The organism is Nocardiopsis sp. NPDC006938, from assembly GCF_042869555.1.
In the GTDB taxonomy this organism is placed as follows: Bacteria; Actinomycetota; Actinomycetes; order Streptosporangiales; family Streptosporangiaceae; genus Nocardiopsis.
In genome coordinates this window covers 285,540-342,026 of the sequence record NZ_JBIAGA010000004.1, presented here as the reverse complement: position 1 = coordinate 342,026, position 56,487 = coordinate 285,540, and the positions used below count along the sequence as shown (strand labels likewise).

Below are 56,487 nucleotides of genomic sequence, written 5' to 3'. Positions count from 1 at the left end.
TGGTCAGCAACACCGTCGTACCGCCCTCGACCAGCTCGCGCACCGCCCGCCACACCCGCGCCCGGCTACGCGGGTCCAACCCGGTGGTGGGCTCGTCCAGGAACAGCACCCGGGGGTCGAGCACCAGACCCGCGGCCAGGTCCAACCGGCGGCGCATCCCACCCGAGTACGTGCGCACCGAACGGTCCGCCGCCCCGGTCAGGTCGAACCGCTCCAGCAGCTCCCGGGCCCGCTCCCGCGACCGTCTCCTCCCCAGGTGGTAGAGGCGGCCGAACATCTCCAGGTTGCGGCGACCGCTGAGGACCTCGTCCACCGCCGCGTACTGGCCCACGAAACCGATCCGCGAACGCACCAGCCGCGCCTGCGAGGCCACGTCCGCACCGGCCACCCGAGCCCGCCCTCCGTCGAACCCCAACAGGGTGGCCAACACCCGCACCGACGTCGTCTTGCCCGCGCCGTTGGGCCCCAACAGCCCGTGCACCGTCCCCGGAGCCACGGCCAGGTCCATCCCGTCCAGGGCCGCCCCGCCACCCGGGTAGAGCTTGCGCACCCCCTCGGCCAGGATCACCGGTTCCGCGCTCACGAGGCCACCGCCTCCACCACGGGCTCCGGGTACGGTCGGCGCGCACGCGGCACCGCCACCGGCGTCACCTCCGTGTAGCGGCCCACCGCGATCCGCGCGACGTTGCGCACCGACTCACTGCCCGCTCGGTAGTACGAGCAGTGCCCCGGGATGTCACCGGTCTCGAAGATCCGGGCCCCGTACCCGTCGCGCATCGGCGAGGGCCCGTGCCCCACCTCTCCCACTCGGCCCCGGGGAAAGAACCGAATCCAGTCCCCGGGCCCCTGGGCCGCCCACAGGTTCCCCGAGAAACCCAACTCCTCCCGCGAACGCGTTCCCATGCCCGGGCTGCCCAGCGCCACACAGTCACTGACCCGGCCCCGCCCCAGCGCCAGACCGCACACCACCGTGCCGTAGCTGTGGCCCACGAGCGTCACCCGCGCCGACCTCGGCAGGAAATGGGTCAACCGCACCAGGTCGGCGGCCCCCGCCATCGCCGGGCGGCGCGAGACCGCCTCACCGAACCCGCGCGGCGTGCGGTACCCCACCCACACCACCACCGCCACCCGCTCACGCGGAGCCACCTCACGCATCGTGCGCAACAGCGTCTCGCCATTGGCGCGCGGCCGGGTGGCCCGCCGCTGGTTGAAGTAGTTGCCGAGGTAGTTGTCGTTGCCCGGAACCAGCACCGCCACGTGGTCCGCGGTGGCCGCGTCCCCCAACTCCTCCACGATCCGCCCGTCCTCGGTTCCGTCACACGCCAACAGGCGGACGCCGTACCCGTGAGCGCGCTCGTAGCGCAACGGCTCCGGGTCCGTGAGGGTGGATGGGCCCGCCGCGATCATGACTCTCCCGAGGTTCCTCGTACGCCAGGCTCTCTGACACCACCAACGCTAGAACCGCGGGTACGGCGGGCACGATGACGCGAGCACCCTCTTACGATTCCACCCCCACCCACCCGTGGCGGTGGTGCCAGCACCACCCCGATCCGCTGACCGGCGCAATCCGCTTGCCCCGTCCACGGGGCCCTGCCACGATGCACCCATGCCGATCGTCACGCTGGCCCAGCGCCCCGACCTCGCCAAGGTCCTGGAACGTCCCGAGCTCAACCCCGGCCCCGAGCTGATGTTCCACGACACGGTCGCGGGCCGGTACTGGGGCCGCCTCGCCGAGGAGTTCGGCGACCACCAGCTCGCCCTCGTGCGGGGAGAGGAGGTCATCGCCCGCGCCAACAGCGTCCCCCTGGCCTGGCGCGGCTCCCCCGACGAACTCCCCGACGCCGGTTTCGCCTGGGCCCTGGAACAGGCCTTCGCGGACAGGGACGCCGGACGCGAACCCACCATCGCCTGCGCCCTCTACATCGCCGTGTCCACCCGCCACCAGGGCGCCGGGGTCAGCGCCGTCATGGCCCAGGCCCTGCGCGACACCGCCACCCGCCACGGCCTGACGGCGCTGGCCGCACCCCTGCGACCCACGCTCAAGCACCGCTACCCGCTGATCCCCATGGCCGAGTACGCCACCTGGACCCGCGAGACGGACGGCCTGGCCCTGGACCCCTGGCTGCGCACCCACCAACGTCTGGGCGCGCGCCTGCTCCACCCCTGTGAGAGGTCCATGCGTGTGGAGGGCACCGTGGCCGAGTGGCGGCGGTGGGCCGCGATGGACTTTCCCGGAAGCGGACGCCACGTCGTCGACGGCGCCCTGGCCCCCGTGACCATCGACCTGGCCGCCGACCACGGCGTCTACGACGAACCCAACCTGTGGGCCTGGCACCCCCTCACCTGACCCCCGCGCCCAAGGAGAACCCCCCGTGACACCGCTTCCCCCTGTACGGGGACTGCGCCCCGACGGCACCATCGACCGGGAGGGATCACCCGACCGCGTCACCGCCGACTTCGCCCCGGTGGTGCGGGCCCTGCGCACCCGGCTCGGCGAGGTCTACGGCGCACGCATGCACAGCGCCTACCTGTACGGCAGCATCCCCCGTGGCACCGCCGTCCCCGGGGTCTCCGACCTGGACGCCCTGGTGGCCCTGCACACCGAGCCCGACAGCACCGAACGCGCCGACGCGGCCCGCCTCCTGGAGGAGCTCGACGACCGCTTTCCCCAGATCGACGGCGGCGGCATCCTGGTGGACGACGTGCCCCGCCTCACCGGCGCGCTCGAACGCCACGACGGCGGGTTCTTCGTGGCCTGTCTGTGCACCCCGCTCACCGGCCCCGACCTGGCCGACCGCCTCCCCAGGTACCGGCCCACGAGCCTCCTGGCCCGCGAGACCAACGGCGACCTGCCCCTGGTGCTGCCCCGCTGGCGCACCCGTCTTGCCCAGGCCGCGACCGACGACGAGCTGCGGGCGCTGAGCCGGGGCGCGGCCCGCCGACTCACCCGCACCGGACTCACCCTGGTCATGCCCTCCTGGGGAGGATGGACCAGTGACCTGGACCTGGCCGCCGACGTGTTCGGCCACTACCACCCCGACCGCCGCGAGCAGATGCGCACGGCCGCCCGCACGGCCCGCCGCCCCGGCGCCGATCGCGCGCTCCTCACCGACCTGGTCGAGGACCTGGCACCGTGGCTGGCCGAGGAGTACGCCGCCACCCACGGCACCAAGGCGCCCCGGCCCTGACACGGCGAGCGCCGCCGGTGTCCGGCCCCGGCCGGACACCCACCACACCCTTCACCCGCGCACCAACCCCACCAGAACCTCACCCCTCGCCTCCCGAACCCGCCCCGGTGCCGCCCACCACACGCAGAGGCACACGGTCGAGCCGCTCCAACGCCGCGGCGGTCACCTCGTCGGCGGGCAGGTACACCACCAGGTACTGGCCCTCACCGTCCCACCGCTCGTACGACAACCGCACCTCCCCCACCACCGGGTGCGCCCATCGCTCCACTCCCGAGTTCGACGGTGCCCCAGCGGGGGCCGCCATCCGATCGGTGAACGGCGCGCCGCCCACGATCTCCAGCTCCTCCACCAGATGCGCCAGGTGCGGATCATCGGGCGCGGCCTCCGCACGCAACTCCGCCAGCCGGGCGTCGGCCACCGCGTCCCAGTCCGGGTAGGCACGCCGGGCACGGTCGTCGGCGAAGACGAACCACACCCGGTTCGACGGCTGGTCGCCCGCCGTGTCCAGAACACCCAGGGGGCCCGCCAGGCGTTCGTACCCCGCCGTGTACGCGAGCGCCTCCCCCAGCCGGTTGAACACCACCGCCGGAGCGGGCTCCAACCGTTCCAGCACCGCCCGTGTACCCGCCCGCACCTCACGTTCGGGAGGCATCCCGCCCGGACACAGCGCCCCCGCCCCCGAAGCCACCTTCGACAGGTTGCGCAACCGCACGCGCGCACCCACCGTCAACCCCATCGCGTCGGCCAACGCCACCAGCACCTGCGGGGAGGGGTTGCGGTCACGTCCCTGTTCCAGCCGTGTCAGGTAGTCCACGCTCACCCCCGACAGGGTGGCCAGTTCCGCCCGCCGCAGTCCCGGGGTACGGCGGCGCCGTCCCACCGGCAACCCCACCCGCTCCGGAGGGGTCGCCTCCCGGCACTCCCGCAGGAACGCGCCCATGTCCGAGTGATCCATGCGCCGAGTGTACGAGCGCACGCCGTGGCGATCCTGGCCCCCTCAGGGCCAGGATCGCCACGGTCTCCCTCCGGGACGGCCCACCGCCACAGACTGGGCCCATGAGATTCACACCCAACGAGATCGACTACCTCAAGAGCCAGCCCCTGGGGCGCCTGGCCACAGTGGGCCCGAACGGCAGGCCCCACATCACCGCGGTGGGAGTCTTCGTGGACACCGACAACGACACGATCGTGGTCGCGGGCCACCAGGGAACCCACATGGGGCGGAGTAAGAAGTTCCGCGACGCCGCCCGGCACCCGGAGGTCGCCTTCCTCGTGGACGACCTCGCCTCCCAGGACCCCTGGACCCCGCGTGGCATCGAGATCCGAGGGCGGGCCCGCACCCACACCAGCGGCGGTGAGGAGGTGGAACGGCGGCTCGACGCCACCATGCCCTTCGACTCCGCCTGGATCAGCATCCACCCGACCCGCGTCCTCACCTACGGCATCGACTCCGACGCCTTCGACATCTCCGCCAGGGACGTGCACTGATGCGCTACCAGCTCCTGGGCCCCTCCGGGCTCCGCGTCTCCCAACTCCTCCTCGGCGCCATGACCCTGGCCGACCCCGACCAGGCCCGCCGCGCCGTCGACCTCTACGAAGAGGCGGGCGGCAACCTCATCGACACCGCCTCCGCCTACGGTGACAGCGAGGCCGTCCTCGGCGAACTCCTCCAGGGCCGCCGGGAACGGTTCGTGATCTCCACCAAGTTCACCCTCCCCCGCGACCCGCGCGACGCCAACTCCGGCGGCAGCCACCGCCGTAACCTCACCCGCAGCCTCGACCGGAGTCTGCGCCGTCTGCGCACCGACCACGTCGACCTGCTGTGGGTGCACGCCTGGGACGAGTACACGCCTGTCGTGGAGACCATGCGCGCCCTGGACGACGCCGTACGCGCGGGCAAGGTGCTGTACGCGGGGGCCTCCAACCTGCCCGCATGGGTCGTGGCCGAGGCCAACACCCTGGCCCGGCACCACGGGTGGACCCCCTTCGTCGCGCTCCAGGTCCCCTACAACCCGCTGCACCGCGACATCGAACGCGAACTGCTGCCGATGGCGCGCTCCCACGGGCTCAGCCTGGCCACCTACAACGGCCTCGCCGCCGGTGTGCTCTCCGGCCGCTACACCGACACCGGCGCCACCGCGCACGGCCGGGTCGACCCCGCCACCGTCACCGAGCACCAGCACCGGGCCGCCCGCCTCATCGGGCGCGTGGCCCGGGAGCTGGACGCCACCCCGTCCCAGGTCGCCACCGCGTGGGCCCTGCACCGGTCACCGCGCATCCACCCCATCCTCGGAGCCAGCCGGGCGGAGCAGCTCGCCGACACCCTCGGGTCACTCCACGTGCGCCTGCCGCAGGAGACCATGGCCGAACTCGACGCGCTCGCCGACTTCACCCCCGGCTACCCCCACGACCTGAACGCGGACGCCCAGGAGTGGCTCAACGGCGACCACCGCGTCATGGCGCCGGTGCGGGAGCGCCCGCACGGCCGCTGAAGGCGACCGCGTCCCGCGTGGCCTGATGAGGACACCGCCGCTCACCCGCCGCGCCATGACCGTACGGCGGCGGGGACGGCGGAGGCGGGGAGTGAACCGTGCGCCCGCCCCCGGGACGACGTCCTCCGGCTCCCCGAACCACCGGCCCCGCCGGAGTAGGGCCCCCGACCCCGGGTAGGAGAGCGCCCATGCGCACCTCCTCCCCCCTGGAACTCCACCGGCTGGAGGTCCCCGCCCCGCGGCACCTGCCCTTCGCCATCGGGACCTTCGACACCATCGGCCCCCTGTCCCGGGCCGCCTTCCCGCACCGCCACACCTTCCACGAGATCGTCCACGTCACCTCCGGAACCGGCGACCACGTCATCGACCTGCACCGATGGCCCATCACCCCGCCCAACCTGGGCATCCTGGCCGCCGGTCAGGTCCACCACTGGGACCGCGCCCACAACGTGCAGGGCCGCGTCCTCCTCCTGGAGGACTCCTTCCTCCTCGACCACCCCCAGGACCGCGCGCTCCTTCGACGCCTGGCCACCCGACGCCCCTGGCACATCCCCGCCCCCGCCGCCGCACTCCTGTCCACCACCGCAGGAGCCGCCCCCGCACTGGCCCGCGACGCCGCGGAACAGGGCCGCACCCTGGCACCCACCCCCCAGTGCGACGACGGCGACGACCCCACGCCCCCGCAGATGGAGGGCCCCTACTTCAAGCCGAACTCCCCCCAGCGCACCGACCTGGTCGTCCCCGGCCACCCCGGTGTGGCGCTGGCCGTGTCCGGCTACGTGTTCTCCCGCAACTGCCGCCCCGTCCCCAACGCGCTGGTCGACTTCTGGCAGGCCGACAACGCCGGAGGCTACGACAACGTCGGCTACGACTACCGGGGCCACCAGTTCACCAACGCGGAGGGCGCCTTCCACCTCACGACCATCGTCCCGGGCCTCTACCCCGGCCGCACCCGCCACCTGCACGTCAAACTCCAGGCCCCCAACCAGCCGGTCCTGACCACCCAGCTCTACTTCCCCGGCGAACCGCGCAACGGCACCGACATGCTCTTCGACCCGCGCCTGCTGATGAACGTCACCAACGACGGCTCCGGACAGCTCGCCGAGTTCGACTTCGTCCTCGACTTCACCGCCTGACCCACCGGTGATCCAGGGTCCGGACGCCGTGCTCGGCGGCGCCCGGCCCCTCACCCGGTCCTCGCCCATGATGGGCCGGATCTCAACCGGCTCCCCCAGGACCCGTATGATGCGCGAGGCGATGTCCACCGCGCGCTCACGTCGATCACGGCGAGCTCGCCAGCACCTCCTCGAACTTCTCGTGGCACTCGCCCCGGCGCAGGGCGGCCAGCTCCTGGCGGGCGGTGGAGGTACGGGCGTCACCGATGCGCACCGGTCGCTGTTCGCTGACGGCAGGGACGACGGACAGCTCGGGCCCCGGTTCCGGCTTACCGCCACCGGCCGCTCCGATCCGGATATTCGCGGAGCGACCTCACCCTCCCCGCCCCCTGGGCCAACTGCTGGGAGCGTTCGCGCAGCGTTTCCAGGTGCATGCGCACAGGAGGCTGAGAACCGTCGTGTGACCCCGGCTTGTGCACCACCGCCTGGGCTTCAGCGCCATCACCACCACGATCTCCTACGGTTGGATGCTCCGATCGTCCCTGCCGGATGAGACACTCTGTCCCCATCCCCCGGACGAGAGGACGGCCCGTGCCCGCCGTTAGCGCACTTATCGAACTGCTGTTCCCCGAAGGTCCTCCGGAACGGGCCGGTCCGCCGCCCGCTCTGCCTATGCCCTCGGACCTGCGCGAGTTCTTCGCACGGATCGGCCACAACGCTGTGGAGGTGGACAACCGGTTCAGCTTCGGCATTAATGAGAGGCTCCTGACGTACTCCGCAGGACGCCGCGAGGATCTCAGGCAGGTGTACAAGGCTGACGTCATCCCGATCCGGGGCGGCCACGAAAAACGCTGGTCCGGTGACCACAAGGCCGAGGGGGACTGGGACGTCGTCATCAATGACCTGCTGATCCTGGGGTCGGACGACAACGGCAACGACCTCTATCTGGAGGCTGTCGGCGACCCCGACGATTGGGCGGTCATCGCCGACGGCTGTCGGAGCTCCGTCTGGGCCCGCCACACCGTGGCCGCCACCGACTACCTGTACGGCCTGCTGTCAGGCTCTCTCCGGTGCCCGGTCTTCACCCTGAACACCTGGCCCCGGTCCCGCTTCGACGTCACCGTCCGCCACCACTGATCCAGCACTTACTCACCCACCTGGACGACGAAACCTAGGGGGATCAAGTCCCGCCACGCCCCGGGATGGCACGTCTTCCAAGGCAAACGCGGCGAGTTGCGCCAGCGCTACATCGAGGGCATAGAGGACCTGCACGGGTCGAGGAGCCGACCGCCGCCACGAGGTACCGGCGAACACCACACACGAAGGAGAAGACTCCGTGAAGGCGCCTACACAGCCCCCCACGCCCCCACCGACGACGTCCGCACCCTCGATCGGCTGACGGGCACCTGGACCGTCAGTGAAGGAGCCGAGGGAACCGAGCGCCACGAGTGGATGCCCGGCGGCCACTTCCGCTCCAGCACGTCGCCCTCTCCCGGTCGGCCCGCCCGCATCCCGCATCGCCGCACCCACGCTCCACCGAGCCGAAGGACGACCCGTGACCACCCACCTGACGCCGCGACAGCGCGCCGACCGCACCGCCGCCGCCGTCCGAGCGGCCGTGACGGCCGGGCGCGCACTCGGCCTGACCGTCACCGACCCCGTCGTACTCCACGACCTCTTCTCCGTCGTCGTCCACCTGGCCCCCGCACCGGTCGTGGCCAGGATTCCCACGGTCCTGCCCCGCCCGCACGACCTGGCGGCCCTCGCGCACCGCCAACAGCACGAACTGGACGTGACCCGGTGGCTGGCCGACCGCGACGTCCCCGTGATCGCGCCCAGCCCCCTCGTCCCCGGGGAGCCGGTTCAACGCGACGGGTTCTCCATGACGTTCTGGCCGTTCGTCGAAGAGGACCGCGACAAGGAGCCCGACTACGTCGCCAACGCCGAGAGCGTCGCCGACCTGCACGCGGCACTACGCGACTACCCGGGCGAACTGGAGTTCCTGTCCGCGGCCGACCCCGGCTCCATCACGGAGGAGCTCACCCGACTCGAACAGCACCCCGACCTGATCGGAGCGGCCGAACTCGACCGCGCCCACCGCGAATGGGCCCTCCTCGAACCCCTCGCACGCTCACGCGCCGCCTTCGAGGCCCGCTTCCCCGGCGCCGACGTCCAGCCCGTCCACGGCGACTCCCCTCCCGCGAACGTCTTCCACGGTGTGAACGGAGACCTCTACGCCGACTTCGAGCTGATCACCCTGGGGCCGGTCGAGTGGGACCTGGCCTCTCTGGGCCCCGAGCACCAGGCCGCCTACGACCGCGGCGCACGACGCAACGGCACGAGGCCGCTCGACGAGGAGGTCCTCGCCTTCGTCAACGCCCTGGGCATGCTGCGGGTCATCGCCACCCTCGCCCTGGTCCCGCAGCTCCCCGAGCTGCGGGACTACATCAGGCCAACGGTCGACCAGTGGTGGTCGACGCCCCTCGCCGCCGGTGTGAGCTGATCCCCCCGGGTCACCGGCCTCGACCCGCGTGCCCCCGAACAACCGGGGTGCGCGGGGCCCGGTCACCCGCCGTGTTCGTCGGCCCGGGCCAGTCGCCACAGCGAGGTGGTCTCGGCCGCGCGTGCGGCGTGCAGGGGGTCGTCGGTGTCCCGGGACCGCGCGTGCCGGGGCCGGGTGTCAGCCCTGTCCACGACGCGCAGGCCCGCGTCCGCGACCCTGGCGAGGAGATCCTCGCGACTCCTGAGCCCGAGGTGCTCGGCCAGGTCCGACAGGACCAGCCATCCCTCACCCCCCGGCACCAGGTGATCGGCGAGCCCGTCCAGGAAACCGTGGAGCATGTCGCCGTCGGGGTCGTAGACCCCCTGTTCCACGGTGGAGGTGGGCCGTGCCGGTAGCCAGGGCGGGTTGCAGACGACCAGGTCCGCGCGCCCCTCGGGGAACAGGGTGGGCCCCACGACCTCGACGCGTTCTCCCACGCCCAGCTGGCGGACGTTCTCGCGTGCGCAGGCCAGGGCGCGCGGACTGATGTCGGTGGCCACGACCCGGTCGATCCCCCGGCGTGCCAGGAGGGCGGCGAGTACGCCCGTGCCCGTCCCGAGGTCGAACGCGGTGCGGCGCCCGGCACGGTCGGACGCCGGAGCGGGAAAGGGCGCGTGGGCGACGAGGTCGACGTACTCACCCCTGACCGGGGAGAACACACCGTAGTGTGGGTGGACGCGATCGCCCAGAGCCGGTACGTCCACGCCCTTGGTGCGCCACTGGTGGGCCCCGATGACGCCCAGGAGTTCGGTCAGGGCGACGGCCATCGGCCCGGACGGCGGGCCGTAGGCCTCGGTGCAGGCCCGACGCACGTCGGGGGCCCGGCCCAGGTTCAGGGCGTGGTCGCCGTCCAGCCGGACGAGGAGACGCCCGAGCACACGGGCGCGGTGAGCGCGTGCCCTGCGGTGCAGATGGAAGGTCTGGGCCGGGGTGTCGCCGCGTTGGGGAGGCGTGCGGTCGACGCGGCGCCCCAGCGCGCTCAGGAGCTGACGTGCGTTGTGGAAGTCCCCCTGCCACATCAGGGCGGTTCCCTCGCAGGCCAGACGGTAGGCGGCGTCGGCCTTGGTCCGGTCGTCCGCGCCGACGACCCGTCTATGGGGCGGTGTGGCGCTCTCGGAGTGCCAGCGGAGGGTGTGGCTGGTGTTGTCCTGGGTCCAGTTGAGGGTGGACACCGTGTACTCCTTGCGGTCGAACGTGCGGGGCGCACGGGGCACTTCGACGAGGAGCGGGCGCGGGCCCGTGCTCGCGAGCACGGGTGTGCGCTTCGGGAGGGTGCGGCTGCCCATCTCGTGTCCACGGGCGTGGGCCGGTGTCGCCGGGCACCCTGACCGATGGTCGCAGCCAACCTTCGAATGGAGGGTACCGGAGTCGGGCACAAGGGCCGGTCGTGTGGTCCCACCGGCGCCCGCGCCAGGGGGTGTGACCCGGGTTCCCCGCCCGCGGACCGGGCGGCGCCGGGGTGGGCGTGCGGTCCGGGGCTGGCTCGGCAGGAGACGGCCCGCGTGCGCGGCGCCCTAGCCGGGGCCGGTGGCGGGGTCGTTCAGGACCCGGTCCAGTGCCGCCCGCCCCGCCGGGCCCCACGCCGGTTTGCCGCCGGGCAGGCCGCGGTCGCCGTTCTGGCCCATCAGCATCAGGAAGAGGCTCTTGAGCGCGGCCAGTCCGCGTGCGCGCCGGACCGTGGCCCGGTCGGCCCGAGCGTAGGCGCGGAAGAAGCGTGCGGCCGCGCCCTGCGGCAGGAGTACCCAGGCGGCCGCCAGGTCCACGGCCGGGTCGCCGGCGAACAGGTCACCGAAGTCGATGACGCCCGCCATGGTGCCGTCCGCGACGACGACGTTGGCCGGGTGCAGGTCGCCGTGCACCCAGGTCGGCGGTTCCTCCCACGCGGGGGCGGCGACGGCGTCGTCCCAGAGAGCTCGCAGGTCGGCGGTGTCGGTGCCGATCGTGTGGGGGTCCAGGCCGGCGAGGAAGCGGTCGAAGGCGGGGGTGGAGTCCTTGGGGTGGGCGCCGCGCCCGGTGTCGGGCGGCGCGTCGGCGGGCGCGGGCGCGTGCAGTGCGCGCAGGAACGCGGCCAGGGTGTGGGCGGCGTGGTCGCCGCGGGTGATCGATCCGCGGTCCAGGGGCAGGCCCGGCACCCATGTCATGACCGTCCACAGCTTGGGGCAGCGCTCGGTGGGGGTGCCCTCGCGCGCGGGAAGGGGGATGGGCAGGGGCAGGCGCGGGGCGAGCAGGGGCAGCCACCGGCGTTCCTTGAGCTGGGGGGCGGGGTCGGTGTCCATGCGCTGGATTCGTACGGCCAGTTCATCGCCCAGGCGCCACATCTGGTTGCCCCAGCCGCCCTCGACCTCGCGCAGGGGCAGATCGGCCAGGTCCGGGTGCTGTTCCTGGAGCTGGGTGCGGATGAGGTCCGCGGTGATCTGGATCTCGCTCATGCGCAGACGGTACCGGGTTCGTGTGCGGGCACGTCGTCGGAGTGCGGCCGGGCGCGGGTCCGGGGGTGAGGAGGAGGACCACGGGATTCGGCGGTGGACCTTCGACCGCTCACCGGTCGATGGTGAGCTCCTCCGACGCGTGGGCCTGGTCCGCCTCGCCCGGCAGCGTGTCGCGGTGGGCGGTGTCGAGGTCGGCGTGGCCCATCAGCGACCAGCGCATCCCCGCCGGGACTCCGTCGGCGGGGCGTTGCGGGTCGAACACGGCGACCGGGCCGACCTGATCGCGGGCGCGCGGGGTCGCGGTGAGGTTGTCCGGGCGGGTGCTGGTCGCGATCACCGCGCCGCGCGCGTTCAAGATCATGGGGAGCACCACGTGCAGGTCCTTCCCCGAGAGGGCGGCCCGATCAGCAGGACGGAGTCCTCGACCGACGCCCATACCTCGCTGCCGCGGAACGCACCGAGCCGGTAGCCGACACCCGCCGCTGTCGGCCGCGTCACCGTCTCTGGACTTACCTCACCCATCATCAATCAACGGTGTACTTGAGTTGCACCATGTCGTTGCCGAAACGGCGCTCCGCGCGAAGACGGAGGTTGAGTCTCACGTCCGGCAGCATTCGTAGACCTCCGCCGAGCACGATGGGGCAGACCAGCATGTGCACTTCGTCAACGAGACCGTGCCGGAATGCTTCAGCGGCAAGCGAGGGGCCGTCCACCGTCAGGTCGTGTCCCGCGGTTTCCTTGACCGCGCGAACCTCCTTCGGGGTGAAGTCACGCTCCAGGCGAGTCAGCTTCGTGTCCACGTCTTCGAGCGTGGTGGAGTAGACGATCTTCTCCTTCGACTGCCAGTGCCGAGCGAACTCCTCCGACTGCGGTGACTGCGACTGTACGGCGGGGTCGGTTTCCCACACGGCCATCATCTCGTACATGCGTCGCCCGTACAGGAACGTGCCGACGTCGGCGGTGTCCTCGTTCACCGCTTCGAGTACTTCCTCGTCGGGGCGTGCCCAATCGGCGAAGCGACCCTCCGAATCCGCGACGTAGCCGTCTGCCGACACGATCATCGAGTAGAGCAAACGCCCCACAACCCCTACCCCCTACTGCTTGCAACTAACAACCGGTTTGCACGTTATCATATACTGATTGCATGTTGCAATCAGTGCACGACGAAGAGCCCATCGAGCACCTCCCGGTGCCGGGTGGCAGGTCAGGATGCCCCCTCAACATGACCGTCGAACTACTCGGAGACCGGTGGTCCCTGATCGTGCTGCGAGACATCGTCTTCGGAGGACACCGTCACTTCCGGGAACTTCTGGGCAACTCTCTGGAGGGGATCGCCTCGAACATCCTTTCCTCCCGGTTGTCGAAGCTGGTCAATGCGGGTCTGCTCAGCCGACACGATGACCCGAGCCACCGACAGAAGATTGAGTACCGACTCACCAAGCCCGCGATCGAGCTCATCCCGGTTCTTGCCCAGCTCGGTCAGTGGGGTACTCGCTGGCTGCCCACGGCACCGGAACTCGCGATCCGTGCACAGATCCTCGCTGACGGCGGCCCCCAACTGTGGAACCGCTTCATGGACGAGCTACGCGACGTACACCTCCACGAGATGGCTCCACCGGCCGACAGTGTGTTGACCATGCTGTCTCGGGCCCACCAGCGTGCGGTGGAAGCATCCTCCGGACGATGACCGATCCGAACGCGTCGCTTCCACCGCTGTGAAGCTCGAAGCACACGAACACGCCGATCTGTGCTCACGACGTTTCGTGCGACGTTGGGGCCGCTTCGTCGGTGGTGAACTGCCAGGCGTGTCCGTCTGCGGGGATGAGCGCCAGCATCGTCCGTGTGTCGAGGTGATATCGGAGCCGTCTTCGGAGAGGTACTCATGCGGCATGGCCACGAACGTTGGGGCCGCGAACTGGGCACATCGGCCCCGTCACCGAGGCGTCGCCCAGGTCACGGCTCTACCGCCACATCCTGTGGTCATCATCCTCGACCCACGGGGGTGTGCACGCTGTCCGTGCGAGCAGTCTCCCGACCTCCCGCGTGGGTCACCGACCTCCCGCTGGTTCCTGTGGTCATCCTCCACGGGCCCCACGCAGGAGAGGGGAGAGTGACTCAACGCCGCCGGTACACGGCCAACGTCCAGGGCACGAACACCACCACCAGGACCAGCGCGCACACCAGCGTCCACACCACCGAGGACGTCACTCCCGCCCCGGCCATGAGATCACGCACCGCCCGCGCCAGGTGCGCCACCGGGTTGACCTCGACCACCACCCGCAACCACCCGGGCAGGGTCTGGGCCGGAACGAACACGTCGCCCAGGAACGCCAGCGGGAACAGCAGGGTGCTGGCCGCCGTGACCGACGCCGCCGAACGCGCCACCAACCCCACCAGCAACCACACCCAGGTCAGGCACACGGCGAAGAGCACCAGCAGCGCCACCGCCGCCACCGTTCCCCCCACCCCGCCCTGGGGTCGAAACCCCAGGACCAGGCCGGCGCCCAGCACGCTCGACACCGCCAGCGTGTAGCGTGCCACGTCACCCACCAGCGACCCCACCAGCGGAGCCGGACGCCAGCCCACCAACGTGCGCAGCCGGTCGAACACTCCGCGCTCGATGTCGGTGTTGAGCCGCACACCACCGGCCGCGGTGCACAACACCACGCTCATCACCATCATCCCCGGCAGCAGGAAGGACAGGTAGGCGTCGGTGGAACCGGAGATCGCCCCGCCCAGCAGGTAGGTGAACATCACCATCATCAGCACGGGGAAGATCGTCACGTCGATGAGTTGGACGGGTTCGCGCCGCAGGTGGGACAGGGCCCGGCCGCCCAACAGGGCGACCGAGCGCACCGCCGTGGGACGCGCGGGCGCCGGATACGCCATCAGATTCTCAAGGGTCTCGGTGCGGTCCACGCGTTCCTCCCCGGTGTTCGGTGTGTACTCGGTCGTCTCGGCGCTCACGCGGCCTCCTCGCTCCCGGTCAGGGACAGGAACACCTCGTCCAGCTCGGGCGGCTGCACTCCGAAGGAGCCCACCGGCACCCGGGCGCGGGCCAGGGCCTCCAGGGCCCGGGCGCCGGATCGGGCGACCGGGTCCTCCCCGGTCAGGGTGGCGGTGAGGGTGTCCTCGTCCTGGATCACGGCGTGGTCGGTGTGCTCGGCCAGCACCCGGCGGGCTTCCTCGAGGTGGCCGCGTTCTTCCAGACGCAGGCGCAGGCGGGGTCGTCCGTGGTCGGCGCGCAGGCGGGCAGGGGAGCCCTCGGCCAGGACACGGCCCTGGTCGATGACCGCGACCCGGTCGGCCAGCTGGTCGGCCTCGACCAGGTACTGGGTGGTCAGCAGCACCGTGGTGCCCTGCTCGGCCAGGGAACGCACCATGTGCCAGACCTGGTCACGGCTGCGCGGGTCCAGTCCCGTGGTGGGTTCGTCCAGGAACAGCAGCCGGGGTGAGCCCAACAGGCTCGCGGCGATGTCGAGTCGGCGCCGCATACCGCCGGAGTAGGTGCGCACCGCCCGACCCGCCGCCTCCGTCAGGTCGAACACCTCCAACAGGCTCTCGACCCGGTCGCGGGCCACCGCCCGGCGGTGTCCGCTCAGGCGGGCCAACAGTATGAGGCCGGTACGCCCGTCGACTTCCTCGTCCAGACCGTTCTCCTGGCCGGTGACACCGATCAGGGTGCGCACCCGCCGGGCCTGGGACACCACGTCCAGGCCCAGCACCCGTGCGGTTCCGCCGGTGGGTACCAGGCGGGTGGTGAGCATGCGCACGGTGGTGGTCTTGCCGGCGCCGTTGGGTCCGAGCAGCCCGAAGACGGTACCGGTCCGGACTCGCAGGTCCAGGCCGCGCACGGCCGTGGTGGAGCCGAAGTCGCGGGTCAGCCCCTGGGTCTCGATGGCCCAGGGCGGTGTCTTGCCGTGCATGGTTGCCTCGCTTTCGTGCGGTAAGGGCCGCGCCTGGGCCGTGTGTGGTCCAGGCGGGGTGGGTGGGAGCGGTGTGCGCCTGGCTCAGGTGGGGCGGGCTCCGTTGAGGAAGAGCTCGACCAGCATGCGCGCGCCCGGTTCGGCGCCGCTCAGGTCCACCGCGCGGGCCAGGTGCAGGAAGGCGTTGCACAGCAGGGCCGGGTCGCGGTCGGCCAGTTCGCCGGCGGAGACCGCGTTTCGCAGGTGTTCGGTGAGCGGGTCCAGCAGCGCCGAGACGTAGGCGGTGCGCAACGCGGACCGCACGTCCTCCTCCAGTTGGTCCAGGGAGTCGAACAGGTACTGGTCGAACGAGGTGTCGGCCCCTGTGGGGTCGGCCACCGCCTCGGTGATGACGGCTTCCAACACGGTGGCCAACTCGCCCTCGGTGGCCAGGGCGCGGGTCAGGGCGCGGCCGCGTCGTTCGATGAAGGCCAGTGCCACCTGCTGGTGCAGGGTCTCCTTGCCGCCGGGGAAGTGGTGGTACAGCGTGGGTTTGCGCACCCCCACCTCGCGGGCGACTGCCTCCAGGGAGGTTCCCCGGTAGCCGTGGGCGGCGAAGTGGGCGGCGTAGACGCTCATGGCGCGTTCTCGGGTGTTGGAGTTCATGGGCGGTCTTCCCCCTGGGAATGGTGGGCGGGTGCGGTCTCCACTCTACCTACCGGTAGGTAGAGTGGAAACGGACACACCCGTGATCCCTTTCACCTCCCGCGCCCCCGGGCCCATCGGCCCCGGCAAGCCGACGGGTGAGGCGCGAAGGCCTCTCCCCCGCTTCGGCGGGCTCCTTGGCTTTTTGCCGAAGGCCCGAGCTTGCGGCATCCGGCGGGGAGATCGCCGAGGGCGGCCTCCCCAGAAGGGGTCCGGCCCTGCCCTCCCCCCGCCCACGGGGCGAGGGGAGGGGTGGCGGGGCCCTTCCTTGTAACGTTTCGTTGGTTACGTTTTTCTTGAAACGTTAGTAGGATTTCGCGACGAAACAGATCCCAGGAACCCCGCGATCCTGACTTCCGATAACCAAACCTTCTAGGAAGTCAGGACCCTGAGGGTGTCCCCACCCCCTCCGAACCCCTCACGCCCGCCCCCAACGTTATTGAGGGCGGACCCCCCACCCGCGAAAACGCGGCAGGTACAGCCAGCGCTGTACAATCCACCGGGGTTCGAACCCACCCCACCCCGAAAGGCGCTTGCACCTCAAGCCACTTGAGGCACCACAGTGACCCCATGGACAACGACACCCTGTACTCCATCGGAGACGCCGCACGCCGCAGCGGCCTGAGCGTCAGCGCCGTCCGCTTCTACGCCGACACCGACACCGTCCCGCCCACACACCTGACCGACGCGGGCCACCGCCTCTACGACGTCGACACCATCGCCCGCCTGGAACTCGTACGCACCCTCAGAGAACTCGACACCGACCTCAACGGCATCCGCCGCCTCCTGAAGGGCCACACCACCCTGCACGACCTGCTCACCACCCACCTGGAGATCGTCCTCGACCAGGAACGCGTCCTGCGCGCCCGAACAGCCGTACTGCGAACGCTCATCAAACAGGGCGCCACCCCCACCCGCGCCGACCTCATGCACCAACTCGTGACCATGACCGACGAGGAACGCGAACGGATCATCGAGGACTTCTGGAACGACGTCGCCCACGGCCTCGACGTCCCCGACGGGTTCGTCGACCGCCTGCGCACCATGCGCCCGCACCTGCCCGAGGACCCCACCCCCACCCAGCTCCAGGCATGGATCGAACTGGCCGACCTGGTACGCGACCCGGCCTTCCGCGACGCCGTACGCACCTACCTGCACCAGACCTACTCCACGGGCGTGGGACGCGACATCGCCAGCCCGCCCTTCCAACACTTCATGTACGAAAGCGGAGTCCCCCTCGTCGAAGAGGTCCTGGCCGCCCACCGCGCCGGCGAGCACCCGCGCTCCGCCCGCGCGCAGCGGGCCGTCATCGCTCTGATGGAGGCCGCCATGGAACTGTCCGAAGCCCCGTTGACACCCGAGGCCCGCAATCGCCAGGCCGAGGGGTTCCGACTCATCCCCGAACTCGAACGCCAGATCGCCGAAGAGGACGCCCAGTCCACCGACCCGGTCTACGACCACACCCACGGCCGCTACCTGGACCTGATGGCCCTGATCAACGACACCCCGCCCGACGAGGACACCCTGCCCTACGCCTGGATCGCCGACGCCATGAGCGCTCCCGAACCCCACCAACCCTGACCGCCCCGATCCCCTGCGCTGTCGGGGGCGAGGAGCTAGCCACAGGTCGAGCGGGGATCTGGGCGTCTGTCGGTGTCCGACCTGGAACAGCGCTTCCGCCTGACCCTGACCGCGAGCAACGCGTCTCCGCCCCGAGGCTCCCGACCACTGCCCCCGGACCCAGCTGCGGGAACCGGTGTCCCAAGCCGATGTGGCCTCCTCCTGGCAACATACGGAGGTTTCCGGTGCGCTCGGAGCATGGACAGACATCGGTTCCCGGCCCCCACCTCGTGCTGCGCGGGATGGCCAAACGCGCCTTTGGAGCCCGCGTGGCCCCGCAAGGCGGAAAGACCGTGCCATCGACTGTTCGATGGTCGATATCCAGCAGGCCAGACCCGCCTGCCACCTCCTCCCTTCTGATCTCCCCCGACGATTTCGGGAACTTACACTGAGCGGATGTTCGGCAGAGTGCAACATTGGCTGCGGCGACACGAAATGCTCGTCGATACGATCAGCGTCGCTCCCTTCCTGCTGTTGTGTGCGGGCGCGATCCTTGGCTACGCTGGCGCCGACCCCGGCCACCTGTCCGTGCCCCCGCACCTCGTCACCGCTTTCGCGCTACTGATACCGCTGGCATGGCGGCGCACCTTCCCTGTGGCCGTGTTCACGGTCGTCGCCGTTGTTGCCGCAGTGCAACTGGGTCTGGGGGTGGGGTTGATCGCCGCCGACTTCGCCGTCGTCGTCGCCATGTACACCGTTGCGGCGCGCTGCCAGTGGCTGTGGACGCTCACCGCGCTGGGCATCGTCGAAGTCGGCCTGCTCCTGGCCATCGCGCGGTCCCCCCACGCTGACTGGGGCGACTGGGACGCCTTCGCCACTTACACCTTTCTCATCCTGCTGTTCTGGGTCACCGGGCTCTATATGAAGGTCCGTCGACGCTACATCCTCGGTTTGGAGGAGCGCGCGCGGTGGCTGGAACGTGAGCGCGATACCCAGGCACAGACCGCAGTGGCCGAAGAGCGGGCGCGTATCGCCCGCGAGATGCACGACGTGGTGGCTCACAGTCTGAGCGTGATGGTGATCCAGGCCGACGGCGCGACCTACGCAATCGATGACGACCCGGCCCGGGCCAAGGGCGCACTGGAAACCATCGCGACTACGGGTAGGTCAGCGCTGGCTGAGGTGCGCGGGATTCTCGGGGTCCTCCGCGAAAGCGAGGAGGAGTACACACCGCAGCCCGGGATCAGGCAATTGGATCAGGTAATCGGCCAGATGCGCGGGGCGGGACTGCCGGTGGAGTTCACCGCCGAAGGGCAGCAGCGCCGACTTTCGGCCGGGGTGGAACTCGCCGCGTACCGCGTGATTCAAGAAGCGCTGACCAACACGCTCAAACACGCCGGTCCCGGAGTGAGCCGTGTCCAGGTGCGTGTGCACTACGGCGCGGACGCGCTGGAACTGCGGATCCTCGACGACGGGTGGGGCGCGGCCGCCCCTGGGGCCGCGGGCAACAGCCGGGGGCACGGCCTGATAGGTATGCGCGAGCGAGTGTCGGTGTACAGGGGCTCCGTGCGGACGGGGCCTCACACAGGCGGAGGTTTCGAGGTGGTGGCGTCACTGCCACTGCGCCCCAGCACCAGGTGAAACGAAAGGAAGAGCCGTGGATTCACCGGTCGAGCAGTCGGAGGAGATGATCCGCGTCATCCTCGTGGATGACCAGGAGCTGGTGCGGGTCGGCTTCCAGATGGTCCTGGACTCCCAATCCGATATGCGGGTCGTCGGTGAGGCCGGGGACGGGATCGAAGCGCTGGAGCTGCTGGAACGCGTGGAGGCCGACGTTGTGGTCATCGACGTGCGCATGCCGCGGATGGATGGTGTGGAGGCAGCACGCCGCATCCGCTCCATGGGCAATCAGCTGCGGGTACTGATTCTGACTACCTTCGATCTCGATGAGTACGTCTATGCCGCGTTGAGGGCTGGGGCCAGTGGTTTCCTTCTCAAGGACGCACCGCCAACCGCTTTGCTGTCGGCGATCCGCTCGGTCCATTCCGGTGATGCTGTTGTCGCCCCCAGCGCCACCCGCAGGCTTCTCGACCGGTTCGCCGACCGTCTGCCTGCGGATGACGGCGGCCCGGCGCGCCACGAGTCCCTCGATGTCCTGACGTCCCGTGAGCGTGAAGTCCTGGTACTGGTGGCCCGCGGATGGTCGAACACCGAGATCGCCGACAGGCTGTACGTGTCCGAGACAACGGTCAAGACGCACCTACGGCGGATTCTGACCAAGCTCGACCTGCGTGACCGCGTGCAGGCCGTGGTCTTCGCCTTTGACACCGGCCTGGTCGAAACCCGCGGAGACGGGCAGGACGCCCCCACGCCGTAGGCCCCGGATGGTACCCGGGACCTACGGCGTCTCGTCAGCGAATGTCAAGACGGTCCAAGATGGCCACCGCAGCGGTGACCACAACTGCGGCGATGCCGAGAGCCGCGGCCACGAGGACGGCCACGACCGCGGGAGTGACTGCCCCGCTGTCGGCGAATGTCCCGGTTCCCAACTGGGTTGCCCGGCTGACCAGTCCGTACGGCAGGAACATCGACAGGGTGTCGAGCCGTACCATCAGCAGGAATGCGCCGGTGGTCGCTCCCAACAGAGCCGCGGCGACGGGGGCCGCGAACGATCGCAGGAGCATCGAAAGACCGGATTGCAGGGCCGCCACCGGCAGGCAGGCCACGACGATGACGACACTGACCAGGAAATACCGGGGTGGCAGGACCCCGGGCAGCGCGAACACCAACTTTCCGGCCACGATCACGCTGCCCACCATCACGGCTTGCAGGGCCGCAGCCAGGGAAACCAGCACTGTTGTCTTGGCGAACACCACCTCGAAGCTGGATACCTTACTTCCCATCAGCGCATTCCAGTTGCCTCCCTGGTGCTCGACCCGCCACACCAGCGAGGCCAGCACTGCCACGCCGACGGCCAGCGGGAACAAGCCGTAGAAGACCACGACCCGCATCCACAGGGTGTGCCATCCCTCGCCCATCTGCTGGCCGGAGGCAAGTGTGTTGGCCACCCCGGTGATGACGGCCATCAGCGGCAGCAGAACCACCACGGCCCAGCTCAGGGAGCGCTTCAGCTTGAGGAACTCGGCTCGGACCGCTCCCATGGTCAGGCCTCCTGGCGGTCGAACATGCGGGTGGTGGCCAGGAACACGGCGCCGCCCAGGACTCCGAGGATGACCACACTCATGTAGGGCGGGTCGAGGGCGACCACGCCGCCTCCTCTCGTGTCGACAGGAGTGGACAGTGCGTAGTATCCCCACGGAAGGAGCACATGGTTGAGCCATGGGGGCATCCCCGTACTGGACAGGGCCACGAATACGCCCAGCACGCCGATACCCAGGCCTACGAGCTGATTGGGGATGCGTGCTGACAACAGGATGTGGAGGGCGAGGAGCACCAGATTCACCACCGCGATCGAGGCGGTGTAGCCCAGCCATTGCCCAGTGGGGAAGTTGGTCGTGATGCCGACCAACGCCCCCAGGACGATCACCACTGTGCTCTGGACAAGGATGGCCGCGGCCACGAGTGAGCCGGTGGCGACGAACTTGACCCGGCACAGGTGACCGGGAGTCAGGCCGGAGGTCTGGGAGAAGATCCAGCCGTTGCCTTGGTGCTCGACGTCGACCTGTCGGCTTGCCAGAACCGCCAGAAGGATGGGCGAGACCAGCGGCACGGCGAGCGCCAGTCCCGCGAGCAGCCACTGCCACGGTTGCGCGGCGGGGTCGTCGACCGAGGCCATGAATCCGGGAGTGGTGAAGGTGATGCACGACAGCGCGACCACGCCGATGACCATGATGACAAGGACGGGTGCCACGTGCAGGCGGCGCATTTTCGCGAACTCGTTCGCCACGGCGCGACCGATCACAGACCCCGTCCCCCTGTCAGATCCATGAACACGTCCTCGAGTGACTGATCCTCACGGCGCACGCCGTGGATGGCGACGCGCCTGTCAACGAGGTAGGCCACCAGGTGAGCGGTGGCGGCGTGGTCGAGTCCGGGAATCCGTACGCTGTCCCCGTCGCGGACAGCGCCCGACCGGGCGGTGAGAGCGGTCGCCTGGTCGGGATCTGAGGTGTCGATGAGCACGTCGGGGACCGACCGGGCGAACAGTTGCTCCCGTGTGCCCTGGAAGAGCATGCGGCCTTCGCTGAGGATACCGAGGACGGTGGCCGTCCGGTCGATCTCGCCCAGCAGGTGACTGGAAACCATCACAGTGGTCCCGCGGTCGGCCAACTGTTTGAGTAGGCGCCTCATCTCCTCGATTCCGGCAGGGTCAAGACCGTTGGTGGGCTCGTCGAGGATCAGGATCTGCGGCTCCCGGGCCAGCGCCATCGCGATTCCCAGGCGCTGCTTCATTCCCAGAGAGTAGTCGCGTACCCGCTTGTCGAGATGGTCCTGGAGACGCACGACCTCTACGGCCCGATTGACCTGACCATCGCCGAGGTCCAATAGCCGCTGCGCCAATCGCATGTTCTCGCGACCGGTGAGGTGGACGTAGGCCGGCGGGGCCTCGATGAGCGAACCCATTTCACCCAGCAGATCGCGACGTGTCGACCTCTGCATTTGGCGGCCCATGATGTGGACATCGCCGGAGGTGGGGCGCACCAACGACAGCAGCATTTTCATGGTGGTCGACTTCCCTGACCCGTTGGGTCCCAGAAATCCGTATACGCACCCTCTTGGAACACGTAGATCTAGGTTTTGGACAACTGCCTGGTTTCCGTACGTCTTGCCCAGGCCATGGGTAGTGATCGCTTCAGACACACGATCACTGTGTCCCAGAGCCCTGCCTGAACGCATCGACCCAGGAGATGACGTCCCCGGTACTCCTTGAGGAGGACTCGAACAGCGAATCCGACTTCAAGTAGTACGGGTGTCGTTGACGAACGCGGACCGCGTCGCCACGCCCTGGACATCACACCCATGGCTGTAAGTGCTCTGGACAGGCACAGCCCACGTCGCCGGGGTGGGTGGGCGGGCACGGCCCAGCCCGACCACCGGAAACCCCGCCGGGGAACTCCTTCCGGGGCGGGAACCACTCCAGGGCGCCGATCAGCAGCGTCGCACGTCGCAGGGCCAGACGGGAGGAGGCGACCAGATCCCTCCCCGCGCCGCCGCGGACCCGGAGGGCGAGAGCGAGGGCGAAGGCCCGGGCGGCCCTCGGGTGGTCCCGGGCGACGAAGTGGACCTTGCCCAGGTGCTGCCACAGGACGGCTTCGCGAGCGGTGCCACGGCACAGGTCGATCAGTTCGCCGTACTCGGCGGCGGCCCAGTCGACCCGGCCCAGGTCACGACGAACGTCAGCGAGCAGCGCCCGGTGGCGCACGGTCGGCTCGGCGCGGGCCAGAGCCAGCGCGAGGGGCTCCGCCTTCCCCGGGTGGCCGCCCCAGAGCTTCTCCAGGACCGGCAGCGCCCGGTCGTGCTCGTGAGCGGCGCGGAACTCACTCAGGTCCTCGATCACCGGAAGCAGGGTGAGGGCGTTCATGTACCAGCCCGGTCCGCCCGGTATCCGTGTCCCGGACGTTCCCGAGCGGGGTTCCGATCCACGGGAGGTCATGTGCGGCAGGCTATCCGGAGTACCGGCGGCCGGGAACCCGTCGCCGCGTCCACCGGTTCCTCGGCGGCCGCGCGACGCCGGGCCCCCTACCCTCAGGGCGTCACGACGATCTTGCCCCGCACGCCCCCGCGCTCCAGCCTGCGGTGCGCCTCGGACACCTCCTCCATCGGCAGCACGGCGCTGACCACCGGCGCGACCGCTCCCCCGTCCACCAGGGCCGCCAGCTCCTCCAGCTCTGCCTGCGAGGGGTCGTTGCTGAACGCGCCCAGGCGCGTGCGCCGGTCCAGGCCGCCCGCGACCACCCACAGCGCGGACCGGATCGGGCGGGTGGGGTCCAGGGCCAGCGGGAACAGTGTGCCTCCCCGTACCAGCCGGTCCCGCACCCGGGCCATCCGCGTACCGACCAGGTCGACGATCACGTCGTAGCGGCCCAGGTCCTCCAGATCGGTGCGGCGGTGGTCGAAGGCCTCCTCGGCGCCCAACCCCCGCAACCAGTCCAGGTGGGCCGCCCCGGCCAGCGCGGTGACACGTGCCCCGAGGTGGACGCCCAGCTGCACGGCGACCACCCCCACCCCTCCGGCCGCCCCGCGCACCAGCAACCGCTGCCCCGATCCCAGCGCCACCCGCCGGGTCAGGGCGTGCAGCGCCGTCGTACCCGAGGACGGCAACGCCGCGGCCTCCCACGCCGGAACCGAACGCGGAGCCGCCGCGACCCGCTCCTGCGGGACGACCACCTGCTCGGCCATGGCGCCGAAGGTGCCGTGCGGGACCACTCCCCACACCACGTCACCGACCCCCACGCGCGTGACGGCGGCCCCCACCTGGGCGATACTCCCCACGAAGTCCACCCCCGTCCCGGCGGGCATGCGCTGGCGCAGCACACGGCGCAGCCGCCCCGCTCGGATGGGGACCTCACCTCCGCCCACGGCGGCCGCCGACACCCGCACCCGCACCTGGCCCGCGCCCACCGGGGGCGGGGTGAGCCCGTCGACGACATCCAGGACCTCGGGCCCTCCGTAGCGTTCGTAGCGCACCGCGCGCATGGTTCCTCCTCGTGCGGGGAAGCCCCCGCCGTCTGTGTGGGTTCTCACCGGTGGTGGCCGGTGCCACTGTCGGCAACCGGACCCCGGCTGCCGCCCATCCCGACGACGCCGAAAGTGAGACGACAGATGGTCCAGGACCCGCAGTTGCGGCAGGACGCCCGACGCAACCGGCTCCGTGTGCTCAGGGCCGCCCGGTCGGTCTTCCGTGACCGGGGCCTGGAGGCGACCACACAGGCCGTGGCCCGCAGCGCAGGGGTCTCGAACGCGACCGTCCACCGCCGCTTCCCCACCCGCGACGCACTCGTGGCGGACCTGGCCGAGCAGGCGGAGCGGGAGCTGGTGGAGCGTTTCGAGGAGCTGGCCCGGTCCGCCGCGGCCGATCTGGCGTTGGAACGCGCTCTCCGAGTCGTCGCCGCCGAGACGGTCGCCACGCGCGCGTGCTCCCCGGATCACCGCGCGCGTTTCCCCGAGCGGGCCCGGGCCCTGGACGCGCGCGTGCACGAGGAACTCCATCGCCTCCTGGTCCGCGCCCGGGAGGGCGGGAGCGTCGCGGCCGATGTGGGCGCCGGGGACCTGCGGCTGCTCAGGGTCGCCGTCACGGCGGCCGTGGACGGTGAGCCCGACCGCGACCTGGCCGCCCGCGCCGCCCAGCGTGTGGTGACGCACTTCGTGCGGTCGTTCCGTGTGAGGGGGTCCCGGTAGTTCTCGCGGAAAATCCCACGGTTGACGTCCGGCCCGGACCCCGGCCCGTTTCCCGTGAGACCCGGTGACTTCCGGGCTGAACGCTGGCCGGAGTCGCCCGGTAGGCGCCTGCACCACGTCGCCGCGACGTCTTCGTCTTCGATGGTCAGAAGGCACGGCAGAGGCCAGGTTCCCCCATTCGATGGGTCACGGCTCTTCCGCCAATTCCTCCCTTGTAGGCCGCTGCGCGCATATCCGAATCAGAACGGCCGGTGGCGGTAAGCCGCGCCTCGACGGCTCGCTCATGCCACTGGCCGTTCGATTGCTGCTCAAGTCCCCCGGGGATACGGATAGTGAGCGTCGACCAGTATGATGGGACTCATGTCGCAGCCGGTGCGTATCGTCTCGTTACTGTTCCCCAACGTCACTCAACTCGATCTCACTGGCCCCGTTCAGGTGTTCTCGCGCCTACCAGGTGTCGAACAGCATGTGGTCTGGCATCGAATCGAACCTGTGCCCACTGATGCGGGTTTCTCGATCGTGCCGACGTCGACGTTCGCGGACGCTTCGCAGGCTGACGTCTTGTTCGTACCTGGAGGACAGGGTGCGTTCGAACTCTTCGAGGACGAGCAGGCACTCGATTTCCTCCGTCGGCAGGCAGCCGGGGCGCGGTACGTCACCAGTGTGTGCACGGGTTCCTTCGCGTTGGCCGCCGCAGGCCTCCTCGATGGACGACGAGCGACGAGCCATTGGGGCTCCCTTCGTCTCCTGGAGCGCCTCGGCGCCATTCCGACGGCGGAGCGCGTCGTACGTGATGGAAAGGTCATCACGGGTGCCGGAGTTTCCAGTGGAATCGACTTCGCTTTGACGCTGGCATCCGAACTGTTCGGCTCGGATGTGGCGAAGCGGGCACAGCTCGCGATCGAGTACGATCCGAATCCGCCATTTGACGCGGGATCACCGATGCGACCGGGTGCGGACCCCGAACATGTGGCTGATGTCGTCGAGAGGATGAACCGTTATCGCGGTCCGCTGGTGGATCGAGCGGCGGAGCGCCTGAGAAGGGTTCGATGAAAGAACCGTCGCTCGCACATCCGATCCCCCAACGGCCATCTACGACGTCCAGGGGCACCACGAGATCTCTCACTCCTCGGAGTCGGCGATCAACGCCCGGCTCGTCCTCGGGCTGGGCCAGAGGGCACCGTAGGCCGAAAGCTTGCTCATCAGCATCGCTGCCGTGGAGTGCCCGTCCTTGAAGGACGGCGGCCAGGCACAGCATGTCGTCGAGTGGGTGCGGATCAGCTCCTGGGAGCTGATGGTGCAGAGGACGGTGCGTAGCTGGGAGAGTCGGCCTCCGAGAACACCTGGTTGGCCGACGTGAGCCTCCGGCCGGGGGTCAGGGGCCCTGGTCGTCGGTGGTGGTCGACCCCAGCTCGTTCAACCAGGCCAGGTGACTGGCCAGGGCCGTGCGGCCCTGCGGGGTCAGGCGGAACCAGGTCTTGGGGCGGCGCCCGACGGCCCCCTTGCGGACCTCCAGGTATCCGGCGGCCTCCAGGGTGCGGCTGTGTTTGGAGACCATCGGGTCGCTGATGCCGATGAGGTCGCGCACGGTGGCGAAGTCGATCCACTTGGCGCCCTGGAGGAGCGCGCACATCGCCAGGCGGGGTCCGGTCTCCAGTTCCGGGTGGCGTTGGGCGCTCACGCCCGTACCCGGCCGGACTCGATGTCACGGCGCATGGCCGCGTGTACCCACAGGTAGCCGCACAGTGAGGCCAAAGCCACGGGCCCCAACACGGCCAGTGCCAGCCCCACCTGTCCCTGTCCGACCAGGGTGTGGATGGCGATCAGTCCGAGGACCGTGACGATCAGGACCACCACGCGCGGGCGCCGGGCGCTGGGGTAGGAGCTGGCCCAACGGGGCAGGGTGACGCCGGTACGCCGCCGTCGGACCCAGCTCAGTGCGGCCGCGGCCACGGCCACCGCGACCAGGACCCACTGGAGGTGGCGGCCGTCGAGTGCGAGCAGGGACATCCAGATCGGCAGGCCCGCGACCAGTGTGCAGCCGACCGCTTGGAGGGCCCAGAAGGAGGCGGGCGGCGCGGTGTGGGCGGCGAGCCTGCGGCGGGCCTCGGCGGCCTGGTCGAGCGGGGGTGTGGGGTCGGCGTCCATGATCATCTCCTGTCCGTTCGTCAATAACTTTCTAAAAGGAAAGTAGATTCCATGGGCAGGCGTTGTCAACCCCCGGAGTCGCCAGGCCCGGCCGGGACCCTGGCCAGCGCCGGACTCCGCCCACGCCACTCCGGGTGACCGGGCCACGGCAAGGCGACGGGCGGACCCGACACCGCGGCGAGCGAACCGTTGGCCACGACTCCGCTCTGAGCGACCTGCCCCCGCCCGTCAGCGAACGACCGTCACAGCGGGGGCTCGCCATCACACCACCGCACGAACCCCGCCGCCAGCCTCACAGGGCGTGCCCACCCGCGACCTGCACGACCTGCCCCGTCACCCAACGCGCCTGGTCGGAGGCGAGGAAAACCACCGCGTCGGCGATGTCGTCGGGGGTGCCCACCCGCCCCATCGGCACGACCCGCGCCACACGCTCCACCAGATCCGCGTCCATCCACCCCGTCTGCACCGGCCCGGGCGCCACCGCGTTCACCCGCACACCACCGGGCGCCAGATCCAACGCCATCGACCGGGTCAACGCCTCCAACGCCGCCTTGGACGTCCCATAACCGGTCTGGCCGGGAAAGGCCCGGGCCGCGTCCGTGCTGACATTGACCACGCACAGCGGCTCGCCACCGCGACGCCGCGCCACCACCTCACTGGTCAGCACCGCCGGGGCCACGGCGTTCACCCGGTAGTGGCGCTCCAGCGAGGCGTGCGTCAACGTCTCCACGGTGTCGGGGGTCTCGCAGTGCGCGGCGTTGTTCACCAGTACGTGGATCGCCCCGGTCCGCCCCACGACCTCACCCACCAACCACGGGAGCGCCTGGGGATCGGACAGGTCGGCGCCCACCGCGAACGCGCCGTTGCCGAGCTCGTCCGCCCACCGGTGCGCCGCCTGGCGACCGGGGGTCACGTGCGCCCACGCGGTTCCCTCCGGAGCGGGCGGGTCCTGGTCCAGGTAGTGCACCGCCACGCGGGCGCCCTGGGCGGCGAAGGCGCGGCCGATCGCCCCGCCGATGTTTCCCGAACCGCCCGTCACCAGGACGGTCCGTCCCGCCAGACCGGTGTCGATCATGATCTCTCCTCAACGTCGTCCACTGCGAACCGGATACACGAACGCGCCGACGCGGAGGACCGCGCGGCACGGCGGAACAGGAGAGGAGGAGAAGGAGAAAGAGAGAGCGAAACACGGCGTCCCGACCAGGGCAGGGGTTCTCCCCACGGGGCATCACGCCACGCACGCGGGGACCGACCACTCAGGAACGCATGCGGAGCACGATACGCGCTCCACCCCGCGCCCGCCACGCGATTACTCTCCCGAGACCCTCGAACACGTCCCGCCCGGCAAGCGCCAACAGTGGCTCCGACCGCCCGTGGCGGACTACATTGGGTACGCACACCACGACCGAGGAGGTGGGACCGATCAACGCGACAGCAGGACGGGCACCCCGCACTCCGCACGCCACCGAGGTGTAGCCCCCGGGGTGTCCGAAGACACCCCGAAAGGCCCCCTTGTCACACCTCCCCTGCCCACCCTCCACCTCGCTCGTCGCCCAGCTGCGCAAGGCCGGATGCGTGTTCGCCGAAGAGGAGGCGGCACTGATCACCGCCACCGCGCACACCCCCCGCGAACGCGCTCGCATGGCCGAGCGGCGCAGCTCCGGAACCCCGCTCGAACACGTCCTCGGCTGGGCACGCTTCCACGACCTGCGCCTACGCGTCGAGCCCGGTGTGTTCGTCCCCCGCCCCCGAACCGAGTTCCTCGCGACCAAGGCCCTGGCCCGCACACGCCCCGGGGCCCTGGTCGTGGACCTGTGCTGCGGCACCGGCGCCCTGGGCGCCTACCTGGCCACCCGCCAACGCGGGGTGCGCCTGCACGCCACCGACATCGACGCCACCAGCGTGCGCTGCGCCCAACACAACATCGCCCCCCTGGGTGGACGGGCCCACCACGGTGACCTTTTCTCCCCGCTACCGGCCACCCTGCGCGGCCGCGTTGACGTGGTGGTCGTCAACGCCCCCTATGTGCCCACGGAGCAGATCGCCCTCCTGCCCACCGAGGTACGCGACCACGAACCCCGTCGTTCCCTGGACGGCGGCCTCGACGGACTCGACGTGGTGCGCCGCGTCTGTGCCCACGCCCGCGCCTGGTTGGCGCCTCGCGGGCACCTGCTGATCCAGGCCAACCCGGGTCAGCGGACCGACGCCATGGCCGCCCTGACGGCGGGGGGACTCCTGGCCACCTCGTTGACCTGCGACGACACCGACACCTGTGTGGTCATCGGCCAACGCCGCTGACCGGTCTGACGGTGCTCGCCCTCACCCCCGGGCGAGGGCGAGCACCCGACCCAGGTGGTGCTCGACGATCCGCTCCATCACCTCGCGTTCGGGGAAGTCCCCGTCCAGCAGCCGCAACGGCCCGGCCACCAACGACAGGTGCTGGGCCCACGTGTACAGATCCAGGCGGGCCGGGTCCAGACCGGACCGCTCCAGGCGCGGGTACCGGTCACCGAACCGCAGCCGCAGGAACACGTGCTCCCACTCGGCGTCGAAGAACATCAGCCCCTCCACGTCGATCAGCACCGGCTCGCCCCCAGCGTCCACCAGGACGTGGTCGGGCCCCAGTTCACCGTGCACCAGACCGTGTTCGAACCGGGGCCCCACCGCTTCGAACAGCGCGCCCAGCCGCACCTGCACCTGGGAGGCGACCCCCGCCAGCTCCGACCGGCGCCGCGCCCCCTCCGCCAGATCCTCCCGTGCCCGGTCCACCACCACCCGCGCGCACGAACGCTCCCGGTCCAGCGGCCGCCCCACCTTGCCCACCCCCGGCTCCCGCCGGGTGCCCATCGCCGTCAACGCCTCGCCCAACCGGTCCAGTACCCCCTCGACGAGGGTGGGGGAGCCGTGGCGCATGTGGTCCTCCAGGGTGGGGCCGCGCACGTCCTCCACCAGGGCCACGTCCCCCAGGTCGGCGAGGCCGTAGCCCGCCCAGTACACGCGCGGGGTGCGCACTCCCACCGATCCCAGTGCCCGGGTGGCCGTCTCGAACAGGTCGGCGCCGTCGGCGTGGTCCAGGGGCCCCTGCTCGGGTTCGGGGCCGGTGGGCCAGTAGTTCTCCGCGGTGTTCCACACGTAGGCGACCAGGGTGGAGGAGTCGGCGGCCACCAGCCGGTACACGCCCTTCTTGGTGCCGCCGCGCAGCCGCTCCACCCCCACCACACGCAGACCCAGGACGCGCCGGGCCAGTCGGGTGAGGGCGTGGGACGGTACACGTGCGCGCGTGGGACCCATGAGAACTCCTTGGCGAGGGGACGGATGGTCGAACGCTATGCCAGACCCGCGCTCCACGGAGGCCACCCCAGGCGAACACCGGACGACACCAGCCGGTGGATCGCTTGGCGCGGACCCACCCCGCTCGTCCCTGCTGTGCTGACGTCGGTTCGCCGGTCCCAGAGGATCGGTGGGGGCTGGTAGGAGCCGTTGCCCCGGTGCTCTGGTGCTTTCCGTGGCTTTCACCGACCGACCGGACAGAGCGTCTTACGGGGCACGCTGGAGAAGACGCCCGCGACCATCGGTCACAGGTCACGGGGCCTCGGCTGACAGAGCTCGGCCGCCGCCGATGATCAGCGCCTCGGCCATGGGCGGAGCTGGTGCACGAGCCCGTACCGGTACTGGGCTGGGGCTGCGCCTACTCTCGAAGGGAGCGCTCGATGTCGCTTGGAAGCAGGTACGTCGCCAGGCGCAGGGTCGGGCGGCTCATCCGGTGGCGGTGCTCGGCGAGGAAATCGAGCAGACGTCGCTGGTCGATCTTGCCGACCTCGCGCAGAGCGGTGCCGACTGGTTTCGCGACGAGTGCACTGGGATCTTCGAGGAGCAGCTCGGCCAGGGCGAGCGGGTCATCCAGGTCACCCTGCCGGATGAGCCAGAAGGAGGCGGTGATCGCGGTCCGCCGCTCGATCGCCACATCGGACCGAGCGAGGTCGAACAGCGGTTGACGTGACTTGTCGAGCAGGTACCAGCCGACGACGCGGGGGGCTGAGCGGTCGACAAGATCCCAGACACTGATGTATCCGTGATGGTTCATGTAGGTCTCGTAGAGCTCACGCCGTCCATCCTCGTCAAGACCACGGCGCCGCGCCTTGAAGTCGAGGATCGCGACGCCGACCATACGCACTTCGTACCACGGACTGGTCAACAGGCCGGGGAGCTGGGGAAGGTCGATGTCCGCCCACCGCTTGGCGGTGTCGAACACCTCCTTCATCCGGACACCGATCGCGTCCAGGCCGCTGTCGGGCGGCAGACGTCGCACGATCTTCTCCCGCTCCTCGGAGCTGCACCGGTTACGCAAGGTGTCCTGGATACGCTCAAGGGGCTGTGCCATTTCCCGTGACCTTCCTGTCGTCGTTGGATCGCTGTGTTCCGGAGCGGCGGTCGCCGCGTTCTCGAGTGGGTGCTCGCTCTCGGAGGGCCTCACCGTAACGAGGCGTGTCCAGGCCGCCGCCACACCATCGGTCGTGCGTCAGAGGGAGCGTCAACGTGCCCGGCGATACCTTTCGGTCGCATGGCTGCCCGCTGCGATCCCGGCGAAGAGCACCGCTCCGATGGGCCACACAACCCAGGAGTCGCCCCAGGCCTCGCCGACGAGGCTCCAGGCGAGGTAGATCGCGGCGAGGAGCGGCCAGTAGAACACCGCGATCACGCCGACGGCGCTGCGCTCCGCTCCGCTGCCACGGGTGAGTTGTCCAGCGGCGGTGTGCGCCCAGGTCTGGGGCAGCAGTACCCCGAGTCCGGCCGCGACGATGGCGAGTACGACCACGACACCGACCATGGTCCAGCTGTCACCCTGGGGCGAACTGTCCGTGAAGAGCGCGGCGGCGACGAGTGGCAGGGGCCCCAGAATCCAGAGTGCGATCGCGACTCGAAGGGAGCGGGTCCGCCCGCGGCTGTTCCGTCGGGCCAGCGCCTCGGCCCAGCGGGTGACTTCCGGATTGACGGAGAAGCGATCCTCCGCAATGCGCCTGTGGGGTGCTGTCTCTCGAGAGGCCGTGATCAGCAGGGTCACTCCGATGGCGACCAACACGAGCAGAATCACAATCCCGACGAAGATTCCGACGGAGTTGCCGACGGTGAGCACGCCGGACGCGGTGGCCACCGGAAGCGTGATCAATGCCGCGGGTGAGAGCACGAAGAGCACGACCGCCGCACTGGTATGGAAGCGGGTACGGCGCCGTGCTTCCGCGTAGTCCTGGGCTTCCGCGAGGGTCACGGGCGGGTGCCGAAAGAGAGCGGGGGCCGCACCCGCACCCGCGTCAGCGGCGGCGGACGCAGACGTCGCGGTCGGCGCCGAAGCGAGGTCAGTGGTGATGCCGAGAACCGGTGCGACCTCTTCGAGGCTGCCGAAGTCGCGGATCACGCGCCCGACCGCCTCGTTCTCGGTGTGGCCCTCGGCGATGAGGGTCGCGTAGGCGTCTTCCATCATGCCCTGCAACTCGGCCCTGGCCTCGAGCAGGCGCGAGGTCTGCGGGTAGGCGCTGAACATCGTGTCCAGATAGGAGGTGACGACGTTCACGGAGCGTCTCCTTCGCTGGTTATGTCGATGAACTTGTCGACGACGGACTTCGTGCTGTGCCACTCCTCGATCTTCGCGTCGAGGTGGGCTAGGCCCATGCCCGTGATGCGGTAGTACGTGCGCGCTTTGCCGGACGGCGCGATGTCGGCGAACGAGCTGACGTGACCGCTGGATTCGAGCCGCTTCACCGCTGAGTACAGCGTGGTCTGCTTGATGGCGTAGTTGCCGCCACTGATCGCGGTGATGCGCTGCGCGAGCTTGTAGGCGTAGGACGGACCGTGGCGCAGCAGTGAGAGCACCATGAGGTCGACATAGCCACGGATGGCGTCGGCGCTGATCACGAACGCTCCCCTTCACCCTTGGCCTTTTACTACCTCGAACGTACTACGACTGTCGTAGCATGACAAGCCCTCGATCGAGCTGCCGATGTGATCGACTTCGCCACCCACGGAGGCCACCGCTTCGCGCGGACCCGCGTATCCATCCCCGCTCGGCGGAGTCCCGCGCTCCAGGGGGTCACCCCAGGCGAACACCGGACGACACCCAGGGTTCACGTCCCGTTACACACCGTCGGTTACCGTCGCCACCGTCCCGCCCCCGGCACGAAAGCGAACCCCGCATGAGCGCCACCCCCCGCCCCCTGCCCATCCGGCACGCCCTGGCCCTGCGCACCCTGGCGGTGCTGAGCGCCGGGGCCGTGGCACTGGCCCCCGCCGTGGCCCTACCCTCCACCGCCGCCGCCCAGGACTCACCCGAACGGCTCACGCTCTCGCCCACCGCCGACCCCTCCACCTCCCAGACGGTGACCTGGCGCGCCGACCACGGCGACACCGCCGTCCTGGAGATCGCCCCCGCATCCGACCCCGACCAGGTCACCCGGGTGGCGGGCCGGGTCAGCGGCGATGCGGGCGGCACCCACTACGCCGCCACCGCCCACGGCCTGACCCCCGACACCGACTACCGCTACCGGGTGGGCGACGCCGAACGGACCGTCAGCGACTGGCACACCTTCACCACCGCAGCCTCGGGCGCCGAACCCTTCACCTTCCTGTACTTCGGCGACATCCAGAACGACATCCCCTCCGGCGCCGCACCGGTCGTGCGCGCCGCCCTGGCCGCCGAACCCGACGCCGAGCTGGCCGTGCACGCCGGCGACCTCATCGACCACGCCAACAGCGACTCCCAGTGGGGGCAGTGGTACGACGCCTTCGGCTCCCAGACCACCGGCGGCATCAACCACCTGGCCACCCCCGGCAACCACGAGTACTCCGGGAGCGATCTCAGCGACCACTGGGCGCTACAGTTCCCCGGCGCGGGCAACGGCCCCGCCCAGGGCGCGGACCTCAACAAGACCGTCTACTACACCGACTACCAGGGCGTACGGTTCGTGGTCCTGAACTCCAACTACCGCAACGCCGCCTCCTCACGCCCCGGCCCGTGGCTGGACGCCCAACAGGAGTGGCTGGAGGGGGTCCTGGAGGACAACCCCCAGGAGTGGACGGTGGTCACCTTCCACCACCCGGTCTTCTCCAACAGCCCCGGCCGCGACAACGGCCCCCTGCGCCAGGCCTGGCTCGACACACTGGAAGAGCACGACGTCGACCTGGTCCTCCAGGGACACGACCACTCCTACAGCCGCGGCAACCTCCTGGCCAACCGCACCCAGGACCCCGACACCCACACCGGCCCCGTGTACGCGGTCTCGGTCACCGGCCCCAAGATGTACGACGCCCGCGACCGCAACTGGACCGACCACGGCGCCGAGGCCCGGCTCCAGGTCACCGACACCCAGACCTACCAGGCCGTGGAGGTGGACGGCACCACCCTGGACTACGTGGCCCGTACCGCCGACGGCCGGGTCGTGGACTCCTTCACCATCGTCAAGGACGACCAGGGCAAGCGTGTGACCACCTCGCCCTGACCACCCAAGGCCCTTCCCGAGGGGGCGCCCGGTGCCGCGTGCGGGCGGCCGGGCGCCCCGCCCCTTCCCGCACACCCGTTCGAGGTCACGGGACCGGCACCCCCGCCCGCGCCCCGCCACCGGAGCCGGTTCCCTTGGGCGCCGCCCCACCGCGGTCCTCGCACGGACCACCCGCACGGCGCCGGGGCGGCCCCACCGCCGCGCCGGTCGCTACAGCGCCCGCTCCACCGCCGCGCCGGTCGCTACAGCGCCCGCTCCACCGCCGCGCCCGCCTCCTCCATGACCAGGTCGGCGTTGATCGCCGCCCCCGCCCGGTTACCCGCCGCGGCCGCGTTGACCACCTGTTCGTGGGGCACCACGACGTTGCCCGCGGCCCACACCCCGGGCACCGGAGTGGCCCCGATGGCGTCGGCCTCCACGTGGGTGCCCATCACCAACTCGCCCATACGCAGGTCACGCTCCGGTACCCCGAGGTCGGCCAGCAGCCCGGACCGCGAGCGGGTGAAGGTCGGCACCACCACCGCGCGCACCGCCCGGACCACGCCGTCCGCGGTGCGCACCCCGCTCACCCCGTCGTCGTCGGCCTCCACCGCCGCCACCGGTTCGGCGACCACGGTGACCCCGCGCGCCGCCAGCTTCTCGCGGCCCTGCTCCCCCAGGTCCCGCCCCGGGTCGGCGAACACCGTCACCCGGTCGGTCCACTGCCGCCACAGCAGACCGGCGTGCACGGCCACCGGCCCGTCGGCCACCACCGCCACCGGCTGGTCGCGCACCTCCCACCCGTGGCAGTACGGGCAGTGCAGCACCCCCGACCCCCAGTGCTCGGCCACCCCCGGGATGTCGGGGAGCTCGTCCACCACACCGGTGGTCACCAGCAGCCGCCGCGCGCCCACCACGGTGCCGTCCGCGCACACCACCGTGAACCCCGAACCACCGCGTTCCACCGACTCCACCCGCCCCCGCAGGACCCGGCCACCGTAGGAGGCCACCTCGGCTCGCCCGCGCTCGAGCAGCTCGGCGGGGGAGACACCCTCCGACCCCAGCAGCCCGTGCACCCCCCGGGCCGGGGCGTTGCGGGGCCGACCCTCGTCGACCACCAGCACCGACCGACGCGCCCGGGCCAGGGTCAGCGCCCCCGCCAGCCCGGCGACGCCCCCGCCGACCACCACGACATCGAACTCACGTACGGAAGTGTCCATCACCGTTCTCCTTCGCTCTCGCCCCCATCCTCACCCCCACCCCCCACACCGACAACAATGCTTGCCAGAACAGCAAAACATCGGGTGGAAACCGCCCACACCACGCACAACCACCCACCATCACCTACCCTCCACCCATGAACCGCCTCTGGAACACCGACACCACCTGGCTCAACACCGCCCAATACGGCATCCCACCCACCACCGCCCACCACGCCCTCACCCAAGCCACCCACGACTGGCACACCGCCACCGGCGACCCCCACCACTGGAACCAGGCCACCGAAACCACCCGCACCCACTTCGCCGAACTCCTCCACGCCCCCACCGACGACATCACCCTGGGCGCCAGCACCGCCCAACTCGTCGGCACCATCGCCGCCTCACTCCCCGACGGCGCCCACGTCCTCCTCCCCCAAGGCGAGTTCACCTCCACCACCTTCCCCTTCCACGCCCACGCCGACCGCGGCATCACCGTGCACACCGCACCCCTGCACGCCCTGGCCGACCACATCACCCCCACCACCCACCTCGTCGCCTACAGCCCCGTCCAATCCAACAACGGCACCCTGGCCCCCACCGACGACATCCTCACCGCCGCCCGCACCCACCACACCCTCGTCCTGGCCGACGCCACCCAAGCCGCCGGATGGCTCCCCCTGGACGCCACCCGCTTCGACGCCCTGGTCTGCTCCGCCTACAAATGGCTCATGGCACCCCGCGGCCTCGCCCTCGCCTACCTCTCCCCCCACCTACGCACCCGCCTACGCCCCACCAACGCCGGACCCATGGCCGACGCCCACCCCGCCACCGCCTTCTACCGCGACCACTTCACCCCCTCACCCACCGCCCGCGCCTTCGACCTCTCCCCCAACTGGCTCGCCGCCACCGCCGCCGCACCCGCACTACGCACCCTCCTCGACCACGGCATCGACCACATCCACACCCACAACACCCGCCTGGCCGACCGCTTCCGCGCCCACCTGGGCCAACCACCCGCCCACTCCGCCATCACCACCGTCGACCACCCCGGCGCCCTGGCCACCCTCCACGACGCCGGCATCATCGCCACCGAACGCGACGGCCACACCCGCCTGGCCTTCCACCTCTACAACACCGACAACGACGCCGACCGCGCCGCCAAGGCCCTCACCCGCTGACCCCCCGCACACGACGAAGGGGCTGGCGCGCCCACCCGCACACCAGCCCCACACACCCCGAACCCGGGCCCTTCAGGGGACGATCCCCTCCCGCTCCGGCCGCACGTTCCCCATCACCCGCGACACCGCGATCTCGATCACCGCCCGATCCGGATTGACCCGCGGCTCCCGATACCGCACCGCGTACCGGCGCACCGCCTCGGCCACCGCCTCCGGATCACGACGCACCCACGCCCGACCCTCCAACGTCGACCACCGGCGCCCCTCCACCTGACACACCGACACCAACGACCCCGGCCGCGCCTCCAGGTTCACCACCTTGTAACTCGACCCCGACGAGATCACCCGCGCCAGGTGCCGCTCCGGGTCGTAGGTCACCCCCACCGGCACCTGGTGCAGACTCCCGTCCGGACGCGGCGACGCCAACGTGCACAGATGCCGCTCACCCCAGAACACCAAGAACGGGTCACTCTCCACCACACCCACCCCCTCCTCACCCGTCATGCCCACGCCACCCACCGGCTCCACCACGCAACCCCCTCCACACCAGGACAACCACCACCCCCAACCCTCCCAGCAACCATCCCCCGCCCCACACCAACCCCCACTACACTCACCACCCACCCACGAAACGGAGCTTCTGTGTACACCCCCACCACCCCCCACACCAGCGGCCACCTCACCCGCCCCGACGGCCACCGCCTCTTCTGGCAGGAGTGCGGCAACCCCCACGGCACCCCCGTCCTCGCCGTCCACGGCGGACCCGGCTCCGGCTCCCACACCAGCTGGTCCGCGTTCACCGACCCCGACCGCTACCGCATGATCCTGCTCGACCAACGCGGCACCGGAGCCAGCACTCCCGACATCGGCGACCCCACCGCCGACCTGACCACCAACACCACCCCCCACCTCATCGACGACTTCGAGGCCCTGCGCACCCACCTGGGCATCACCCGCTGGCACGTCATAGGCGCCTCATGGGGCTCCTGCCTGGGCCTGGCCTACGCCCAGGCCCACCCCGACCACGTCATCTCCCTCGTCCTGTTCGCCGTCACCGCGGGCACCCGAGCCGAGATCACCTGGATCACCCACGACATGCGCCGCGTCTTCCCCCAAGAATGGGAACGCTTCCGCGCCGCCGCCGGACCCGACGCCGACCCCCGAGCCCTGCCCGCCGCCTACGCCCGCCTCCTGGCCGACCCCGACCCCACCGTCCGCCACGACGCCGCCCAGGCCTGGTGCCAGTGGGAGGACACCCACGTCGCCACCGCACCCGGCTTCACACCCAACCCCCGCTACGCCGACCCCGCCTTCCGCCTCACCTTCGCCCGCGCCGTCACCCACTACTGGGCCAACGACTGCTTCCTCGCCCCCCGCCAACTCCTCGACAACACCGACCGCGTCGCCCACATCCCCGCCACCCTCGTCAACGGCCGCCTCGACATCAGCGGCCCCTCCGACACCGCCCACGACCTCGCCAGGAACTGGCCCGCCGCCGAACTCGTCATCGTCGGCGACGCCGCCCACACCAGCAACACCGGCGGCATCGCCCAGACCGTGGTCGCCGCCACCGACCGCTACGCCGACCTGGACTGACACACCAGAGCGGGGACCGGCCACCCCCACCGGTCCCCGCACAACCCCCGCCCCCCGGGCCCTCCGCCCGGCCACCACACCCCACCACGACAGCCACACCGCCACCACACCCGACCCGCCCAGGGCCTACACCAAAGAGCGCACCCATCCCACCGTGCGCTCCAACTCCTCCTCCGAGTTGTAGTAGTGCACCGAAGCCCGCACCACCGCGTGCCCCGGACCAGCCGACCACCGCTGGTCGAAGGGCCGCGTCACACTCGTGCGCACACCCCGCTCCCGCAACGCCCCCACCACCCACTCCGCCTCACGCCCCACCACCGAGAACGTCACGATCCCCGACAACTCCCGCCCCCGGTCATGCACCACCACCCCGGGCACCCCGCCCAACTCCGACCGCAACCACCCCGACAACCCGCCGATCCGCGACCGCGCCCACCCCATCCCCACATCGAGCGCGTAACCAGCCGCCACCCCCAACCCCACCTGCGCCGCCACCGCGTGTTCGAACGCCTCGAACCCCGCCGCCCCCGGCAACACCCGGTACTCCCCCGGCCCACTCCACCGACCACCGATGTGGTTCACCGCCAGCGGCTCCCCCAACGGCGTCCCCTCCCGCACATACAAGAACCCCGTCCCCCGAGGCCCCCGCAGGAACTTGCGGCCCGTCCCCGACAGCAGGTCGCACCCGATCCGCTCCACGTCCACCTCCCACTGGCCCACCGACTGGCAGGCGTCCACCAGGTACACCACACCGAACCGCCGACACAGCGCCCCCACCTCCTCCACCGGATTCACCAACCCGCTGTGCGTGGGCATGTGGTTGACCGCCACCAACCCCACATCCCCACGCCCCAACTCCTCCTCCAACACCCCCACGTCCAACACCCCGTCGGCGTCATCGGGCACCACCTCCACCCGCACCCCCCGCAACGCCGCCAGCCGCAACAACCCCACCCCGTTGCTCGCGTACTCACTGGTCGTGGTCAACACCCGCTGACCCTCCTCCAGCACCACCGCGCCCAACGCCGCCGACCACGCCTGCGACGCCCCCTCGAAGAACACCACCTCACTCCGGTCGGCACCGATCAGCGCCGCCATCCGCCCCGTGGACTCCTCCACCAACCCCGCCGCCCGCTCCTGCGCCTCATAGCCCCCCACCCGGGCCTCCAACTCCAGATGCGCCACCACCGCCTCGTGCACCACCGAGGGCACCAACGACGACCCGGCGTTGTCCAAGAACACCAACCCCGCACACCCCGGGGTGTCCTGCCGCAGCTCCGCGACGTCCACCACGCACCCACTCCTCCACTCTCGGCAACACCCGACAGCGCACCCCTGCCCCCCACACATCCCCCCACACCGGCCGATGTGGCCCACAACGCCCCCCACCACACCCACAACAGACCGACCCACCCCCCGCCATCAGCCACAATGGCCAACACCCCTCACCACACCACCGCAACGAAAGGGCGCCCGGCTGCCATGGCCATCCCCAAAGCCGAACTCCACCTCCACATCGAAGGCACCCTGGAGCCCGAACTCGCCTTCCACCTCGCCCACCGCAACGGCATCACCCTGCCCCACGCCGACGTCCAGACCCTGCGCGACGCCTACTCCTTCACCGACCTGCAGTCCTTCCTCGACCTCTACTACGAGCTCATGGGAGTCCTGCGCACCGAAGCCGACTTCCACGACCTCGCCGAGGCCTACCTCACCCGCGCCGCCACCCAGGGCGTCCGCCACGCCGAGATCTTCTTCGACCCCCAGGCCCACACCAGCCGCGGCGTCCCCCTGGCCACCGTCATCAACGGCCTCACCGCCGCCCTGGACACCAGCCTCCAACGCCACGACATCTCCACCAGCCTCATCCTGTGCTTCCTACGCGACCGCCCCGCCAGCGAAGCCATGGACACCCTCCACGCCGCCCGCCCCCACCTGCACCAGATCCAGGCCGTCGGCCTGGACTCCGCCGAAGTCGGCAACCCGCCCCAGAAGTTCACCGAGGTCTTCCAGGCCGCCGCCGACCTCGGCCTGCGCCGCGTCGCCCACGCCGGAGAGGAGGGCCCCGCCGACTACATCTGGCAGGCCCTGAACCTCCTGGGCGCCGAACGCATCGACCACGGCATCCGCTGCCTGGACGACCCCGCACTCGTCACCCACCTGGCCACCACCCAGACCCCCCTGACCGTGTGCCCCTTCTCCAACGTCCGCCTGCGCGCCGTCGACACCCTCGCCGACCACCCCCTGCCCGCACTCATGGACGCCGGCCTCCTGGTCACCGTCAACTCCGACGACCCCTCCTACTTCGGCGGCTACGTCGACGACAACTACCGCGGCCTCCAGGAACACCTGGGCCTGGACCACGAACAGTTGCGCACCCTGGCCCGCAACTCCTTCACCGCCTCCTTCCTGCCCGAGGAACGCCGCCAGGCCCTGCTCGCCGAGGTCGACGCCCACACCTTCTGACCCACCCCCACCACAACAGGAAGGGGGCTCTCGCACATGTGTGCGAGAGCCCCCTTCCTGTCGTCCGCGACCGCCCCGACCTCACCGCCAGGTCAACGACTGACCGTGCTCACCCGTCCACCCCACCACCCGACCGTCCAATGCCAACGTGAAGTCGTTCTCCGCCACCGGCCGCGCCCCCTCCCACTCCGGAAAGACCCGCCACCCCTCATTCGACACCCAGTGCCCCGGCAACCCGCCCACCAACCGCTCCAACTCCCCACGCCCCTCCACCGACAGATACGCCGCCACCGCGCTGTGGAACACCACCAACGTCGCCCCCCGGGGCACCCGCTCCGCCACCCCGGGCAACACCTCCCGCAGATCCCCCACCACCATCTCCGGAGGATCGGCCGCCACCACCGACGCCGCCGCCCGCAACCGCTCCACCCGACCCGCGGCCCGCTCCCCCGGCCACACCAACGACTCCAGCCAGCGCACGTCCCCCTCATCGGCCGCGTCCAGCGGATTCAGGTCCACCCCCACCCGCCACACCACCTCGGGCACCCGGTCAGGCACCGGCACCGCCCCTGCGGTACGGCACTCCAACACCACCGGATTCCCCACCGCACCGAACGGCTCACCCCCGTCATAGGAGTAGCGGTACCGGTCCGGATACAGGCACAACCCCGCCGACGCCCCGATCTCCACCAACGCCAGCGGCCCCTCCAGGGCCGCCAGCACCGGCAGCAGCGTCGCGCACCGGCGCACCTCGTTGGTCTGGGTCATCCGCGCCATCACCACCGCCCGCACCCGCTCCCAGTGCTCCACCACCCAGTCCCGGAACGCCCCCCACTCACCCGTGGGCCCACCCAGGTACCGCACCGCCCCCAGCAGAAGGTTCGGCTGACGCTTGTTCCCCTCGGGCAGGGACAACACCAGGTCCTGCATCCGGGCGTCCCCGGCCACCCCCAACGCGAGCCGCTCGTACTGCGCCGATCCCCCGTTGGCGCAACTCCTCGCGAACCACCGGTACCGCTCCGCGACCCGAGCGCGCTCCCGCTCCACCGCCGACACCTCCATCACCGCACCCCTCCCTCACCGGCCAAACCGCGTTCCGCGCAACCTACCCCCCACCGCCACCACGCCCCGAAGGCACCCCCTACCTCAAGAACACCTCAAGACCCCCACAAGCCCCCACAGGTTGACCCCGCCCTCACTCGCCCGCCCCTACCCTGAACAACGAGACCAAGGACACGAACACATAACGAGAACTCTCACACGCCCGGGCCAGTCCCAGGCAGGAGACGACCACCCACACGAACGGACACCCGTGAGGCTCTCCACCCGCCACCACCTACGGCGCACCCACCACACCACCCCCGACACCTCACCCCTGCTCACCCTCCACGACGTGTCCCTCACCCACCCCACCGGAACCACCCTCCTGCACCACCTCGACCTCACCGTCCACCCCGGACAACACATCGCCCTGGTCGGCCTCACCCCCACCGCCGCCCACGCCCTCACCCAACTCCTCCACCACCACACCACCCCCACCACAGGACACGCCACCACCCACACCCCCCTCCACACCACCCACCCCAACGCCACCCTCGCCCAAACCATCACCGGCCACACTCACCCCAACCCCCACGACCCCCACCTCAACCACGCCCTCCACACCACCCACCTGGACCCCCGCCACCTGGCCACCCCCACCGCCGACCTCGACCCCGCCCTCACCCCCCACATCCACCACGCCCGCACCCTCTACGCCCACCGCACCGGAGCCCGACTCCTCCTGATCAACCAACCCACCACCCCCACACCCCGACCCACACCCACCACCGCACACCTCACCCTCACCAACCACCCCGCCCACGCCCGCACCGCCGACCGCATCCACCTCCTCCACCACGGACACACCACCGAAACCGGCACCCACCACCAACTCCTCCTGCGCGGCGGCGCCTACGCACGCCTGTACGCACACCAGAGCACCCCCGCCTAAACTGACCCCCGTGCCACCCATCACCAAGGAACTCACCGTCGGCCAGGTCGCCGACCGCGCCGGAGTCGCCGTCTCCGCCCTGCACTTCTACGAACGCCAGGGCCTCATCCACAGCCGCCGCACCACCGGCAACCAGCGCCGCTACCGCCGCGACACCCTGCGCCGCGTCTCCTTCATCCGCATCTCCCAACGCGTGGGCATCCCCCTGGCACGCATCCGCGAGGCCCTGGACCAACTCCCCGAGAACCGCACCCCCACCCGCACCGACTGGGCCGCCGTCTCCGCCCAGTGGCGCGAGGAACTCGACGCCCGCATCACCCAACTCATCCGCCTGCGCGACGACCTCACCGGATGCATCGGCTGCGGCTGCCTGTCCCTGGACACCTGCGTGCTCTCCAACCCCGACGACGAACTCGCCTCCACCGGCCCCGGCCCGCGCCGCCTCATGGTCGACACCTTCAAGGACGAGGACCCCACCTGAGCGCCCACCCACACCGGAACCGGGCCACACCCTGACCACACCCAAGCCCCCGCACCGCCAGCACGGCCCCCGGGCCCGCGACGACCACCCCCGCCCGCCCGCCCCGCACACGACGAAGCGGCGGCGCCCCGACAGGACACCGCCGCCACACAGAACACGCGCTAGAGGCCGGCAGCCTCGTCACGCCCCCGCCGGGCCAACTCGTCGGCGCGTTCGTTCCCCTCGTCCCCGCTGTGTCCGCGCACCCACTTCCACTCCACCTCATAACGTGAGGCGACCTCGTCCAGACGCTGCCACAGGTCCACGTTCTTCACCGGCTTCTTGTCAGCCGTCTTCCAGCCGCGCTTCTTCCACCCGTGCACCCACGAGGTGATGCCGTTGCTGACGTAGGAGGAATCGGTGTGCAGCAGAACCGGCACGTCGCGCGTCAGGCTCTCCAACGCCCGGATGGCCGCCATCAGCTCCATCCGGTTGTTGGTGGTCTGCGCCTCGCTGCCGAACAGCTCGCGTTCGTGAGCCCCGTAGCGCAACCACACCCCCCAACCGCCCGGACCGGGATTGCCGCTGCACGCCCCGTCGGTGTAGATGACCACGCGTTCCGTCGACCCCTGGTCGACCTCGTCCCCGTTGTGCATGCCGGGCAATCTACCGCCCCCACGGGTCACGAAAAGGCCACACCCCACATGACAAGAGCCACTTACAGTGCCAATAAGGACCAATGGAGCCCACAGGACAGCCACCACGGACGACCAACCCGACCAAAGGCGCCTCCACCCCCTTCCCGACCAACCACCCGTTCACCTGTAGGAGACCAACAGGTGAGGTCGATCGGTCAGACCGCGCTCCACCTGCACCACCCCGCCCCCAACCCACCACAACTCCGCGGCACGCGGCTGCCGAGCACGCAGCGGCGGACTCACCGGCGCAGCCTCACCCGTGGCCGCGTCCAACGCGTACAGCTGCCAGTCCCACCCCGGCCCGAGCATGTGACACTCACCAAAGGACCCGACCCCGTCCAACATCACCAACAGCCGCCCCTCACGCACCCCGACCACCGACACTCCCGGATCACCCAACGCCGTCTCCCAGACCAGCTCCCCGGTCTCCAGATCGTGCGCGCGCACCTCGTTCGAACAACTGGAGTGATCCGTACTCGAATAGAGAAGACCGTCGCGCACCACGAACGGCCTCGCCTCACCACCGCCCACGGGGAAGAGCCCGCTGACGACCAACTCGTTGCGCACCCGCCCGTCGTCGTCGAAGGCCAGCACGGGCTGACGCTCCCGCGCCTGACCCGCCTCCTCCTCGGGGTCATAGCCCCCGCTCCCGAACCCCCTCCTGTGCCCCAGATCGACCCGCACATGGATCGGCTCCGCCGCGACCAGCGACGTGGCCCCCACCGCGTCCACCTTCGGACCCGACCTGCCACGCTCGAACGCGAAGGCGCTGACGTCCTCACCCGTCACCGGGGAGACCACGTGCACGGTGACGGACTCGTCCGCGCCACAGTCCCCCACCACCACGACCTCCCCCTCACCACGGTCCATGAAGTCCGCGGCCGGACAGGCGACCCCCTCAGCTCTCAGTGAGCCGCGCCGCCACGACTCCTCACCCGAGGCGGCGTCCAACCCCACGAGCTCACCCCCCGCGCGCACCAGGACCCGGTCACCGACGTGCGCGACACCCGAACCACGCGAGAACAGCAGCTCCGCCCGCGCCCCCTCAGCGTCGGCCAGCGGACCGGCCCGCCAGACCTCCTCGCCGCTGTCGAGGTCAACGAGCAGTGCCGTGTCGCAGGAGCGCACCTCCTCCTCACCCTCCACGTCGTCGGGCTCGGTCTCCCCCTCCACCAGGAACACACCGACCCCGCCACGGCTCTCCTGGGCCATCGCGCACACGGCCTCCGAAGGCTCCAACCGCCACCGCTCCGCGCCTTCGCCCACGTCCACGGCCGTGATCCCGTCCTCGGTCGCGTAGACCACCGCCGCATCGCTCGCCCACCCCCCGACGACCTCCCCCGGGAGCCCCTCGACCGACCACGCCGTGTTCCCCGCGACCTCGGGGTTGAGCAGGAGATGCCCCTCCCGGAAACCCTTGCCGACGAACAGGACCAGGGCGAGCACCAGCACCGCGCAGAGGGGAACGACCAGGCACCCCAGGAACCAGCGCTGGCAGCCGCCACCCTCCGGAGCGGTATCGGGACGGGTCACGTGGGTCACTCCCTCACTCGGCCCCCGCCCCGGCGGCGGGGAGCGTCCTCTGGTGCGATGCCTCCCGGGCGCGGGTCGTTCACGGACGAGGCGACGACACCGGAAACGACCACGGCGCGCCCGTGCCGGACGGCCCCGGACACGACGACGGGGGTGTACCGGACCCACCCGGTACACCCCCGCGGCCGAGGACTACTCCGCCAACTCCTGCTCCAGCTCCCGAGCGCGCTCCTCGCGCCGGGCGAACACGTTGTCGGCCATCTCGTTCATCTTCTTCAGCACCCGCTTGCGCTCGCGCAGCGAGAGCCGGTCGACGTACAGCTTGCCGTAGGTGTGGTCGGTCTCGTGCTGGAGGCACCGGGCGAAGTACCCGCTCCCGCTGAGCACCACCTCGTTGCCGTCCCGGTCCAGCCCGCGCACCGTGGCGTGCTCGGCCCGCCCCAGGTCGGCGTGGGGGCCGGGGACCGACAGGCACCCCTCGCTCTCCACCACCACGGCGTCGTCCAGGTCGCGCTCGTCCAGGACCGGGTTGATCACGTGGCCCACGTGCCGGACCCCGTCGTCGTCAGGGCAGTCGTAGACGAACAGCCGCAGGTCCACCCCGACCTGGTTACCGGCCAACCCCACGCCCTCGGCGGCGTACATGGTCACGAACATGTCGTCGACCAGCCGCGCCAGCTCGGCGCCGCCCAGCATGGAGGCGGGGACGTCGGCGTTGACCCGGTGCAGGACCTCCTCGCCGGTGACCGTGATCCGTAGGACACGGCCCCGGGCGGCCTCGGGGGCCAGTTCGGGGTAGTCCGGTACCTCCCGGCCCTGGACGACGGTAACGGGCACGGGCATGGACTGCTCCGACATGGTCCTTCTCTCAGGGCGGGCTCAAGGGGAAACGGCGGACACGACGCCGCCAACCACGAAAAATAGCACGAACCGACAGGTCACCCCGGCGCACGCCCCGTGGGCACCGCCCTAGCGGAACCACGCGTTGCCCTGGATGAGACACCGCGCCAGGTAGTCGCGCAGCGAGACCACCACGAGCCGCCTGCGGTCGCTCTCATGGTCCCACACCACGATCCCCGGACCGTAGTCCGTGTGGACGTAGGCGAACTGCGGCCCCATGTCGGAGTCGCCGAAGAAGATCATCTCGTCGAAGGGCGCGTACAGCTCCAGGTAGTCCGGCTCCCGGCGCATGGCCAGGTTGTCCTCCACCAGTCGGCGGGCACTCCACACCACCGCGTCCCCGTAGTCGTTGGTCACCCCGTCGGTCTCCCTCAGCAGGGAGGCCAGCTCGAACGGCAGGGGCAGCATCAGGTGCTTCTCGACCTCGGCCAGGGTCACCTCGTCGGCCGGATCGCTCAGATCGGCCTCGGGATACATCTCCAGGATCAGTTCACGCCACACACCCACGATCATCACAGGTCGTGGCAAGACACGGGAAATCGTGGTCGGCGAGTTGCGCCGAAAATCCACCGAATCCCCACCCACATCCGTCACAGATCACCATCTACACCCCATATGCGCCCACCCACGGACCAGCAGGTCACACCCGCGCGCCGCCGGTCCGCATCATCTACCGACGCACCACATGTCCCAAATGCCACAAAACGCCATGGATGTCACCGTGCGTGCACGCAACACCACCCAAAGCGCACAATGAAAGCCATGAAACACACCACACCACACCTCCTCGCCACCCTCGCCCTCACCGCGGCCACCCTCACCACCCCCACACCCGCACACGCCACCGACCACCCCGGCCAAGCCACCACCTACCCCGGCCACACCACCAGCCAATACGTCCCCCTCACCCACGCCACCACCCACCACGCCCACCAAGCCGGCTGCGCCCAAGCCAAAACCAACACCCCCGGCGTCCGCATCCTCTTCTTCGGCACCCAAGAAAAGGACAACCGACTCCGCGAACCCGGAACCAGCGCCGCCACCACCACACCCCGCACCCACACCGACAAAGCCCTCGAATACGCCCACCACTGGGCCCGCGGCTACACCGACTGCACCACCACCAACACCCCCACCCACCTCGCCCTCGGCATCAACAACAAAGACGACGGCGGCATCGACGGCACCACCGCCGGACGCCAATGGGCCACCCTCATCGACCAAGCCCGCACCACCACCACACCCCACGTCACCCTCACCGCCGCCATCGACGCCGAACCCTCCTGGTCCACCCCCACCTGGGCCCACGACTGGATCAACGCCTACACCAACGCCACCAACACCCCCCTCTACGCCGCCAACTCAGCCGACGGCTGCCCCACCACCGGCAACGGCACCTGCAACAACGGCTGGACCCTCAAAGACGTCCACCTCGCAGCCGGAGGAACCCACCCCACCGTCGCCACCATCCCCCAGATCTACCGAACCGACGCCATCCAAGCCCGCCAATGGGCCAACATCAGCCACTGGGGCCACACCAACACCAACGACCCCCTCCGCTTCGCCGCCGCCATGTCACAAAACACCGCCTGCGAACAACGCACCTGCAACAACACCGACAACACCCCCCAACAAGCCTGGACCCAACTCAAACAAGCCCTCGACACCCGCACCACCACCCGCGTCACCACCCTCGGCCCCGCCACCGACATGCGCTGGCCCTGACACCCACCCCACCAACAACCCCACCCACAACAAAGGCCCGGGTCCCACGACCCGGGCCACACCCACACCCACCACAAGGGGAGCCACCACCCCCGCCAACACCCACCCCGACCCCCCAAAATAGAAAGGAAGGCCCAACACCCACCACCGGAGACACCACCATGGCCACCACCCAGCCCACACCCGGGCCCCTCACCACCCTGGCCTACACACTCCTCCTCGTCTCCCACAACACCGCAGCCTTCCTCCTCACCCCCCTCGTCCTCGCCTCCTCCCTCCTCACCCTCATCTGGATCGGCCTCCCCTTCACCATCCTCACCGCCACCACCCTGCGCACCATCGCCAACGCACAACGCACCACCCTCACCCACCTCAACCCCCACCAACCCGTCCCCGCCACCTACCGCCCCATGCCCCCCACCGGCGTCCACGCCCGCGTCCGCGTCATCCTCACCGACCCCACCACCTGGCGCGACATCCTCTGGCTCGCCTCAGCCCCCCTCCTCACCACCCTCGCCCTCCTCAGCTACGCCCTCTACGCCCACGCCCTCTACCAAGTCCTCTACGCCCTCATCCTCTGGCGCCACACCACCGACCTCTACGGCTTCATCACCCCCCACACCCCCACCGAAGCCCTCATCGTCCTCATCCCCGCCACACTCACCCTCCTCCTCGCCCACTTCCTCCACCCCCTCACCACACACGCCCACCACCAACTCGCCCGCACCATCCTCGCCCCCTCCGAAAAAGCCCGACTCACCGCACGCGTCGCCCACCTCGCCACCAGCCGCGCCGACACCATCGACACCCAAGCCGCCGAAATCCGCCGCATCGAACGCGACCTCCACGACGGAGCACAAGCCCGCCTCGTCGCCCTCGGCATGAACCTCGCCATGGCCGAACACATCATCGACACCCAACCCCACAACGCCAAACACCTCCTCGCCGAAGCACGCGACACCACCCGCCAAGCCCTCACCGAACTCCGCGACCTCGTCCGAGGCATCCACCCACCCGTCCTCGTCGAACGCGGACTCGACGGAGCCGTCCACGCCCTCGCCCTCACCCACCACCTCCCCATCACCGTCACCAGCAACCTCCACGGCCGCCCCGCCGACCCCGTCGAATCCGCCGCCTACTTCGCCATCGCCGAACTCCTCACCAACACCGCCAAACACGCCCACGCCACCCACGCCTGGGTCCACATCAACCACGGCCGCCAACGCCTCGTCATCACCGTCACCGACAACGGCCGAGGAGGAGCCCACCCCACCCCCGAAAGCGGCCTCTCCGGCATCGCCCGCCGCCTCGACTCCTTCGATGGCACCATGAACACCACCAGCCCCCACGGCGGCCCCACCATCGTCACCCTGGAGATCCCATGCGCGTTGTCATCGCCGAAGACCTTGCCCTCCTCCGCGACGGCCTGATCCGCCTCCTCGAAGCCCACACCTTCACCGTCGTCGCCGCCGTCGACAACGGCCCCGACCTCCACACCGCCCTCACCCACCACAAACCCGACGTCGCCGTCGTCGACGTCCGCCTACCCCCCACCTTCACCGACGAAGGCCTCCAAGCCGCCATCGCCGCCCGCACCCAGATCCCCGGCCTGCCCATCCTCGTCCTCTCCCAACACGTCGAACAGCTCTACGCCCGCGAACTCCTCTCCGACGACGCCGGAGGCGTCGGCTACCTCCTCAAGGACCGCGTCTTCGACATCAACCAGTTCATCGAGGCCATCCGCCGCGTCGCCGACGGCGGCACCGCCATGGACCCCGCCGTCATCTCCCAACTCCTCGCCCGCCAGGACCAGAGCGGCCCCCTCGCCCAACTCACCCCCCGCGAACGCGAGGTCCTCGCCGAAATGGCCGAAGGCCGCTCCAACTCCGCCATCGCCGGACGCCTCTACATCACCGAAAAAGCCATCAGCAAGCACATCAACAACATCTTCACCAAGCTCGACCTCCCACCCTCCTCCGACGACAGCCGACGCGTCCTCGCCGTCCTCGCCTACCTCAACGGCCAATAGAAAAGCCGCGGCCCCCACCGGGACCGCGGCTCACACACCACACCTCAACCACTACTCACGACGCACCCGGTACAACCCGTCGATCTCCTCCGAGAACGCACGCAGCACCGCCTCCCGCCGCAACTCACCCGACGGACGCACCAACCCCGACTGCACCGTGAACTCCTCCGCCAACACGTGGAACGACCGCACCGCCAAATGCCGCGGAACACTCCGGTTGGCCTCATACACCAACCCCTGCACCTCACGCAGCAGATCACGATCCCCCGCGATCTCCTCCGGCGCCATCGACAACGGCCGACCGTTCACCAAACGCCAGTACTCCAACTGATCACGCACCAACGTGACCAGCGCACTCGCGAACGGACGCCCCTCCACGATCACCAACACCTGACTGATCAACGGATGCGCCCGCAACCGCGCCTCGAAACCCGCCACCACCTCGGCGTCCCGCGACCCCTCACCCACAGCCGTGAACTCGCCCGTACCCGACACACCCACCGGACCCGCCGCCACCGCAGGAGCCACCTCCAACTCCCGCGTCGGCTCCTCCACCACGGGCAACGACGCCGTCGCCACCACCGGCGACTCCGCCTCCGGCTCCGCCGAGGGCTCGGTCACCACCTCCAGCACCCGCGCCCGACGCACGAACCGCCCCGGAACCTCCGCCACCGACGCCTGCGGACGCGAGCGCCCCGACACCCGGACGAACCCCTCGTCGTCCTCCTCGGCCAACACCCCCGTGGCCAGCCAACCCTCACGGAACGCCGCCCGCGTCCCCTCACCATCGGCCCAGTACCCCAGGAACACCGGACCGCCCCGCACGAACAACTCACCCTCGGGCGACACCCACACCTCACGGCCCGGCAACGGCCGACCCACCGTGCCCGCCACCCGCTCACCCGGAGCGTTCGCCACGAACACACCCGCCGTCTCCGGCGAACCGAACACCTGCATCACCGGCACACCCACACCGTTGAAGTAGCTGTCCAACCGCTCCGACAACCCGCCGCCCCAGCACACCGCCAGATGCACCCGGCCACCCAGCAGGTCCCGGATCTTCGAGAACGACCAGTCGTACATCGACCGCGACAACCGCCGCCAGGCACCCTTCTTCGGCGACTGGTCGAACGACACCGCCGCGTCCATCGCCGCGTTGAACGTCCCCACCGAGTCCCAGTCCGTGGAGTGCGCCGAAGCCCGCTCCGAACCGTGCACCCGCTCGAACAGGTCCGGACGGCACACCAGCACCGTCGGCCGGAACCGGTCCAGCTCACGCCGCAACCGTCCCGGAGCCACCAACCCCACCCGGACCCGGCCCACCACGCACGCCACCAGGGACGCCAGCCCCGACATCTCCGACAACGGCAGATCCAGCACCGCGCTCGCCCGCCCCGGAGCCAGCTCCGACAACCGCGGCCACATGCGGTCCACCAGGTCGGCCGCCGCCGTCAGCAACGCCCCGTGCGAGAGCACCACGCCCCGCATCCGCCGCGAGACCGTACTCATCGGGTACAGCACCACCGCAGGATCGTCGGCCACCACCTCGTCACGCCGGAACCGCACCGCCGTGGCGTCCATGTACGTCCCCAGACCCGCCACCACCGGCAGGCCCTCCTCATAGCGCCACACCCGGCCCAGGTCGGGCAGCTCACGCTGCAACGCCACCGCCGCACGGTACTGGCGCTCGCCCTCCACCACCACGGCGGCCGGACGCGTCTCACGCGCCACGTGCGCCATCCGCTCCTCCGACACCGCCTTCGGCAACGGCACCAGCACCGCCCGAACCGACCACACGGCGAACGCGAAACGCACCCAGTCGTAGTTGGAGTCGGCCACCAGCAGAACCCGGTCCCCCTCGGCGATACCCGCCGCGACCAATCCCTTCGCCAGGGCCGTCACGTCCGTGGCGAACTCACCCGCCGTCCGACGCTCCCAGTCCCACCCCTCCAACACGGAGAACACGTGCGCGTGCGCGTCAGTCGTCGCCACCTGGTAGACCAGGTCACTCAACCCGGAGAACTCTCGAGCCAACGAACCGGGGGCCTCGCCCATACCCACTCATCCTCTGTCGCGTCAGTAGGCGGGCCCGACACGATCCCCACCCGCCTCAGTCGGGGAATTGTGCCCTACTGTGCCCATTTCCCCACCGAACGGCAACCTCGACGTCCGGGGACACACCCACCAAGACCTGGGCTCATCGGACCTTCGTGCGGGCCGCCCACACGAACGACAGCAACGACAACACCGCCACCGACGCCATCACGACCACCATGCTCACCAACGAGGCCTCGCCCGAAGGCGTCATCCCCGCCATCGCCGCGATCGCCCCGCCAAGAGCGAACTGCATCGAACCCATCAACGCCGAGGCCGTCCCCGCCACCGCCACCGGCTGCCCGTCCAGGGCCGTCACCGTCGCGTTCGGCATGATGAAACCGACGCTGAACATCATCAGCGCCAACAGCCCCGACACCATCCACAGCTCGGCCGCACCGGTCAACGCCAACACCAGCAGCGTCAGCACCGCGCCCAATGCCAGCAGCAGCCCCAGCAACAACCGCCGGGCCGTGTCCACACGACCCACCAGCAGACCGTTGCCCTGCGTCCCCGCCATCGACGCCAGCGCGTTCACCGCGAACAACCACCCGTAGGTCTGCGGCGAGATCCCGAACTCGTTCTGCGACACGAACGAGAACGCCGACACATAGGTGAACAGCATGCCGAAGCTCAACCCCAGCGTCAGCACCGGGCTCACGAACCTCGGGTTACGCACCAGCCCCCACACCGTGGCGGCCAGTTGACGCGGCCCCTGCGACTGACGGGCCTGCGCCGGCAGGCTCTCCGGCAGCCACAGCAGCACCAGGACGAAACTCAGCGCCGACATCCCGGCCAGCACCCAAAAGCTCAGCTGCCACGGACCCACCAGCAAAAGCTGGGCGCCCACCAGCGGAGCCAGCAACGGCGCGAGCATCATCACCAGCGCCAACCGCGAGAAGAACCGCACCGCGTCGTCGCCCTGGAACATGTCGCGTACCACCGCACGGGCCACGACCGCACCGGCCGCACCCGCCACCCCCTGGAGGAAGCGCAACGCGACGAACACCGACACGTTGGGCACGAACACGCACAGCACCGACGTCACCGTGAACAGCGCGACACCCACGAGCAGCGGACCCCGCCGACCCCAGGCGTCGCTCATCGGACCGATGACCAGCTGCCCCACGGCCATCCCGATCATGATGGCGGTGAGGGTCAGACCGATCTGCCCTTCGGTGGCCCCCAGCTCACGGGTGATCTGCGGGAAGGCGGGCAGATACATGTCCGTCGCCAGCGGGCCGGTGGCCGTGAGGACTCCCAGGACCAGGACCAGCAGCGCGATCGAGCGTCGGGACCGCGTCGGTTGGGGGCGGTCTCCCTGTGCGGGGGCGGTGGAGGGGGACGGTGGGGACTGCAAGGGCACTCCAGTTCTCGGACGGGCCGACCCGGACGACGGCACGCCGGAGGACCGGCACCGCGACGGATCGGGGGTGGTGGGGAGCGTCCACAGGTATGGACCACTCCATACCAACACCGAAGGGGAGGATTTCGCTCCCCACCCAACCACCCCTGTGCCTGTGATGTCCCTTACGCCGGGGCCACGTTCCCCTGCGCTCCGGCCCTTCGCGCGGTCACCGCACCAACCGGTCGAGCAGCCGCTCCACCTCGGCCTCGGGGTCCCGCGTCAGACCACCGTGGATCGGCCCGGGCTGCACGATGGTGCTCCGGGGAGCGGTCAGCCACCGGAACCTCTGCCCCGGACGCTCACGACCGGCCATCCCGGCCTCCGCCCCGCCCCGGCACATCAGTTCCACGGCCGCCAGGGCCCGGCGCACGCCGTCGACGTCCGTTCCGGCGTGCACGGCCAGCAGACGGGCCTCGTCCAGGTCCGAGCGCGCGGCGAGGAAGGCCCGCTCCTGGGAGTACACGATCACCCCGGCGTTGACGCACTCACCGCGCTCCAGGCAGGGAACCACCCGCAGGAGCGCGTACTCGAACACCGCACGCTCACGTTCCACACCCACCTGTCCGGTGGTCACCGTGGTGTACCGCTCGCTCACGAGGACACCTCCGGAAGCCAGGAACGGTCGGCCACCCGGGCCGTCAGGTGCCTCACGTACGCCTCCCGCACTTCGTCCGCCGAGGCGAACCCGGGCTCGTCCTCCAGCCACACGTCCGGCACCATCCCCACCACCCCGCGCAGGAGGTCCTCGTCCACGAGCGGGGCCAGAGCCGCGTCAGCGGCGGCCAGGTCGGGGGCGGCTCCCGACAGCACGTGGTCGGAGGCGTCGTAGGCGCGGGCGACGAACCGGTCGGCGTGGGACCAGCTGTGGTGGAAGATCAGCGTCGCCCCGTGGTCGATCAGGTAGGGGCGGCCGTGCCACACGAGCATGTTCGGGTTGCGCCAGGAGCGGTCCACGTTTCCGGTGAGGGCGTCGAACCACAGCACACGGCCGGCGAACTCCGGGTCGGTCTCGAAGGTCAGCGGGTCGAACCCGAGGGAGCCGGGCAGGAAGTCCATGCCCAGGTTCGGCCCGCCGCTGGCCTTGAGTAGTTCCTGGACCTCGGGGTCGGGTTCGCCGCGGGCGATGACCGCGTCGAACTCCACCTCCGCCAGTTCCGGGACCGGCAGCCCCAGGGCCCGCCCCAGTTCCCCGGTGACGACCTCGGCCACCAGGGTCTTGCGGCCCTGCCCGGCACCGACGAACTTGACGACGTACATTCCCAGGTCGTCGGCCTCGACCAACCCCGGGAGCGAACCTCCTTCGCGCAGCGGCAGTACGTACCGCGTCGCGATCACCTTTTTCAGCACGGTGGCCAGCATAGGCACCCACCCCGGTGGTCGCGTCCGCCCCGGAGGCCAGGGCCGGACGAGTCGGGGGCCGCTGAGCCGCACGCAGCCGAGGGGCCCCGACCACCCCTCCCCGGTGTCGGGCGGACCCCTGACAGCACTCCTAAACAGGGCTGAACACGTTCTAGATACCGGCCTCGCCCGCCGCGACACGCCGAACCGATCCGGGAGGAGGAGTTGGGAGGCGGGCGGCGTAGCCGCGCGAATGTGTTGTTGTCGGTGCGGTTCGACAGAACCGCCGCGCCACCTTTACGACGTAGATTTACATAGGCGGAACAGGTTCCCCATGGCGCCCTCCCGGCCGATCCCCGACACCTTCCCTGCGGCCACGCCCCCCGCACGGCACGGAGGGCGGTGGGCCACGGCCCACCGCCCTCCCCCGCACCCCGAGGCCCCGCTCTCGGGGTGCGCTCCCCCGCCGCGGCTACAGGTTGTCCTCGGGGGCCTCTCCCCACTCCCCCTCGCCCTCGCTCCCCGGGGTCGGGGCCGTCGGCACCGGGCTGGCCGGTTCCCCCTCCCCCTCCTGCGGGGTCGGCTCGGACTCGGCCTCCTCCTGCTCGGACTGCTCCGCCTCGGGCTGGCCCGACGTCGGCATCTCCGGGGGCGGGAAGGTCATCATCCACAGGTAGAGCGCGAACACCAACAACAACAGCAGGAGCAGCAGGGCGCCCAGAGCGCCGATCAGCCACCAGTTGGCCTCGCCCCTGGCCACGGGGGTGTCGCGGCGACCGGCCCAGGGCGCCCAGCGCACCGCCGAACCGCCCCGCTCCCCCGCCCAGTGCGGCATCACCACCGGCCCCCACGGCACCAGAGGCCCGCCGCGCCCGGCCTCCTCCAGGAACCGGCCCGCTCCGGGAGCACCCTCCTCGTAGGGGACCGCCACCCACAGAGCCGACCTCCCGCTCGT

58 protein-coding genes (2 of these 58 running past the window's edge) are annotated in these 56,487 nt (G+C 70.4%); 23 read left to right on the top strand and 35 right to left on the bottom strand.

The genetic code is table 11. From position 1 onward, the window contains the following. Together ACFYL4_RS09020 and ACFYL4_RS09015 are read right to left on the bottom strand one after the other, a co-directional pair. Positions 1-583 carry the 5' portion of an ATP-binding cassette domain-containing protein gene (locus ACFYL4_RS09020; protein ID WP_387517641.1) on the bottom strand. It extends 407 nt beyond the left edge of the window, so the window shows 583 of its 990 coding nt (coding positions 1-583); the start codon lies at positions 581-583; the stop codon falls past the left edge of the window. Further along, on the bottom strand, positions 580-1,407 hold the full coding sequence (locus ACFYL4_RS09015) for an alpha/beta hydrolase (protein ID WP_357766897.1): 828 nt from the start codon (positions 1,405-1,407) through the stop codon (positions 580-582). The genes ACFYL4_RS09020 and ACFYL4_RS09015 overlap by 4 nt, the downstream gene beginning before the upstream one ends. A 199-nt stretch (positions 1,408-1,606) precedes the next feature. Between ACFYL4_RS09015 and ACFYL4_RS09010 the strand changes: the two genes are divergently transcribed. Continuing rightward, a complete protein-coding gene (locus tag ACFYL4_RS09010) occupies positions 1,607-2,347 on the top strand; it encodes a hypothetical protein (protein WP_357766900.1) in 741 nt (246 codons plus the stop codon). A 25-nt stretch (positions 2,348-2,372) separates the two neighbouring features. Beyond that, positions 2,373-3,188: a nucleotidyltransferase gene (locus ACFYL4_RS09005; protein ID WP_387517638.1), complete on the top strand. Its 816-nt coding sequence runs from the start codon at positions 2,373-2,375 to the stop codon at positions 3,186-3,188. 79 nt (positions 3,189-3,267) lie between these two features. Here ACFYL4_RS09005 and ACFYL4_RS09000 read toward each other — a convergent pair whose 3' ends face one another. Beyond that, positions 3,268-4,143, bottom strand: a complete 876-nt coding sequence (locus tag ACFYL4_RS09000) for a helix-turn-helix domain-containing protein (protein WP_357766906.1) — start codon at positions 4,141-4,143, stop codon at positions 3,268-3,270. Between the two features lie 101 nt (positions 4,144-4,244). Between ACFYL4_RS09000 and ACFYL4_RS08995 the strand changes: the two genes are divergently transcribed. The 5 genes from ACFYL4_RS08995 to ACFYL4_RS08975 all read left to right on the top strand — a co-directional run bounded on the left by ACFYL4_RS08995 (position 4,245) and on the right by ACFYL4_RS08975 (position 9,298). Beyond that, positions 4,245-4,676 (top strand): PPOX class F420-dependent oxidoreductase, encoded by a 432-nt coding sequence (locus ACFYL4_RS08995; protein WP_357766908.1) that lies wholly within the window; start codon positions 4,245-4,247, stop codon positions 4,674-4,676. Beyond that, a complete protein-coding gene (locus tag ACFYL4_RS08990) occupies positions 4,676-5,680 on the top strand; it encodes an aldo/keto reductase (protein WP_357766911.1) in 1,005 nt (334 codons plus the stop codon). Before ACFYL4_RS08995 ends, ACFYL4_RS08990 begins: the two co-directional genes overlap by 1 nt. Positions 5,681-5,868: 188 nt before the next feature. Continuing rightward, positions 5,869-6,816, top strand: coding sequence for an AraC family ligand binding domain-containing protein (locus ACFYL4_RS08985; protein WP_387517635.1), 948 nt, complete (start codon positions 5,869-5,871; stop codon positions 6,814-6,816). Positions 6,817-7,467: 651 nt separating this feature from the next. Next, on the top strand, positions 7,468-7,932 hold the full coding sequence (locus ACFYL4_RS08980; protein ID WP_357766918.1) for a hypothetical protein: 465 nt from the start codon (positions 7,468-7,470) through the stop codon (positions 7,930-7,932). 418 nt (positions 7,933-8,350) lie between these two features. Further along, positions 8,351-9,298 carry a phosphotransferase family protein gene (locus ACFYL4_RS08975; protein WP_387517632.1) on the top strand — a complete coding sequence of 316 codons (948 nt, stop codon included), beginning with the start codon at positions 8,351-8,353 and terminating at the stop codon, positions 9,296-9,298. Between the two features lie 62 nt (positions 9,299-9,360). Here the strand turns inward: ACFYL4_RS08975 and ACFYL4_RS08970 are convergent, their stop codons facing one another. The 4 genes from ACFYL4_RS08970 to ACFYL4_RS08955 all read right to left on the bottom strand — a co-directional run bounded on the left by ACFYL4_RS08970 (position 9,361) and on the right by ACFYL4_RS08955 (position 12,848). Further along, positions 9,361-10,623 carry a methyltransferase gene (locus ACFYL4_RS08970; RefSeq protein WP_387517629.1) on the bottom strand — a complete coding sequence of 421 codons (1,263 nt, stop codon included), beginning with the start codon at positions 10,621-10,623 and terminating at the stop codon, positions 9,361-9,363. 228 nt (positions 10,624-10,851) lie between these two features. Beyond that, entirely contained in the window at positions 10,852-11,766 is a 915-nt protein-coding gene (locus ACFYL4_RS08965; RefSeq protein WP_387517628.1) for a phosphotransferase, read from the bottom strand. Between the two features lie 109 nt (positions 11,767-11,875). Next, entirely contained in the window at positions 11,876-12,127 is a 252-nt protein-coding gene (locus ACFYL4_RS08960) for a hypothetical protein (RefSeq protein WP_387517626.1), read from the bottom strand. A gap of 163 nt (positions 12,128-12,290) precedes the next feature. Then, positions 12,291-12,848 (bottom strand): dihydrofolate reductase family protein, encoded by a 558-nt coding sequence (locus ACFYL4_RS08955; RefSeq protein WP_387517624.1) that lies wholly within the window; start codon positions 12,846-12,848, stop codon positions 12,291-12,293. Positions 12,849-12,910: 62 nt separating this feature from the next. Between ACFYL4_RS08955 and ACFYL4_RS08950 the strand changes: the two genes are divergently transcribed. Then, positions 12,911-13,453, top strand: coding sequence for a winged helix-turn-helix transcriptional regulator (locus ACFYL4_RS08950; RefSeq protein ID WP_387517622.1), 543 nt, complete (start codon positions 12,911-12,913; stop codon positions 13,451-13,453). A gap of 428 nt (positions 13,454-13,881) precedes the next feature. On the opposite strand, the gene ACFYL4_RS08945 is transcribed toward ACFYL4_RS08950, so the two are convergent. The 3 genes from ACFYL4_RS08945 to ACFYL4_RS08935 form a co-directional block, all read right to left on the bottom strand. Beyond that, on the bottom strand, positions 13,882-14,733 hold the full coding sequence (locus ACFYL4_RS08945; RefSeq protein WP_387517620.1) for an ABC transporter permease: 852 nt from the start codon (positions 14,731-14,733) through the stop codon (positions 13,882-13,884). Next, positions 14,730-15,692 carry an ATP-binding cassette domain-containing protein gene (locus ACFYL4_RS08940; RefSeq protein ID WP_387517618.1) on the bottom strand — a complete coding sequence of 321 codons (963 nt, stop codon included), beginning with the start codon at positions 15,690-15,692 and terminating at the stop codon, positions 14,730-14,732. The genes ACFYL4_RS08945 and ACFYL4_RS08940 overlap by 4 nt, the downstream gene beginning before the upstream one ends. Before the next feature lie 84 nt (positions 15,693-15,776). Then, the gene (locus tag ACFYL4_RS08935) at positions 15,777-16,337 is read right to left on the bottom strand and encodes a TetR/AcrR family transcriptional regulator (RefSeq protein ID WP_357766940.1); all 561 of its coding nucleotides are present in this window, start codon (positions 16,335-16,337) and stop codon (positions 15,777-15,779) included. 609 nt (positions 16,338-16,946) lie between these two features. Between ACFYL4_RS08935 and ACFYL4_RS08930 the strand changes: the two genes are divergently transcribed. From ACFYL4_RS08930 to ACFYL4_RS08920, 3 genes are all read left to right on the top strand, one after another. Continuing rightward, on the top strand, positions 16,947-17,957 hold the full coding sequence (locus ACFYL4_RS08930) for a MerR family transcriptional regulator (RefSeq protein WP_387517615.1): 1,011 nt from the start codon (positions 16,947-16,949) through the stop codon (positions 17,955-17,957). Between the two features lie 435 nt (positions 17,958-18,392). Then, on the top strand, positions 18,393-19,577 hold the full coding sequence (locus ACFYL4_RS08925) for a sensor histidine kinase (RefSeq protein ID WP_387517613.1): 1,185 nt from the start codon (positions 18,393-18,395) through the stop codon (positions 19,575-19,577). A gap of 46 nt (positions 19,578-19,623) precedes the next feature. Then, positions 19,624-20,313: a response regulator gene (locus tag ACFYL4_RS08920; RefSeq protein WP_387517809.1), complete on the top strand. Its 690-nt coding sequence runs from the start codon at positions 19,624-19,626 to the stop codon at positions 20,311-20,313. Positions 20,314-20,347: 34 nt separating this feature from the next. Here ACFYL4_RS08920 and ACFYL4_RS08915 read toward each other — a convergent pair whose 3' ends face one another. The 5 genes from ACFYL4_RS08915 to ACFYL4_RS08895 form a co-directional block, all read right to left on the bottom strand. Next, on the bottom strand, positions 20,348-21,097 hold the full coding sequence (locus ACFYL4_RS08915) for an ABC transporter permease (RefSeq protein WP_387517611.1): 750 nt from the start codon (positions 21,095-21,097) through the stop codon (positions 20,348-20,350). Positions 21,098-21,099: 2 nt separating this feature from the next. Continuing rightward, complete coding sequence (locus tag ACFYL4_RS08910) at positions 21,100-21,843, bottom strand: ABC transporter permease (RefSeq protein ID WP_387517609.1); 744 nt, start codon at positions 21,841-21,843, stop codon at positions 21,100-21,102. A gap of 11 nt (positions 21,844-21,854) precedes the next feature. Continuing rightward, complete coding sequence (locus ACFYL4_RS08905; RefSeq protein WP_387517607.1) at positions 21,855-22,757, bottom strand: ATP-binding cassette domain-containing protein; 903 nt, start codon at positions 22,755-22,757, stop codon at positions 21,855-21,857. A 151-nt stretch (positions 22,758-22,908) separates the two neighbouring features. Then, on the bottom strand, positions 22,909-23,550 hold the full coding sequence (locus ACFYL4_RS08900) for a hypothetical protein (protein ID WP_387517605.1): 642 nt from the start codon (positions 23,548-23,550) through the stop codon (positions 22,909-22,911). Between the two features lie 92 nt (positions 23,551-23,642). Then, positions 23,643-24,593, bottom strand: coding sequence for an NAD(P)-dependent alcohol dehydrogenase (locus ACFYL4_RS08895; protein ID WP_387517603.1), 951 nt, complete (start codon positions 24,591-24,593; stop codon positions 23,643-23,645). Positions 24,594-24,719: 126 nt separating this feature from the next. Here ACFYL4_RS08895 and ACFYL4_RS08890 point away from each other — a divergent pair, with 126 nt between their 5' ends. Continuing rightward, positions 24,720-25,295, top strand: coding sequence for a TetR/AcrR family transcriptional regulator (locus ACFYL4_RS08890; protein WP_387517601.1), 576 nt, complete (start codon positions 24,720-24,722; stop codon positions 25,293-25,295). A 360-nt stretch (positions 25,296-25,655) separates the two neighbouring features. After that, positions 25,656-26,348, top strand: coding sequence for a DJ-1/PfpI family protein (locus tag ACFYL4_RS08885; RefSeq protein ID WP_387517599.1), 693 nt, complete (start codon positions 25,656-25,658; stop codon positions 26,346-26,348). A 322-nt stretch (positions 26,349-26,670) separates the two neighbouring features. Here ACFYL4_RS08885 and ACFYL4_RS08880 read toward each other — a convergent pair whose 3' ends face one another. The 3 genes from ACFYL4_RS08880 to ACFYL4_RS08870 form a co-directional block, all read right to left on the bottom strand. Next, positions 26,671-26,976, bottom strand: a complete 306-nt coding sequence (locus ACFYL4_RS08880) for a transcriptional regulator (protein ID WP_357766955.1) — start codon at positions 26,974-26,976, stop codon at positions 26,671-26,673. Continuing rightward, positions 26,973-27,467 carry a hypothetical protein gene (locus ACFYL4_RS08875; RefSeq protein WP_387517597.1) on the bottom strand — a complete coding sequence of 165 codons (495 nt, stop codon included), beginning with the start codon at positions 27,465-27,467 and terminating at the stop codon, positions 26,973-26,975. Before ACFYL4_RS08875 ends, ACFYL4_RS08880 begins: the two co-directional genes overlap by 4 nt. A 268-nt stretch (positions 27,468-27,735) precedes the next feature. Next, positions 27,736-28,518 (bottom strand): SDR family NAD(P)-dependent oxidoreductase, encoded by a 783-nt coding sequence (locus tag ACFYL4_RS08870; RefSeq protein ID WP_387517595.1) that lies wholly within the window; start codon positions 28,516-28,518, stop codon positions 27,736-27,738. A 437-nt stretch (positions 28,519-28,955) separates the two neighbouring features. Between ACFYL4_RS08870 and ACFYL4_RS08865 the strand changes: the two genes are divergently transcribed. Further along, positions 28,956-29,741, top strand: a complete 786-nt coding sequence (locus ACFYL4_RS08865) for a putative protein N(5)-glutamine methyltransferase (protein ID WP_387517593.1) — start codon at positions 28,956-28,958, stop codon at positions 29,739-29,741. 21 nt (positions 29,742-29,762) lie between these two features. Here the strand turns inward: ACFYL4_RS08865 and ACFYL4_RS08860 are convergent, their stop codons facing one another. From ACFYL4_RS08860 to ACFYL4_RS08845, 4 genes are all read right to left on the bottom strand, one after another. Next, positions 29,763-30,734 (bottom strand): phosphotransferase family protein, encoded by a 972-nt coding sequence (locus tag ACFYL4_RS08860; RefSeq protein ID WP_387517591.1) that lies wholly within the window; start codon positions 30,732-30,734, stop codon positions 29,763-29,765. 397 nt (positions 30,735-31,131) lie between these two features. After that, entirely contained in the window at positions 31,132-31,824 is a 693-nt protein-coding gene (locus tag ACFYL4_RS08855) for a DNA alkylation repair protein (protein ID WP_357766968.1), read from the bottom strand. Between the two features lie 150 nt (positions 31,825-31,974). After that, the gene (locus tag ACFYL4_RS08850) at positions 31,975-33,012 is read right to left on the bottom strand and encodes a permease prefix domain 1-containing protein (protein WP_357766971.1); all 1,038 of its coding nucleotides are present in this window, start codon (positions 33,010-33,012) and stop codon (positions 31,975-31,977) included. After that, positions 33,009-33,353, bottom strand: a complete 345-nt coding sequence (locus tag ACFYL4_RS08845) for a PadR family transcriptional regulator (protein ID WP_357766974.1) — start codon at positions 33,351-33,353, stop codon at positions 33,009-33,011. The genes ACFYL4_RS08850 and ACFYL4_RS08845 overlap by 4 nt, the downstream gene beginning before the upstream one ends. 278 nt (positions 33,354-33,631) lie before the next feature. Here ACFYL4_RS08845 and ACFYL4_RS08840 point away from each other — a divergent pair, with 278 nt between their 5' ends. After that, complete coding sequence (locus ACFYL4_RS08840; RefSeq protein WP_387517588.1) at positions 33,632-34,933, top strand: metallophosphoesterase; 1,302 nt, start codon at positions 33,632-33,634, stop codon at positions 34,931-34,933. Positions 34,934-35,175: 242 nt separating this feature from the next. On the opposite strand, the gene ACFYL4_RS08835 is transcribed toward ACFYL4_RS08840, so the two are convergent. Next, positions 35,176-36,132 carry an NAD(P)/FAD-dependent oxidoreductase gene (locus ACFYL4_RS08835; RefSeq protein WP_387517586.1) on the bottom strand — a complete coding sequence of 319 codons (957 nt, stop codon included), beginning with the start codon at positions 36,130-36,132 and terminating at the stop codon, positions 35,176-35,178. A 137-nt stretch (positions 36,133-36,269) separates the two neighbouring features. Between ACFYL4_RS08835 and ACFYL4_RS08830 the strand changes: the two genes are divergently transcribed. Continuing rightward, positions 36,270-37,292 carry an aminotransferase class V-fold PLP-dependent enzyme gene (locus ACFYL4_RS08830; RefSeq protein WP_387517584.1) on the top strand — a complete coding sequence of 341 codons (1,023 nt, stop codon included), beginning with the start codon at positions 36,270-36,272 and terminating at the stop codon, positions 37,290-37,292. Between the two features lie 72 nt (positions 37,293-37,364). Here ACFYL4_RS08830 and ACFYL4_RS08825 read toward each other — a convergent pair whose 3' ends face one another. Further along, on the bottom strand, positions 37,365-37,796 hold the full coding sequence (locus ACFYL4_RS08825) for a pyridoxamine 5'-phosphate oxidase family protein (protein WP_387517807.1): 432 nt from the start codon (positions 37,794-37,796) through the stop codon (positions 37,365-37,367). 138 nt (positions 37,797-37,934) lie between these two features. On the opposite strand from ACFYL4_RS08825, the gene pip reads away from it, so the two are divergent. Beyond that, on the top strand, positions 37,935-38,888 hold the full coding sequence (pip, locus tag ACFYL4_RS08820; protein WP_387517582.1) for a prolyl aminopeptidase: 954 nt from the start codon (positions 37,935-37,937) through the stop codon (positions 38,886-38,888). 126 nt (positions 38,889-39,014) lie between these two features. On the opposite strand, the gene ACFYL4_RS08815 is transcribed toward pip, so the two are convergent. Then, positions 39,015-40,178: an aminotransferase class V-fold PLP-dependent enzyme gene (locus tag ACFYL4_RS08815; protein WP_387517805.1), complete on the bottom strand. Its 1,164-nt coding sequence runs from the start codon at positions 40,176-40,178 to the stop codon at positions 39,015-39,017. 192 nt (positions 40,179-40,370) lie between these two features. Between ACFYL4_RS08815 and ACFYL4_RS08810 the strand changes: the two genes are divergently transcribed. After that, the gene (locus ACFYL4_RS08810; RefSeq protein WP_387517580.1) at positions 40,371-41,354 is read left to right on the top strand and encodes an adenosine deaminase; all 984 of its coding nucleotides are present in this window, start codon (positions 40,371-40,373) and stop codon (positions 41,352-41,354) included. A gap of 81 nt (positions 41,355-41,435) precedes the next feature. Here ACFYL4_RS08810 and ACFYL4_RS08805 read toward each other — a convergent pair whose 3' ends face one another. Continuing rightward, positions 41,436-42,416 carry a DUF2332 domain-containing protein gene (locus tag ACFYL4_RS08805; protein WP_387517803.1) on the bottom strand — a complete coding sequence of 327 codons (981 nt, stop codon included), beginning with the start codon at positions 42,414-42,416 and terminating at the stop codon, positions 41,436-41,438. Between the two features lie 250 nt (positions 42,417-42,666). On the opposite strand from ACFYL4_RS08805, the gene ACFYL4_RS08800 reads away from it, so the two are divergent. Both ACFYL4_RS08800 and soxR read left to right on the top strand, forming a co-directional pair. After that, positions 42,667-43,347 carry an ABC transporter ATP-binding protein gene (locus tag ACFYL4_RS08800; RefSeq protein ID WP_357764700.1) on the top strand — a complete coding sequence of 227 codons (681 nt, stop codon included), beginning with the start codon at positions 42,667-42,669 and terminating at the stop codon, positions 43,345-43,347. A gap of 10 nt (positions 43,348-43,357) precedes the next feature. Continuing rightward, positions 43,358-43,828: a redox-sensitive transcriptional activator SoxR gene (soxR, locus tag ACFYL4_RS08795; protein ID WP_357764697.1), complete on the top strand. Its 471-nt coding sequence runs from the start codon at positions 43,358-43,360 to the stop codon at positions 43,826-43,828. A gap of 161 nt (positions 43,829-43,989) precedes the next feature. On the opposite strand, the gene rnhA is transcribed toward soxR, so the two are convergent. The 4 genes from rnhA to ACFYL4_RS08775 all read right to left on the bottom strand — a co-directional run bounded on the left by rnhA (position 43,990) and on the right by ACFYL4_RS08775 (position 47,451). Continuing rightward, entirely contained in the window at positions 43,990-44,463 is a 474-nt protein-coding gene (rnhA, locus tag ACFYL4_RS08790; protein WP_357764696.1) for a ribonuclease HI, read from the bottom strand. 162 nt (positions 44,464-44,625) lie between these two features. Beyond that, entirely contained in the window at positions 44,626-46,038 is a 1,413-nt protein-coding gene (locus ACFYL4_RS08785) for a PQQ-binding-like beta-propeller repeat protein (protein WP_387517577.1), read from the bottom strand. A 192-nt stretch (positions 46,039-46,230) separates the two neighbouring features. Beyond that, entirely contained in the window at positions 46,231-46,896 is a 666-nt protein-coding gene (gene def, locus ACFYL4_RS08780; RefSeq protein ID WP_387517575.1) for a peptide deformylase, read from the bottom strand. Positions 46,897-47,007: 111 nt separating this feature from the next. Further along, complete coding sequence (locus ACFYL4_RS08775) at positions 47,008-47,451, bottom strand: SMI1/KNR4 family protein (RefSeq protein ID WP_357764715.1); 444 nt, start codon at positions 47,449-47,451, stop codon at positions 47,008-47,010. A 249-nt stretch (positions 47,452-47,700) separates the two neighbouring features. On the opposite strand from ACFYL4_RS08775, the gene ACFYL4_RS08770 reads away from it, so the two are divergent. From ACFYL4_RS08770 to ACFYL4_RS08760, 3 genes are all read left to right on the top strand, one after another. Continuing rightward, positions 47,701-48,663, top strand: coding sequence for a hypothetical protein (locus ACFYL4_RS08770; protein WP_357764688.1), 963 nt, complete (start codon positions 47,701-47,703; stop codon positions 48,661-48,663). A 161-nt stretch (positions 48,664-48,824) separates the two neighbouring features. Then, positions 48,825-50,093 carry a sensor histidine kinase gene (locus tag ACFYL4_RS08765; RefSeq protein WP_387517573.1) on the top strand — a complete coding sequence of 423 codons (1,269 nt, stop codon included), beginning with the start codon at positions 48,825-48,827 and terminating at the stop codon, positions 50,091-50,093. Continuing rightward, the gene (locus tag ACFYL4_RS08760) at positions 50,045-50,692 is read left to right on the top strand and encodes a response regulator transcription factor (RefSeq protein WP_357764683.1); all 648 of its coding nucleotides are present in this window, start codon (positions 50,045-50,047) and stop codon (positions 50,690-50,692) included. Before ACFYL4_RS08765 ends, ACFYL4_RS08760 begins: the two co-directional genes overlap by 49 nt. Positions 50,693-50,743: 51 nt before the next feature. On the opposite strand, the gene ACFYL4_RS08755 is transcribed toward ACFYL4_RS08760, so the two are convergent. From ACFYL4_RS08755 to ACFYL4_RS08735, 5 genes are all read right to left on the bottom strand, one after another. After that, positions 50,744-52,747, bottom strand: coding sequence for an AMP-binding protein (locus ACFYL4_RS08755; RefSeq protein ID WP_387517571.1), 2,004 nt, complete (start codon positions 52,745-52,747; stop codon positions 50,744-50,746). Between the two features lie 142 nt (positions 52,748-52,889). Next, positions 52,890-54,146: a multidrug effflux MFS transporter gene (locus ACFYL4_RS08750; protein ID WP_387517569.1), complete on the bottom strand. Its 1,257-nt coding sequence runs from the start codon at positions 54,144-54,146 to the stop codon at positions 52,890-52,892. A gap of 214 nt (positions 54,147-54,360) precedes the next feature. Continuing rightward, the gene (locus tag ACFYL4_RS08745) at positions 54,361-54,789 is read right to left on the bottom strand and encodes a DUF3037 domain-containing protein (RefSeq protein ID WP_357764673.1); all 429 of its coding nucleotides are present in this window, start codon (positions 54,787-54,789) and stop codon (positions 54,361-54,363) included. Next, on the bottom strand, positions 54,786-55,553 hold the full coding sequence (locus tag ACFYL4_RS08740; protein ID WP_387517567.1) for a HipA family kinase: 768 nt from the start codon (positions 55,551-55,553) through the stop codon (positions 54,786-54,788). Before ACFYL4_RS08740 ends, ACFYL4_RS08745 begins: the two co-directional genes overlap by 4 nt. Before the next feature lie 451 nt (positions 55,554-56,004). Beyond that, on the bottom strand, positions 56,005-56,487 hold the 3' portion of the coding sequence (locus ACFYL4_RS08735) for a hypothetical protein (RefSeq protein WP_387517565.1). Its footprint extends 231 nt past the window's final position; only the last 483 of its 714 coding nucleotides appear in the window; its start codon lies beyond the right edge, outside the window; it ends in the stop codon at positions 56,005-56,007.

Excerpts from the sequence above, each read along its gene's own strand:
- ACFYL4_RS09015 (WP_357766897.1), bottom strand. The coding sequence starts at position 1,407 with ATGATCGCGGCGGGCCCATCCACCCTCACGGACCCGGAGCCGTTGCGC.
- ACFYL4_RS09010 (WP_357766900.1), top strand. The coding sequence starts at position 1,607 with ATGCCGATCGTCACGCTGGCCCAGCGCCCCGACCTCGCCAAGGTCCTG.
- ACFYL4_RS09000 (WP_357766906.1), bottom strand. The coding sequence starts at position 4,143 with ATGGATCACTCGGACATGGGCGCGTTCCTGCGGGAGTGCCGGGAGGCG.
- ACFYL4_RS08995 (WP_357766908.1), top strand. The coding sequence starts at position 4,245 with ATGAGATTCACACCCAACGAGATCGACTACCTCAAGAGCCAGCCCCTG.
- ACFYL4_RS08990 (WP_357766911.1), top strand. The coding sequence starts at position 4,676 with ATGCGCTACCAGCTCCTGGGCCCCTCCGGGCTCCGCGTCTCCCAACTC.
- ACFYL4_RS08985 (WP_387517635.1), top strand. The coding sequence starts at position 5,869 with ATGCGCACCTCCTCCCCCCTGGAACTCCACCGGCTGGAGGTCCCCGCC.
- ACFYL4_RS08980 (WP_357766918.1), top strand. The coding sequence starts at position 7,468 with ATGCCCTCGGACCTGCGCGAGTTCTTCGCACGGATCGGCCACAACGCT.
- ACFYL4_RS08970 (WP_387517629.1), bottom strand. The coding sequence starts at position 10,623 with ATGGGCAGCCGCACCCTCCCGAAGCGCACACCCGTGCTCGCGAGCACG.
- ACFYL4_RS08965 (WP_387517628.1), bottom strand. The coding sequence starts at position 11,766 with ATGAGCGAGATCCAGATCACCGCGGACCTCATCCGCACCCAGCTCCAG.
- ACFYL4_RS08960 (WP_387517626.1), bottom strand. The coding sequence starts at position 12,127 with ATGATCTTGAACGCGCGCGGCGCGGTGATCGCGACCAGCACCCGCCCG.
- ACFYL4_RS08950 (WP_387517622.1), top strand. The coding sequence starts at position 12,911 with ATGTTGCAATCAGTGCACGACGAAGAGCCCATCGAGCACCTCCCGGTG.
- ACFYL4_RS08940 (WP_387517618.1), bottom strand. The coding sequence starts at position 15,692 with ATGCACGGCAAGACACCGCCCTGGGCCATCGAGACCCAGGGGCTGACC.
- ACFYL4_RS08935 (WP_357766940.1), bottom strand. The coding sequence starts at position 16,337 with ATGAACTCCAACACCCGAGAACGCGCCATGAGCGTCTACGCCGCCCAC.
- ACFYL4_RS08930 (WP_387517615.1), top strand. The coding sequence starts at position 16,947 with ATGGACAACGACACCCTGTACTCCATCGGAGACGCCGCACGCCGCAGC.
- ACFYL4_RS08925 (WP_387517613.1), top strand. The coding sequence starts at position 18,393 with ATGTTCGGCAGAGTGCAACATTGGCTGCGGCGACACGAAATGCTCGTC.
- ACFYL4_RS08920 (WP_387517809.1), top strand. The coding sequence starts at position 19,624 with ATGATCCGCGTCATCCTCGTGGATGACCAGGAGCTGGTGCGGGTCGGC.
- ACFYL4_RS08915 (WP_387517611.1), bottom strand. The coding sequence starts at position 21,097 with ATGGGAGCGGTCCGAGCCGAGTTCCTCAAGCTGAAGCGCTCCCTGAGC.
- ACFYL4_RS08900 (WP_387517605.1), bottom strand. The coding sequence starts at position 23,550 with ATGACCTCCCGTGGATCGGAACCCCGCTCGGGAACGTCCGGGACACGG.
- ACFYL4_RS08895 (WP_387517603.1), bottom strand. The coding sequence starts at position 24,593 with ATGCGCGCGGTGCGCTACGAACGCTACGGAGGGCCCGAGGTCCTGGAT.
- ACFYL4_RS08890 (WP_387517601.1), top strand. The coding sequence starts at position 24,720 with ATGGTCCAGGACCCGCAGTTGCGGCAGGACGCCCGACGCAACCGGCTC.
- ACFYL4_RS08885 (WP_387517599.1), top strand. The coding sequence starts at position 25,656 with ATGTCGCAGCCGGTGCGTATCGTCTCGTTACTGTTCCCCAACGTCACT.
- ACFYL4_RS08870 (WP_387517595.1), bottom strand. The coding sequence starts at position 28,518 with ATGATCGACACCGGTCTGGCGGGACGGACCGTCCTGGTGACGGGCGGT.
- ACFYL4_RS08860 (WP_387517591.1), bottom strand. The coding sequence starts at position 30,734 with ATGGGTCCCACGCGCGCACGTGTACCGTCCCACGCCCTCACCCGACTG.
- ACFYL4_RS08855 (WP_357766968.1), bottom strand. The coding sequence starts at position 31,824 with ATGGCACAGCCCCTTGAGCGTATCCAGGACACCTTGCGTAACCGGTGC.
- ACFYL4_RS08840 (WP_387517588.1), top strand. The coding sequence starts at position 33,632 with ATGAGCGCCACCCCCCGCCCCCTGCCCATCCGGCACGCCCTGGCCCTG.
- ACFYL4_RS08835 (WP_387517586.1), bottom strand. The coding sequence starts at position 36,132 with ATGGACACTTCCGTACGTGAGTTCGATGTCGTGGTGGTCGGCGGGGGC.
- ACFYL4_RS08830 (WP_387517584.1), top strand. The coding sequence starts at position 36,270 with ATGAACCGCCTCTGGAACACCGACACCACCTGGCTCAACACCGCCCAA.
- ACFYL4_RS08825 (WP_387517807.1), bottom strand. The coding sequence starts at position 37,796 with ATGACGGGTGAGGAGGGGGTGGGTGTGGTGGAGAGTGACCCGTTCTTG.
- ACFYL4_RS08810 (WP_387517580.1), top strand. The coding sequence starts at position 40,371 with ATGGCCATCCCCAAAGCCGAACTCCACCTCCACATCGAAGGCACCCTG.
- ACFYL4_RS08805 (WP_387517803.1), bottom strand. The coding sequence starts at position 42,416 with ATGGAGGTGTCGGCGGTGGAGCGGGAGCGCGCTCGGGTCGCGGAGCGG.
- rnhA (WP_357764696.1), bottom strand. The coding sequence starts at position 44,463 with ATGCACAACGGGGACGAGGTCGACCAGGGGTCGACGGAACGCGTGGTC.
- def (WP_387517575.1), bottom strand. The coding sequence starts at position 46,896 with ATGTCGGAGCAGTCCATGCCCGTGCCCGTTACCGTCGTCCAGGGCCGG.
- ACFYL4_RS08775 (WP_357764715.1), bottom strand. The coding sequence starts at position 47,451 with ATGATCGTGGGTGTGTGGCGTGAACTGATCCTGGAGATGTATCCCGAG.
- ACFYL4_RS08770 (WP_357764688.1), top strand. The coding sequence starts at position 47,701 with ATGAAACACACCACACCACACCTCCTCGCCACCCTCGCCCTCACCGCG.
- ACFYL4_RS08765 (WP_387517573.1), top strand. The coding sequence starts at position 48,825 with ATGGCCACCACCCAGCCCACACCCGGGCCCCTCACCACCCTGGCCTAC.
- ACFYL4_RS08760 (WP_357764683.1), top strand. The coding sequence starts at position 50,045 with ATGCGCGTTGTCATCGCCGAAGACCTTGCCCTCCTCCGCGACGGCCTG.
- ACFYL4_RS08755 (WP_387517571.1), bottom strand. The coding sequence starts at position 52,747 with ATGGGCGAGGCCCCCGGTTCGTTGGCTCGAGAGTTCTCCGGGTTGAGT.
- ACFYL4_RS08740 (WP_387517567.1), bottom strand. The coding sequence starts at position 55,553 with ATGCTGGCCACCGTGCTGAAAAAGGTGATCGCGACGCGGTACGTACTG.